This window comes from Rhizobium sp. NPDC092011, from assembly GCF_044756305.1.
Taxonomy (GTDB): domain Bacteria; phylum Pseudomonadota; class Alphaproteobacteria; order Rhizobiales; family Rhizobiaceae; genus Rhizobium.
Map to the genome: position 1 here is coordinate 443,251 of NZ_JBIVSO010000002.1, position 56,688 is coordinate 499,938.

A 56,688-nucleotide genomic window follows, 5' to 3' on the forward strand; every position below is an offset into this window, starting at 1 on the left:
GCCGATCGTCGTCAACTCACCCGGCGGTGATGTGAAGGCCGCAATGGAGATGGCTTATGCGATCCGGAAGCAGAAGCTTTCGGTCGCGGTTGGCCGCACCCGCTCGCGGGCGTGTCCCTATGCGGAGCCGATATGCTCGGCGGCGATAGCCAAGGACGGTTCGATCAAGGGCGAGCCGTTTTCCGCAGGAGCTGTCTGCTTTTCGGCCTGCCCGCTGTTTTTCACAGGCGGGATCGAGCGCGTGTTCAGTTCTTTTGCGTTCATGGGCGTTCATCAGATCACGACCACCTATAGCGAGGTGCGCGTTCAATACCGTACCGAGTACGAAATGGTTGACGGCAAGCGCAAAATTCTTTCGAAGAAGGAAATCGGGCGCAAATTCGTCGGCAGGTACGATACGACAAAGCTTGACAAGGCCCAGAAGGCGAGGCTGGTCGGATTTCTCGGCAAGATGGGCGTCGACAAAGCGCTTGTCGACCTGATGCTCGGGACCGACCCGAATGGTATCCACCTGATCTCGCAGATGGATGCCCTCAGATTGAAGCTGACGACGGAGCTTGCCGATGCCGTCGCGCTCGTCTCTGCGAGCGGCTGCGGAAACAGCCAGTCGGCTCCGGTTTGTGCTGTGCCATCGTCTGCGGCCAGCGGGTCGGCAGTGGCTGGGAAATAGACCGTTCGTTTGGGCCGTCAGCCGTCCTTGCTCTTGGCCTTGGCCATGATCTTCTCGAGGAAGCCGAGCAGCAGCGCCGAGACGACGAAGGCCAGGTGGATGATCGTAAACCACATCAGCTTGGCATTGTCGTATTGCGTGGCGTTGAGGAAGATCTGTAGCAGGTGGATCGAGGAGATGGCGACGATCGAGGATGCGACCTTGATCTTGAGGCTGCCTGAATCGAGCTTGCCAAGGAAGGATACCTGGCCTTCGGCTTCGTCGAAGCGGCTGACGAAATTCTCGTAGCCGGAAATCATCACCATGACGATGAGGCTCGCCACCAGCGCGGCGTCGATGAGGCCGAGGATGGCCAGGATCATATCGGCTTCATCATAGACGAGCGCGTTGATTGCGACCTTGTAGAATTTGTAGATGAACGAAACGGCGTAGACGGCGAGTGAGGCGGCAAGGCCGAGATAGAAGATCACCAGGAGCCAGCGACTGGAGAGGATGATGCGCTCGACCAGCAATTCCAGGGACTTCATATCTTTTCCTTTGTTCTCGCTTTGAATTCGGATCCCGAAAATAGGTCTCCCGATGTCCCGCGGCAAGCCGGTTCGTTTCCGGGGGGAGATGGTCCGTTCCTATTCACACCGTAAACATATTGGTTTATCCCGACAGGCAAATGACCATGTGTTGGGGGCAAGTTTAATGGCAACGGTGGCATCCGATATCGAAATCGCGCGTGCGGCAAAGAAACTGCCTATCATCGAGGTTGGCGCCAAACTTGGCATTCCCGCAGGAGACCTCGCACCATACGGATACGACAAGGCGAAGATCGGTGCCGATTTCATCGCCGCCCAGGCTGGCAAGAAGGACGGCAAGCTGATCCTCGTCACGGCCATCAACCCGACGCCGGCGGGCGAGGGGAAGACGACGACGACGGTCGGCCTCGGCGACGGCCTCAACCGGATCGGCAAGAAGGCGGTGGTCTGCGTCCGTGAGGCGTCGCTCGGCCCCTGCTTCGGTGTCAAGGGCGGAGCTGCCGGCGGCGGCTATGCGCAGGTCGTGCCGATGGAAGACATCAATCTGCATTTTACCGGCGATTTCCATGCGATTACCTCGGCTCATAATTTGCTCGCCGCGTTGATCGACAACCACATCTATTGGGGCAACGAGCAGAATATCGATATCCGGCGTATCACCTGGCGCCGCGCGATGGATATGAACGATCGAGCCCTGCGTGACATCGTGTCGTCGCTCGGCGGTGTTTCCAATGGCTTCCCGCGCGAAGGCGGCTTCGATATCACGGTCGCTTCCGAGGTCATGGCGATCCTTTGCCTGGCATCCGACCTCAAGGATCTGGAAAAGCGGCTCGGCAATATCATCATCGGCTATCGCCGCGACCGCACGCCTGTCTACGCGCGTGACCTGAAAGCCGATGGTGCCATGGCCGTGCTCTTGAAGGATGCGATGCAGCCGAACCTCGTGCAGACGCTGGAGAACAATCCGGCGCTGGTGCATGGCGGCCCGTTTGCCAACATCGCCCATGGCTGCAATTCGGTGATTGCCACGCGCACGGCACTGAAACTCGCCGACTATGTCGTGACGGAAGCCGGTTTCGGCGCAGATCTCGGGGCCGAGAAATTCTTCGATATCAAATGCCGCAAGGCCGGGCTTTCGCCTGATGCCGCCGTCATCGTGGCGACCGTGCGGGCGCTGAAGATGAACGGCGGTATCAAGAAGGACGATCTCGGCAAGGAAAATGTCGAGGCGCTGGTCAAGGGCTGCGCCAATCTCGGCCGGCACGTCGCCAATGTCCGCAAGTTCGGCGTACCGGTGGTGGTGGCCATCAATCATTTCGTCTCGGATACGGAAGCTGAAATCGAAGCGCTGAAGGATTACGTCGCTCGCCTCGGCGCCGAGGCGATCCTCTGCCGCCACTGGGCGGAAGGCTCAGCCGGTATCGTCGATCTCGCGCATAAAGTGGTGGAGCTCGCCGAATCCGGTCAGGCAAAATTCCAGCCGCTTTATCCCGACAATCTTCCCTTGCTGGAAAAGATCGAGATCGTCGCCTCGAAGATCTATCACGCGGGCGAGGTCACAGCAGACAAGGCCATCCGCGACCAGCTGCGCTCCTGGGAAGATCAGGGCTATGGGCACCTGCCTGTTTGCATAGCCAAGACGCAATATTCCTTCTCGACCGATCCGAACCTTCGTGGCGCGCCAGAGGGTCATATCGTGCCTGTGCGCGAGGTGCGGTTGTCGGCGGGCGCCGGCTTCGTCGTCGTCATCACCGGCGAGATCATGACCATGCCCGGCCTGCCGAAGTCGCCGGCCGCCGAGCGGATTTTCCTCAATGATCAGGGCTACATCGAGGGATTGTTTTAAGTTCTGAATCTGATTCAGCTTTGCCGATGGTCGCCTGCCGTATTGACGCAGCGGAAATTGCCGACAAGATCAGCCACAGGTGATCGGTATCGCCACATGTGACGATGGAGGCAGGTCGTGACCGCAGGCAGCCGTGCCAGTCTGAACGAGATACGCGCTTTCCATGCGAGGATGATGGCGGCTGCCAGCAATTCCCGGGACGAACGACTGGAGCGCGCTTTCAATACAGTCAGGCGCGAAGCGTTTATGGGGCCTGGGCCCTGGCAGATCGTGGTCAACCGGCGTTATCTCGAAACGCCCAATGACGACCCTGCCTTTCTTTACCAGAATGTGCTCATCGCTCTGGACAAGACGAAGGGCATCAACAATGGCGAGCCATTTCTTCATGCAGCCTTTCTTGGTGCGGTTTCTCCGATGTCCGGCGAGACGGTCATCCAGGTCGGGACCGGAACAGGCTATTATACCGCTCTTCTTTCGGTTCTTGTCGCACCGGGCGGCCACGTCCACGCGATCGAAATCGACGAGGCATTGGCGAAGCGGTCGCACGAAAATCTCGTTTCGTTCGAGGACGTTTCTGTCATTTGCGGCGATGCGACCTCCATGGAATTGCCTGATGCCGATGTCATCTATGTCAATGCGGGCGTTGTTGCGCCTCCGATATCGTGGCTTCGGGCATTGCGGCCTGGCGGCAGGATCATCATGCCATGGCAAGCCAATGACAGGATCGGCCTTGCGGTCCTCGTCATACGCACGGATGAGGGATATGCCGCGAGGGCCTTGATGCCGGCCTTCTTCATCCCGTGCATCGGCGCGTCGGATCCAGCCCAATGCAGCAAGGTGCCAACTGTGGGAGACGCTTGGTCGATCCGGTCGATCTGGCTCGCGAGGGAACGTTTGCCTGATGAAACCGCGGTCGCGATCTACCAAGATCTGTGGTTCTCGAACTCCGCCGTCTAGGGCCGCTGACTTTCCGTGAATAGCGCTAATGGCAGTAACGGAAGCCGCCATTCCTTTCGAGGACGTCCAGATGGAAATGTGTCTCGTGAGCGGCATCGCTTTCCGGATCAAGGACGGTGGTGAAATAGAGGCAGGCCGAGGCGCTCGCTGCTCGTTGGAATGCCCCGGTCAGGGTCGGATCCTCACGTCTGGGCTCGATGCCGATGGTTTTGCCGTTCTCGAAGGTAAAGCTTGCGACATCGATGGCATTGCCGCGGGCATGTTCGGAAATCTTGCCGGTGGTGGCATTGTTGCGCAGCCGGCAGATATAGGTTGATGCCTGATTGACCGTGATGATCCTGCCGTTTTCCAACGCGGCGGCGGAAGGGATGACGCTTTCCTTCATCCATTGAGCCAGCGCCAGCGCGGCCTCGCAACGCATCTTGCCTTCCGGCTTGAACTCGATGCCCGGCAGCGGCGAGGTGAGGGCGATGGGCTTGTCGATACCGCAGCCATTGCCATCGTCGATGCGTGGAATCTCCTTGAAGGTTGCGCCCATGGCGCTCAGTTGCGCCATGCAGGCCTTGTGTTCTTCGTCCGGTTCCGGGGCGATCGTGGCCGATGGGGGAGGCGGCTCCTGCGTTTCACCAGTCACAGGTCTTTGCACCGGAGTGTCCGGCTTGTCGGCAGGAACCACCGGCGTGTCCGAGGGGCCTGCCGGCTTTTCCATCGGGATCGGTGGAGTTTCGGCGGGCTGCTGCTCCCTGATCGGTTTCTGCTGCGGAATCGGGCCCGTTTGCGGGAGAGTCGCAGCCATGAGCCAGATGAGCACGGACGTGAGTGAGACAATTCTAAACAGCATCAAGTAAATCAGCCAATTCTAATGATGATGCCGATAGAACGCTTGAGGTGGCTGTTTCGTTGCAAATCAGCAACTCTTTGTCGTCTCACGTAAACATGATCATTTTATTCATGATTATTGGCGGCGAATATATTGACAATAATAGTCATGTTTTTTATGCGGCAGAAAGAAGGCGGAATATTTCCGTCCCGTTAACACGACTAACCTAGCCAGCCCCTTGCCTGCTTTCGACGCAGCAACCAGCCAGCCCGGTGAAGCAGTTCGAAAGGAATGGTTATGGTTGTTCGGCGCTCACGCTCGGCTCTTTTGGCATGCACCGCGTTTTTGACCCTCGGGTTGGCGACTGCATCTTTTGCGCAGACGGCGGCCCAGAATGAAGAGGCGACGGGCGAAACCGCCAAGGGCGATCGGGTCACCAACCTGAAGCCGATCGTCGTCAGCGGCAAAGGCAAGGCGAGCAAGGATGTGCTGGCCGATTCGCCGACCGCGAGCGAGACGACTGCCAAGCAGATCGACGACAAGCAGATTACCCGCATCGAGGATCTCGGTCGAAGCACTGAGGTTGGCGTCGGCTTCAATCGCGCCACCGGTGGCGTCAATATTCGAGGCCTCGGCGACGACCGCGTTCTGACCACGGTAGACGGCATCGAAATTCCCTATCTGCTGGATGCTTCGCGTGGTGCCTCCAACGGCGCCAACGGCGGCATCAACAGCTTCGATTTCAACGCGCTTTCCAGCGTTGATGTCGTGCGTGGCGCTGATTCCAGTCGTGCCGGTTCAGGGGCACTCGGCGGTGCCTTCGTTCTACGGACTCTGGAGCCCGAAGATCTAATCACGCCCGGCTCCACCTGGGGCGGAGTCTTCAAGTTCGGCTACAATGGCGACGATCGCAGCATCGGCGGCGCTGCGGCTGTTGCGAAGCGCATCGACAATACAGCCGTTCTCTTCCAGGGCGGCTACACGCACGGTCATGAGCTTGAGAACAATGGCGATGTCGGCGGCTATTCGACCACGCGCACCGAGGCGAATCCGGCTGACTACAATCAGAGAAGTGGTCTCTTCAAGATTCGCCAATACACCGATATCGGCACATTCGGCGTCACGGCGGAGCACTACAACAAGGATAAAACCACCGATCTGATGACGCTGCAGAGCCCAGCCGGAAACTTCCGACCTGGCAACTACAATTCGACTGATAATGTCGAGCGCAATCGTGTTTCGCTCGATTACAAGTATGAAGCCGAAAGCGCCGAATCCCTGCTTGATACTGCCAATGCCGTTTTCTACTGGCAGAACCTGCTGCGTGAAGGTGGCGTCGACGGCTATCGCTACACCTCGGTCATCGGCGACTATTGGCGCAGCAATGAAATGGAAAATCGCAGCATCGGATTCAACGGCAACGCATCGAAGTCGTTCGATACCGGCAGCCTGCATCACAAGGTTACCTTCGGTCTCGACACCGCTTTCGGCAAGGTCCATCAGTACTCATCTGGTAAGGATGCTTGCGGCCCCGCTCGTTGGGCTTTCTCTTGCTCGTTCCTGCATACCAACCAGTCCGATATGCCGGATGTCGACAGCAAGCGGGTCGGCGCCTTCATCGACGACAAGATCGAGTTCGGCTCCAGCGGCTTCTCTTTGACGCCGGGCCTGCGCTTCGACTGGTACGATTACTCGCCCAAGAACACGGCTGCTTATCGCGACAGCGCCAATTATAAGGGCCTGCCCGCCGGCCAGTCGGACAGCCGCATTTCGCCGAAGCTGCGTGCCTCCTACCAGCCGCAGGACAATGTGGAAATCTACGCGCAGTGGGCCATGGCCTTCCGTGCGCCTAATGTCAGCGAAATGTACGTGAATTACGGCGTTCCGGGCGGCTACGTAAACTACGGCAATCCCAACCTGAAGCCTGAAACCAGCAACGGTATCGAAATCGGCACCAACCTCGGTGACGACGATTTCGGTGGCCATGTCGGCGCTTTCTACAACAAATACAAGAACTTCATTGACACGTCCAACCGACGCGACCCGACGGGCACCTATCCGCTCGGCATTACCGAGTATTTCAACCGTGCCAATGTCCGCATGTATGGCGTCGAAGTGAACGCGCACAAGAAGTTCGACAATGGCTTTCATATCAATGGCGCGCTTGCCTATGTGAACGGCAAGGACTCCGACACCGATCAATGGATCAACTCCGTTGCTCCCGCCAAGGCGGCCTTCACGGTCGGCTACGCCACCGAAGTCTGGGGAACCGACCTGACCTTCGTCACCGCTACCAGCGAGCCGAAGAAGACGGGCGACACCCTGCGCACCCCTGGCTACGGCATCTTCGACCTGACAGGTTGGTGGGAGCCGGAACAGGTGAAGGGGCTCAGCATCCGCGGCGGCATCTACAACCTCTTCAACAACACCTACTACGACGCGCTCAATTCGCCGTCCTACAGCGGCACGCAGACCCAGCCTGCCTCTTACTATTCCGAGCCCGGCCGGACCTTCAAGCTGACGCTGACGCAAAGGTTCTAAGCTGCCTCACCGACGCAGCAAACTCGGGCGATGCTTCGGCATCGCCTCTTTTTTTGCCCTTTTGGGGACGTATCGAGACATCGGCGCAATTGTAAATCGTATCGTTCGATGTTATCTGAAGCGCGCAGTCTTTAAACCTATTGAGAGAAAAGAGAGGAGGACCGTATGACAAAGATAGTCTGGCATATTCGCCAGTTCGGCCCGACTCGTGCCCTGCAGATGCGTTTGCAGGGCTGATCAGAGGCTGTAACTCACTCATTTCTTCTGGTCTGCCCTTTTGGGAGACGTAAGCTTGCGCAGTTTCGCGCGAGCGCGTCATGACATGTTTTCGAGCATTGGCCTGCAATGGCCAACCACATCTGCAATGCGGCAAAAGGAGCCGGCTGCGATGTCTAGGGAATGCTCGTGCAAGACCGGATAAGACCATGACTCTGATCAATCTCCGCAATTTTGGCGCCACTCTCGGTGCGCCGTTGTTTTCCAACCTCAATCTTACCGTCGATTCAGCCGATCGCCTTGGCATCGTCGCCGCGAACGGACGCGGGAAAACCACGCTGCTCAACTGCATAGCAGGCAGGCTTGAGCCGACGACAGGCGATATCACGCGGGCACGCGGTCTCCGCGTTGGTTATGTCGAGCAGTATGTGCCTGCCAATCTTCTCGATGTTTCCTTCTATGATGCCGTTCTGCGCGCGCTGCCGAAGGAACAGATCGAGAGCGAAAGCTGGCGCGTCGACGTTACGCTCGATTCCCTCTCGGTGCCGGCTGAGATGCGGGAACGGACGTTGGCCCAGCTCAGCGGCGGCTGGCAAAGGCTTGCCATGCTCGCCCGCATCTGGGTGACGGAGCCGGACATATTGATGCTCGACGAGCCGACCAACCATCTCGATCTCGCCAAGATCGCCCTCCTGGAAGATTGGCTGAACGCGCTGCCGCGCGACGTGGCCGTGCTGATCGCCAGCCACGATCGGGCTTTTCTTGATGCCGTCAGCAACCGCACGCTCTTCCTGCGTCAGGAGCAGTCGCAGGTCTATGCGTTGCCCTATAGCCGGGCACGGGCGGCGCTGGACGAAGCCGATGCTTCGGAGGAGCGGCGTTACCAGAAGGACATGAAGACGGCGCAGCAGCTGCGCAAGCAGGCGGCCAAACTCTACAATCTCGGGGTCAATTCCGGCAGCGATCTGCTGACGGTCAAGACGAAGCAGTTGAAGGCGCGTGCGGAACGTCTCGAAGATGCGGCAAAGCCCGGCTATCAGGAACGTTCGGCGGGTGCGATCAAGCTTGCCAATCGTGGCACGCAGGCGAAGATCCTGGTGACGCTCGACGACGCCTCCGTGGAGACTCCGGGCGGGACGCCGCTCTTCAAGACCGGCAAACGCTGGATTTGCCAGGGGGATCGCATTGTCCTGCTCGGTGCCAACGGCGCCGGCAAGACGCGGCTGGTCGAGATGATCCGCTCCGCCATTACGGATCAGCTCACTCTTGGGGCCATCAAGGCAACGCCCTCGCTGGTGCTTGGCTACAGCGACCAATCGCTATCCAATCTCGCTCAGGACGACACGCCGCTCGGCGTGGTCACGCGGCTGTTCGAGCTTGGCGAGCAGCGGGCGCGTACTTTGCTTGCCGGTGCCGGCATGAACATCGAGATGCAGGGCCGCCCGGTCGGCAGGCTTTCCGGTGGACAGAAGGCGCGCTTGGCGATGCTGGTGCTGAGGCTCACCAATCCGAATTTCTACCTTCTGGACGAGCCGACCAACCATCTGGACATCGATGGGCAAGAGGCGCTGGAGGGCGAGCTCACAGAAGGTGAGGCGAGTTGCCTGCTCGTTTCGCACGATCGCAGTTTCGTGCGTTCGGTCGGCAATCGCTTCTGGCTGATCGACCGGAAGCGGCTGGTCGAAGTGGATAGTCCGGAGGAATTTTTCGAAGCGGCCAGGACGCAAGACTAGGAACAGGGGATGGGCAGTGACGAACAATCGTTTCTGCCCATTGCCGAGATTGCGGCTTGCGCATCGCGGCATCTCACGCTAACAATTCCCGCCATGAACATGTCCCTGAACAACATTGCAGTTTGGTGGTGGGCACGCTGAAGCGGCCTCGACCAATCGTGTTCAAAGACGACGAGTGAGCCGCCCGAAATTTCGAGGCGGCTTTTTTGTTATATTGGCCGCCTGTCATCCGGGCCCGACAACGGAGTGAGGAACAATGGTAACGATCCTTCGGGATGATGGTGCGGAGATCTACGAGACGAAGGGCGGCATTACCGTCACCCGGCAGCGCCGGCCGACGCCCTATGCGGATGCCGTATCGTCCTACATCGACAAGCTCGACGAGCGCCGCGGCGCCGTCTTCTCCTCCAACTACGAATACCCAGGCCGCTATACGCGTTGGGATACAGCCGTCGTCGATCCGCCGCTCGGTCTTTCCTGCAATGGACGCAATGTCTGGATCGAAGCCTATAACCAGCGCGGCGAGGTTATCCTCGGCTTCATCGCGGAGAAGCTGAAGACGGTTTCAGAGGTGGTTCTCGCTACTTCGACACCGCGCCGGCTGGATCTGACGGTAAAGACGCCGGATCGTGTCTTCACCGAGGAAGAGCGCTCGAAGATGCCGACGGTCTTCACCGTCCTGCGCGCAGTGACGGAGCTATTCTATTCGCAGGCCGACGCCAGCATCGGCTTCTACGGCGCCTTCGGCTACGATCTGGCATTCCAGTTCGACGCGATCAACCTCAAGCTCGAACGCCCCGGCGACCAGCGCGACATGGTGCTCTACCTTCCGGACGAAATTCTGGTGGTCGACAACTACTCCGCCAAGGCCTGGATCGACCGTTATGACTTTGCCAAGGATGGTCAATCGACCGAAGGCAAGTCTGGCGAGATTGCGCCCGAGCCCTTCCACCACACCGACACCATCCCGCCGAAGAGCGACCATCGCCCCGGCGAATATGCCGAGCTGGTGGTCAAGGCGAAGGAGAGCTTCCGAAAGGGCGATCTTTTCGAAGTCGTGCCTGGCCAGAAGTTCATGGAACGCTGCGACAGCAAACCATCAGACATTTCCAAGCGGCTGAAGGCGATCAACCCGTCGCCCTATTCCTTCTTCATCAATCTTGGCAATCAGGAATATCTGATCGGTGCATCGCCCGAGATGTTCGTGCGCGTCTCCGGTCGCCGCATCGAGACCTGCCCGATCTCGGGCACGATCAAGCGCGGCGACGACCCGATCGCCGATAGCGAGCAGATCTTGAAGCTCCTGAACTCGAAGAAGGACGAATCCGAGCTCACCATGTGCTCCGACGTCGATCGTAACGACAAGAGCCGGGTCTGCGAGCCGGGTTCGGTCAAGGTCATCGGTCGCCGCCAGATCGAGATGTATTCGCGCCTGATCCACACGGTCGATCATATAGAAGGCCGTTTGCGCGACGACATGGACGCCTTCGATGGTTTCCTCAGCCATGCCTGGGCCGTCACTGTCACAGGCGCACCGAAGCTCTGGGCCATGCGCTTCATCGAGAGCCATGAGAAGAGCCCGCGCGCATGGTATGGTGGCGCGATCGGCATGGTCGGCTTCAACGGCGACATGAACACCGGTCTGACGCTACGCACCGTCCGCATCAAGGACGGCATTGCAGAGGTGCGGGCGGGCGCGACGCTGCTGAACGACTCGATCCCCGAGGAAGAAGAAGCCGAAACCGAACTGAAGGCCTCCGCCATGCTTTCCGCCATTCGTGATGCCAAGACCGGCAATTCCGGCAAACAGCAACGTGACGTCGCTTCCGTCGGCAAGGGCGTGAAGATCCTGCTCGTCGACCATGAGGACAGCTTCGTCCATACGCTGGCCAATTACTTCCGCCAGACGGGCGCAACGGTTTCGACCGTGCGTACGCCGGTGCCGGAAGAGGTCTTCGATCGACTCGATCCGGATCTCGTCGTGCTGTCGCCGGGTCCCGGCAATCCGAAGGATTTCGATTGCAAGGCGACGATCAAGAAGGCGAGGGCGCGCAACCTGCCGATCTTCGGCGTCTGCCTGGGGCTCCAGGCGCTGGCCGAGGCCTATGGCGGCGAGCTACGTCATCTGGCGATCCCGATGCATGGCAAGCCCTCGCGCATCCGCGTGTTGGAGCCGGGCCTGGTCTTCTCCGGCCTTGGTCGCGAAGTCACGGTCGGCCGCTACCATTCGATCTTTGCCGATCCGTCGAGCCTGCCGCGCGACTTCATGATAACAGCCGAAAGCGAAGACGGCACAATCATGGGCATCGAGCATGTCAAGGAGCCGATCGCGGCCGTGCAGTTCCACCCGGAATCGATCATGACGCTCGGCGGCGATGCCGGCATGCGGATGATCGAGAATGTCGTGGCGCATCTGGCGCGGCGGGCGAAAACGAAAGCGGCCTGAGGCGACGCCACTGGTTGCAGAATTTGACACCCCATGCACTCGGAAAAGTGCATGGGGTGTCTTCATGTCTTGAAAGCGCCAACAAACGACGGAAGACACTCGATGCTGGTGGGGGCTTTCGTTCGGTGATCTGCAGGATATTCAAAGGCGCTGTCTTCGCCGTGCTTGCCATCGTGGCACTTGCCGCGCTCGGCATCCTGGTGCCTCGGCCGCTGAGGCATGACGGCCCGGCTGAAACGGCCGCTCGCTCGCAACATATCCTCTTGCTCAGCAATCCCATCCATACGGATATCGCTATTCCCGTCGATGGCGATCTTCTCATGCGTTTCGCCTTTCTACGGACTGCCGGGCTCGATCTCGACAATCCGAACCTGCGCTATCTCGCCTTCGGCTGGGGCGGTCGGAGCTTCTATACCGAGACGCGTACCTGGGCCGATTTGAAGGCAGGCCCCGTTCTCAAAAGCTTCGCGCTCGATCGCTCGGTCATTCATGCGGAGTTGACGGGTGATATTCCCCCAACTGCGCCAGGTGTCACGACTATCAACATCGATGCCGAGGGATTGGAGCGACTCAAGCAGTTCATTCTTGCCAGTCTCGAACAGACGGACAATCGGCCAAGTCCGTTGATCGGCAGCAATTATGGATCGAATGATGCGTTCTTCGAGGCGCGGGGGTATTTCAATGCGCTGATGGGATGCAATACCTGGACTGCCGCCGCGCTGAGGCAGGCGGGTTTGACCTCCGGGCTTTGGACGTCGTTGCCCTTCATGCTGCGCTGGTCGCTGAGGCTGCATAACGAGGATGAGCGTTTCGCTGCAAGCCACGCTTTGCCTTAGCATTGTTTGACTTATGGTGGGCTGTAAATTACTCTTCGAGCGTTCCTGTGGGGCACATCGGCATTGGGCCGAAAGGGCTAGGCCCGCCCGCTGATATCACTCAGCAGGAGTCCGCCCATGCCAACCCTTGACACCTATCGCAAGCAAGCCAAGCTGCTGATGCGCTGGCACCGTGATGGTGACTATTCCATCGGTGGAAGAGTTCGTGTGCTCGACCGCTTCAAGGCATTCACGGATCGCGAGATCCTGGCGATGAAATTTCCTTTGGCGCTGGCACAGGAGATCGTTGCAGCCGAGGCCGGCCACGCAAGTTGGGCCGAGCTGAAGGCCGTTGCCGCGGGCGCACAGAAGGCGTCGGCCGATTCACCCGAACCGCCTGTTTTCAAAAGCGTCATACCGATCCTGTTCGTGCGGGATGTTGCCGCCAGCGCCACTTATTTCAGGGACAAGCTGGGCTTCGCGGAGGCTTTCCTGCACGGGTCGCCGCCATTTTATGGGGCAGTGTCACGCGATGGTATCTGGATCCACTTGCGGCTTGTTTATGAGCCGTATTTCGCAGCGGCAGCGGCCAAGGAAAAATCGCTCATTCTCGCCTCTATCGAGGTTTCGAATGTGCAGGGATTGTTCGAAGAGTTCAAAGCGAAGGGAGCCGAGTTCGCACAGCCACTCGCCAAACAGGCCTGGGGTGGCACGGACTTTCATGTGCGTGATCCGGATGGCAATGTGATCTCGTTTGTTACGTTCAGATCGTAACGCCTTGATCCGTCGAGGGTTGCCGCAGAGCGGCGCCCCTTACATCTCATCGCAATCCTGCCAGCCTTCCTCGAAGACAAGCTTGTCGAGCGGCAGACGGTTGCGCCATCCCTTCACCGCGAGTTCCGGCATGTCGTAGAGTTCGTCGACATAGCCGACGCAAAGCCAGGCGACGATCTTCACATGCTCGGGTATTCCGAGGATCGATTTGATGGCGTCTTCATGGAAGATGCTGACCCAGCCGACGCCCACACCTTCGGCACGGGCCGCGAGCCAGAGATTTTGGACGGCGCACACGGTCGAATAGACATCGGTATCCGGATTGTGCGTACGGCCGAGCACGACCGGGCCGCCGCGCTTGGTGTCACAGGTGATGCAGATGCTGAGCGGCGCCTTGCGGATGCCTTCCAGCTTCAGCCGTTGATACTGCGTGCGACGGTCACCCTCGAACATCGCGCAGGCTTCTTCGTTAGCCTGATGGAAGGCCTGCCATACGCGCTCGCGCGTCTCGCTCTGGCGGATCAGGATAAAATTCCACGGCTGCATGAACCCGACGGATGGCGCGGAATGAGCGGCCTCAAGCAGGCGCTGAACGAGATCGTCGGGGAGGGGATCGGGCCGGAATTGATCCCGCACGTCGCGTCGTGACGCTATGGCGCGATAAACGGCATTGCGCTCGGCCTCCGTGAAAGCGCCCGCGGTGACGAGATGATCCGACGCATTGGCCGAGGTCTCGGGAATAGAAGGTGCATCATTTGCACCGTTGGGATCTTTGAGAATGGACATACTTAACAATGATTTCACAAAGTGGCGGATCGAGGTCCGTACTCTCGCTTATCGGACTGAGGTGTAGCTTAGGGACGGGCCGTAGCCGAAACTATCAACACGATTTTTCGGAGGTGGACGACAATCTGGTTACCAAGAAGCGAATGCAGTTGGGTTTGCTTAGATGGTATCAGGTAGCGGACGCCCCGCTTGGGAGATGGGCAACGCCCGCTACAGGCAGTCGACCTCTCCGATTGCCGCATAAGCGGAAAGCTTGCAGGTCACCAACCCTAGAGTCAGGACCATTCCATGGCACGCTGCCCAGAAGAGTGGATCCGCGCGCATTTGTGGACGCGAAATCGATGCCTGCAAGACGGCGACGCTTGAGATGGCAATGGCGAAGAGCACTATATTCAAGGGTGGTAGATAGAGTGGCACAATTGGCCAGCAACTTGCAAAATGGTACGGGCCGGCAGTGTTGTATGCCAGCACGGCAAGCGCGAACCAGATTAGTGCGTGGAAGAATAGCTTGTTCACCCTGTGGTTCATTTGCCGCCCCGCCTTAAGCCTGATTCATCGTGTAGCCGTCGAAAGAGCGAAAGATCAACTTAAAGTTACGCAATGAGCTGGAGGCAATCACACGGGGCGGGGTTTGACCTAGGTGATTTGGAGATCCGCTATGGAGGCAGGAAAGCCTAGCGATTTTCATCGCCATCCCGGGCAACATGCCAGCGTGTCCGGTCTATAGCCCGCCTTGAAGACGCCACAAGCGCGAGCCATGCGAGTGCCGACTTAACCATTCATGTGGAGCCGGAGCACGAAAGCCCCTGGGATCCGCGTCGAAACGATCAAGGAGACCTGAGATGCCAACAACCGATGTATCCGGCCTGTCGATGCTCGGAAGCCAGACGGAAACGGCTGCCAACCCCGAATCCGCCGTTCTCGAAAAAGTGCCGGCCGGCCATGCCGGTACGGATTACGTCGTGCGCTTCACCGCACCGGAATTCACCTCGCTATGCCCGATGACGGGACAGCCCGATTTTGCCCATATCGTCATCGACTACGTTCCGAACGAATGGCTGGTGGAATCGAAGTCGCTGAAGCTCTTCCTGCATTCCTTCCGCAATCACGGCGCGTTTCACGAGGATTGCTCGATCTATATTGCCAAACGATTGGTGGAGCTGTTGGAGCCGAAATGGCTGCGCATCGGTGCCTATTGGTATCCGCGCGGCGGCATTCCGATCGATGTTTTCTGGCAGACGGGCAAGCCGCCGGAGGGCGTATGGTTGCCGGACCAAGGCGTACAGCCCTATCGTGGCCGAGGCTGATCGAAAAAGCCGCCATCCAGGGATGGCGGCTTTTTTTGTTAAGCTGGTACCGGTTCAAGCAAACGAACTATCGTCGTCGTTATTGTCGAACGAATCGTCATTGTCGTCGTCCTGAGCGTCCTGGGCAGCATCCTGCGCATAATCGGCCGCGCTCTGATCACTCTGATCGTCATTGCCGAAATAGTTGTTGTTGATGATGGTTTCCTGCACAGGCTGTTCGGCTGCGTTGGCTGCCGTGGCTCCGAAGAGGCCGCTGCCGGCATTGCCGCCGAAGAGACCGCCGCCTGTGCCACCGAGGTGCGGGCTGAAGAGGCTGGAGAGCGATTCCGCCAGCATCACGCCACCCGCTACGCCGGCAGCCGTGCCAAGCGCACCGCGCAGGAAGCTGCCGCCCGCCGAAGGTGCAGCCGCCTGTTGGCTCCAGGGGCCGGATGGCTGCGGCTGCGGTTGGCCGCTCCATGGGCCGGGCTGCTGCTGTGGTGCATTGCGCGCGTAGTCGTCATAGAGACGGCCCTGCTGCTGCGGGCTGGCGGCCTGCGGTGCGGGGGGACGCTGTTGTTGCTGGCCGCCGCCGAAGAGCGAGCCTATTCCGCCGAGGAAACCGCCGCTCTGGCCTTGCGGGTGACTGTCGGCCGCCTGCTGCTCAAGCTCATGGACGCGGGCTTCGAGCTGCTGGATGCGATCGGCCGCAGCCTTCATGCCCTGTTCCTGCATGATGACCGCCTGCGCCAGAAAATAAGGCGCATAGGGCTGGTCGCGGACCGACTGGTTGATGAAGGCCTCTGCATCTGCGTCGCGCTGGGTGCTTCCGGCCGAGCGTACGCGGTCAAAGAGAGAGGCGAGCAATTGACGTTCTTCAGGCGACATGATGGCCTCCTTGGTGATCTGTTGCTGTAAATTCGGGGCGCGATTCCTCTCGCGCTAACCTGACGTAGGATCCAATCTCGGCTTTTCAAAGCCGTTCAAGTTACATTTCGGTAATCCGCAACCATAACACCATGTTGTCAGTCGCTATTCCCGCCTTGTCTTTTTCCAGCATTGTTTTACGCATTGAGTCGCACTATGTGCGGTGAACGACGCATCTGCTGGAGAGTTGAATGAACGACGAAGACGAACAGGAAGACAAGAAGACCGAGCAGCCTTTGGGCAAGGACGCGGAGGCGAATCTTTTCAAGTCGCGTTCGATCTTCATCTATGGCGGCATCACGCAGGAGCTGGCGCAGAAGGTCTGCTCGCAGCTCGTAGCGCTCGCTGCGGCCAGTGATGACGACATCCGCATCTATGTGAATTCGCCCGGCGGCCATGTCGAATCCGGCGATTCCATTCACGACATGATCAAGTTCATCAAGCCGAAGGTTTGGGTGATCGGCACAGGTTGGGTCGCTTCCGCCGGTGCATTGATCTATGTCGCCGCCCCGAAGGAGCGCCGTATTTGCCTGCCGAACACGCGCTTCTTGCTGCACCAACCGTCTGGCGGCACGCGCGGCATGGCTTCCGACATCGAGATCCAGGCTCGCGAGATCATCAAGATGAACGAGCGCCTGAACAAGATCTTCTCGGAAGCAACCGGCCAGGCGATCGAAAAGATCGCCAAGGACACGGACCGCGACTACTGGCTCTCTGCTGAAGAAGCCAAGGCCTATGGTCTGGTCTCGCGTATCGTGACCTCGCAGGCAGACATCTGATCTAGCGGGTTTTGCTTAAACAAAACGCCCTCGTTTGCCGCAAGGCAGGCGAGGGCGTTTTTCGTTTTGGGGAGATGGAACCGATCGCTCCGGCTGAGAAAAAGGGGCTGGCGGCGGAAAGATCCGCCGCCAGCTTTCGCCACTCGAGAGGGTGCAACGTTTCCAGAGGTGGCGAACTGTTTGCCGCTGCCGGTTCGATCCGGCTGGCATCGAGCCGGAATATCAGGTGTCCACAGAGCGGTAAGAAGGATGAGCTTCCGTGCCTGCTTCGTCCCGATCCCGGTTTCGTGTCACGATGCCGGCACAAAGAGGTGCGGCACAGAGCAAGATGGCGAGCATCCAGAATGAGGCGGGCAGGCCGACATGATTGGCCACGAAGCCGACGCTTGCAGGTCCGATCAGCACGCCGGCATAACCGGTCATGGTGATGGCCGCGATGGCCAATCCCGCCGGCATCACCGTCTGTGCCCCTCCCTTGCGGAAGAGTACCGGCACGATATTGGAGGCGCCGAAGCCGATCAGCAGGAAGCCGCCCATGGCAAGGATCGCAATCGGGCTCAGGAGAAGCACGACAAAGCCGGCTACGGCGACAAGCCCGCCCCATAGCATCATCGCCCTGTCTCCGAGCTTTGCCGTGATCCGGTCTCCGGCCAGACGTCCTATCGTCATGGCGATTGCAAACAGCATATAGCCAAGGCCGCCATGGCTCGCATCGACCAGGCCCTGGGTGGTGAGAAGCAGGGCGCTCCAGTCGAGAATGGCGCCTTCTACGAGGAAGGTGATAGCAGCCAGGACAGCCAGCAACAGGACGAAGCTGCGGGGAATGACAAAGAGCGGTGCATCCTCCGAGGGAACCGTCCTCAGCAGTTTTGGCCATGCGACGACCATGGCGACCACCATCAGAACCGCACATAGCATTGTTGCGACGAAGGGGCCGGCTCCGACGGATAGCAGCAGCGTCACCAGCAACGAGCCGATAAAGCCACCGATGCTGAAAAGCGCATGAAAGCCCGACATCAGCGGCCGATCGGCACCTTTTTCGACCTCGACGGCGTGGATGTTCATGGCGACATCGAGCGATCCGAGAAAAGCGCCGAAGACCGCCAGTGCAACGCCCAGCGTGAATGGTGTGCTGGCCAAAGTCAGCGTCGGCAAGGTGAGCGCGAGACCCAAGCCGCCGGCAATGATGATGGGTTTGCTGCCGTAGCGCGCGCTCAACATACCGGTGGCAAGCATCGCGGCGACCGAACCGAGACCCAGGCAAAGCAACAGCATGCCGAGTACGCCATGGTCGACGCCGAGCCGGGCCTTTGCGAAGGGCACGAGAGGCGCCCAGCAGGCGAGACTGAATCCACCCACCAGGAAAGCCAGCCTTGTTGCCAGCCGGGTTTCCGGCCGGTCAGTTGATTGCGCAGTCATTGCTTGTCCTTCGAAATCAGGAGGAGGACGTCACGTCGCGCGGCTTGACGAGCGAGAAACCGGCAGCGATTGCGGCCTTTTCGTCGTCGTCAGGCAGGTCATCCTCGACGATCAGTCTGTCGATATCAGCTGCGCCGCCTATTCGGTGCGGCGCGCGTTCGTGAAACTTTTCAGATGTGATCAGCCCGATCCGCGATGCGCTTCTTTCGAGCAGCATGCGCTTGAAGATCGCGTCTGCATGTTCGTACACGCTGATGCCGGTTCTCGCCGAAATCGCGCAGACCCCGAGAAAGCAGCGGTCGATGTTCAGAGCGGCGATTGCGGCAACAGCCGACGCATCGACGCATCCGCCCACGACAGGATTGACCGCGCCACCGATAACAACCAGGGGGATGTCGCCGCGCTTCATGATGGCGCTGGCGATTTCTACGGAATTGGTGGCGATCGTCACGTCGAAGCCCTTCGGCAGCAGGTCAACCATTTCAAGGTTGGTGCTGCTGCTGTCGAGAAATACGAACTCCCCGCTCTCGATCATCGTCACGGCCGCCTGCGCCAGTATCTTCTTTCGAGCGGAAGCCTTGCCGATCCGGGCCGAGATGGGCTGGGAAGGCGTGAAAAGAGGAAGTGCGCCGCCATAGACGCGCCGGCATTTGCCCTCGGCCGCGAGCGCCCGCAGATCCCTGCGCACTGCATCCTCGGAGACCTCGAACTCTGCGGCGACCGATGCGGCCACGACTTGCCGCCCCTCGGCAAGGCGGGCCTCTATAATGTCGCGGCGGGACAGTGGCAATGAAGTGCTCATAAATTTGCAATATCGTGCATGAACAAGAGAGTCAATATGCACGTTCATGCACGTTTAGAATCGACCGTGAAACATGCGGCAATCGATTTGACAATCGACACCGTCATTTTGTCGCGAAACTGCACTTGCACGCCGGACGCGCGTAATGCTCCATGCGGTTTCAATCGCTCCTCGTTCGAGTCTCCGTTGCTATGCTCAAAGATTTCTCCGTTCAAAGCCTGTTCATGGGTTGCCTTACGGCATTTGTCGGCTTTGCCAGCTCCTTCGCGGTCGTCTTTCACGGCCTGCAGGTGGTGGGAGCCACGGACGCCCAGGCCGCCTCCGGCCTGATGGCGCTCTCGGTTGCGATGGGTCTTTGCGCGATCGTGCTCAGCACAGCCACCAGATTGCCCATCAGCATCGCTTGGTCGACGCCCGGTGCTGCCTTGCTGGCAAGCGGCGGGGCGATCGAAGGCGGCTTCTCGGCGGCGGTCGGCGCCTTCCTCATCTGCGGAATATTGATCGTCATTGCCGGACTCTTCCGCCCGTTCGGCCGCGCGGTGGCCTCCATCCCGGCGCCGCTGGCCAATGCCATGCTTTCCGGTGTGCTCATCGGCCTCTGTTTTGCGCCGGTAAAGGCGATCGCCTTCAATCCTGCTTTCGGCCTGCCGATCATTCTTGCCTGGATCGTCGTCGGCTCGTTCAAGCGGCTTTGGGCGGTGCCGGCGGCCCTTGCCGCCTTTGCGCTGGTTCTGGCCTTCGGCGTGAAGATACCGGACGGCGCGCTTGGTTCGATCGAGCATTCGCTGTTGCCGACGGTGGAATTCGTAAAGCCTGTCTTCACCCTTGCCGGCATCGTGTCCATTGCACTGCCGCTGTTCATCGTGACGATGGCGTCGCAGAACATACCGGGCATCGTGGTGCTCAAGGTGCATGATTACGATCCGAAGCCGGGTCCACTGTTCGCCGTAACGGGCGTATTCTCTCTTCTTGCCGTTCCCTTCGGCGGCCATGCCGTCAATCTTGCTGCCATCACGGCGGCTATGTGCGCCGGACAGGATGCTCATAGCGATCCCAAGCGGCGCTATTGGGCGGCGATCATTGCCGGCATTGGTTATGTCATCCTCGGCTTGCTCGCGAGTGCCGTCACGGCTTTCGTCGCGCTGGCGCCGCCGATCCTGATCGAGGCTGTCGCCGGTCTGGCGCTCGTGGGCGCCCTGTCGAATTCGGCACTGAATGCCTTCCAGCAGCCGGAATCGCGGGAAGCTGCGGCCATCACATTCCTCGTTACGGCATCGGGCGTTTCCTTCGGCGGTATTTCCGGTGCCTTCTGGGGTCTGGTCGCCGGCGGGTTGATGATGGCGCTGTCGCGCGGCGTGCAAATGCTGAAGAAGTGAGCAGGGGGTTGCTTCTTCGCCATCCGGCGGCTATAAGCGCGGCCATGAAGACGACTGGCGCAAAGATTTCTGAGCAGATTGCACGTGGGCGCGTAGCCTTGCGTGACAATACGCGCGCCCTCACTTCGCTTCTCCTCCTCGGCCTTACGCGCGGTTGCCGGGTCCTTTGAGGAGCGCCCGGCGGCCGAAAAGCCCGCTGGCCATCGCTCCTCGCGACTTACCCTAAAATCGACAGCATACCCGCAAAGGGTCCGCATTTATCATCGCCAAGCCGCATCCGATCGGCTAAGACGCGGGATAAAATGACGGGAAAGGAAGAGACGAGACCATGGACGCGAACAGCCATTCCCCCAAAGGCATGCCCGAAGCGACGGTGAAATACCGCGCCTATCCGCAAATCAACATTCCCGACCGGACCTGGCCGTCCAAAGTCATCACCAAGGCGCCGATCTGGTGTTCGGTCGACTTGCGTGACGGCAACCAGGCGCTCGTCGATCCGATGGGCCACGACCGCAAGGCGCGCATGTTCCAGTTGCTGCTGGACATGGGCTTCAAGGAAATCGAGATCGGATTCCCTTCTGCTTCGCAGACCGACTTCGATTTTGCTCGCTGGTGCATCGAGCAGGGCAATGTGCCCGCCGATGTGTCGCTGCAGGTTTTGGTGCAGTGCCGCCCGGAACTGATCACCCGCACCTTCGAGGCGCTGGAAGGCGCCAACAAGCCGATCGTGCATTTCTACAATTCCACCAGCGAATTGCAGCGCCGCGTGGTGTTCGCCAAGGATGTGCACGGCATCAAGCAGATCGCCGTCGATGCGGCCAAGATGATCACCGACATGGCGGCCAAGGCCGGCGGTGGCTATCGCTTCGAGTATTCGCCCGAGAGCTTCACCGGCACTGAGCTGGATGTGGCGCTGGAGATCTGCAATGCCGTCATCGACGTTGTGAAGCCGACTGCCGATAACAAGCTGATCATCAATCTGCCGTCCACGGTCGAAATGGCGACGCCGAACATCTACGCCGACCAGATCGAGTGGATGTGCCGCAATCTCGACAACCGCGAAAACCTGATCATCTCGCTGCACCCGCACAATGACCGCGGCACGGGCATCGCTGCCGCCGAACTGGCTTTGATGGCCGGCGCCGACCGCGTCGAAGGCACCTTGTTCGGCAATGGCGAACGCACTGGCAATGTCGACGTCGTCACCATGGCGTTGAACATGTTCACGCAAGGGGTCGATCCGGAACTGGACTGCTCGAACATCGAGCGCATGAAGGAAGTCTTCGAATATTCCAACCAGATGGTCATCGGCGAGCGTCACCCTTACGTCGGCGAACTGGTCTACACGGCCTTCTCCGGCTCGCATCAGGATGCGATCAACAAGGGCATGAAGGCCTCAAAGGTCGCCAATGATCCGGTCTGGGAAGTGCCTTATCTGCCGATCGATCCGCAGGATGTCGGACGTACCTATGAGGCGATCATCCGCATCAACTCGCAGTCCGGCAAGGGCGGCATCGCCTATATCATGCAGCAGGACTACGGCCTGAACCTGCCGCGCAATCTGCAGGTGGAATATCGCGAGGAAATCCAGCGCATCACCGACGAAGAAGGCAAGGAGCTACCCTCCAAGCGCATTTACGAGCACTTTATCGAGCGTTACGTGACGCAGCCCGGCGCCCGCATCCGCTTCGTCGATCACCACACCTTCGCTGATCCCGAACATAAGGGGCAGCGCATCGTTGCGGCCGAAATTTCCGACAATGGCGAGGTGAAGCGCATCGAAGGTCGCGGCAATGGACCGATCGACGGCTTTATCAACGCGCTCTCGATCTATCTCGGCGCGCCGATGTCAGTCGAGGATTATTCGGAGCATTCACTGCAGCATGGCTCCAACGCCGCGGCGATATCCTACGTTGAGATTTCCTATGAGGGCGGCAAACTCTTCGGTGCCGGCATCAATACAAACATCGTCGCCGCCTCTCTCGAGGCGATCGTCTCGGCTGCAAACCGCGTGCTCGATATCAAGGCTTCAAAGGGCTGACATTCAGCCGCAGAACTTCAACAGAGTTCGATCCCCTCGGCTATCGTCGAGGGGATTTTTCTTTGGCGATTGGGGATGTCGCAGCGGGCTGGTCAGCCGTTTCACAATAGCTTGCGGTAGACCACAAAGCCGGAGCGTTCGGCCATCTTGTCGTAAACGCGCATCGCAGTCGCATTCGTTTCGTGCGTTTGCCAGTAGACGCGAGGGGAGCCCGCCTGTCGGGCCTCTGCGTAAACAGATTCGATCAAGGCCGAGCCGACCCCCAGTCCGCGGGCGGCCTCAACGGTGAACAGATCCTGTAGATAGCAGCTGGGTTCGATGGCCGTCGTGCTGCGGTGAAAGAGGTAATGCGTCAGCCCGAGAAGCTGCCCGTCTTTTTCCGCGACGAGCGCGTGCACCGGCTCGTAGGCGTCGAAAAAACGTTCCCACGTCATCTGCGTGATGGCAGTGGGAAGCGCCGTCGCATCGAAGCGTCCGTAAAACCTGTTATAGCCTTCCCACAGGACAAGCCACTGTTCGTAGTCTTGCCGCTTCAAGGGCCGGACAAGAAAATTATCGGTCATGTGTTTCGCTCACGGAGAGAGGGAGCGGCTGGCGACTAAACCGGCCGCAAGCGAAGCCTGGAAACTTCGCGATCGTTGCATTCACGGCTTTTTGTTTGCGAGCGCGTCGCGCTGTTTCGTCAGTCGCTCAAGCTCTTCTTCCTGATCGGCGATGCGCTCCGATGTCCGCTCTTCGTCGGCTGCGCCGGAAAAGGCGGTTGCCTGCTCGATCAGTTCGCGGAGATTTTCCCTGATCACCGCTATGCGTCTGTCGATTTCCGGAATGGTCAGCAGTACGTCCGACATGTTGCAACTCCAACGAAGATGACAATGCAGTGCGATTATCGCACGGCATTATCCATCGGGCTGCCGGTGGCTGCAAGCTGCAAAGCGCGGGGAGGGCTATCAGATTTCCGAGGACACCCTGTTGGCGATCTGGTCGAGCATCGCGTCCGAGGACGGGCCGACGACGGCGTAGGTGGCACCATCGCGATACCAGGAGACGATGCTGACATCGTCCTTGATGGTTTCGTCGAAATTGCCGTTGTTCGCCACGCCGTCAGTCTTGGTGAAACAGATGGCAACGACGTCCCCGTCAAGATTCTTGTAGATCAACTGGCCCACTGGCTTGCCGCCGGCAATGAACATGCGGGCGCCTTGAAAGACCAGCCCGTCGGCAGCGAGATCCGGGAAGTTGAATTTGACGCCGACCGTGCTCGATAGCCATTTGCTGATTTCATCCAGCTCGCTCGCTTGCATCTCGACCATATGGCGCGGTTGCCGCGAATAGATGCGATGGTAGGCAGCGATGTCATCGAGCCAGTTGCGTACTGCCGTCTGTGCCGGAGTAAGGGGTGCTGCCGCAGGAACATCCGCTGGCTGCATGCCGAAGAGATAGCCGATGCCGCCGCCGAGTACAAACAGGATGAGCGCTGCAGCGAGCGATTGCCTGCCCGTCGGCGCCAGCTTGAATGAGGGGCGTGCAAGGCGAGGGGCGGCGGCGTCGCGTGATTTCGGAGGCTGCGCGCTCTTGATCGAACGCACGAGTGCGAGCGGAACCGGTTCTTTCAGAACCTCTTCGAAAGCCTTTCGGCCGACATCGGAACCATGCCGCAGTTCATCGAGAATTCGGCGCGCCTCCGGGTCCGAGGCGATCAGCTTTTCCAGCTCTTCCTTTTCGTCACGGCTCATTTCGCCATCCATAAAGGCGGACAGGCGAATTTCGAGCGGCATTTTCTTCATGTCCTGCACTGCTTAAAACCTTCGAGACGAACGGCTGTGACCTTGGGAGGCGAGATAAAGGCGGGCGCTGGAAAGCCGCGACGTCAAGGCCGACAAGGGAATGCCGAGAATATCGGCCGCCTGCTTGTAGTTATGCCCTTCGACATCGACCAGCAGGAAGACACTGGCAAGTCCTTCGGGCAAAGATGTGACCAAACGGTGCGCTTCTCCGGCTTCCACAGGATTTGGATGCAGGCCGGACGCCAATTCTCCCTGTTCGAGAGCGTTGCCCTTGGAGGCGGCGCGCAGCTTGTGACGCCTGCTCTCATCGACCCATTGATTACGGGCCATCGTATAAAGCCAGCTTTCCAGCTTGCCGAGGCCATTCCACAGATGGAACTTGGCGATGCCGCGCTGACAGATGCTCTGGACGAGTTCATCGGCTTCCGTCAGGTCGCCGGTCAGCGTTATCGCGAAACGGCGGAGTTTCGGAAGGAGGCCGACCAAATCTCGTCTGATATCGATGGCAGCTACCGGCGTGGGCATGGGGGTTCCGAAGAGACGTTGGAGGTTGTGACGAGGGCGATCTCTTCCTGCAAATCGAGGCCTTTCCCTTGGGAAGGGCGATGCGAATGGAATGATCGTCCTGTGTTGGTATGAACCATTTTCGTGCTGCTTCGCAAGCCTTCAAAAATACCCGCTCGGTTGCCTGTCATCGAGTTGGCGAGTCGCCAGCATGCCATGGATCACTCCTCAGTAAACGACATGCCCCTTGAGCGATTGCTGCAGCGAGCGGTAGGCCCAGGTGTTTTCGCCGCCGCGATCGCGGATTTCGACAAGCTGAACGCGCGCGCCCTGAACATCGCCCTGCTCGAGCAGCGCCTGGCCCATATAGGACCGCGCCAGAATGTAATTGGCATCATGCTGCAGGGCCTTGCGATAGTAGCTCATGCCAAGCTCCATACGACCGGCCTTGCGATTGGAATAGCCGAGATAGTTGAGGATGCGGGGATCGTTCTGGTCCTTGGCGAGCTTCAGGACAGTGATGGCATTCTCATACTGGCCGGCATACGCGAACTCGCGCGCGGCCCGAAACAGCTCGTCGTCGTTGAAGCCGCTTTCCTTCGGCTTCACGCATTCTTTCTTATCCTTATCCCACACCTTGCCGTCAGTGCACTCGGTCGTGGTCTTGCTCTTCGGCGGCGGGGCTGTTTCATCGCTTTCCGAGCCGGCCGCAAAAGCCTGCAGGCTGGTGGCAAGCAAAAATCCCGCAACCAGAGCGGTCATTGCGGAGTTCTTCGTCACGACCTTGAGACCCATATCATCCTCCGGGATTCCTAGATTGCGATTGTAGCTCCGCATCTTAGAAAACGCTACCGAAACGATGGGGTTTAGGATGGCAAAACGCCCTTCACGGCGCCAGAATATCGATACCGTTTGTCTCGACGCCTTCGCCCGTTGCGTCGAGATTGTAGCGTTCGGCCTTCAGCTGCCAGGCACCCGGACGGCCGGCGATCGTAAAGAGATTATATGCGGCAGGCGGCTTGAAGCCGCCAATGCTCTGAGACGCCGACGCAATACCAACGACCGGCACCGGTCCGGTATGGCCGCGCAGCCAGTGCAGGGTATTGAGATGGGTATGGCCATGGAGAACGAGCTCGGCACCACCGGTCGAGATGGCGGCCGCGAAGCGGCGAATGCCGATCATGCGCTTGTAGAAGCTGGTGGCGCCGCGGATCGGCGGATGGTGGATCATGACGACGCGGAAGAGCCCGGCATCGCCGGCGGCGCGCAGCATATTGACCGTCTCGCGCGCCTGGCGGGCCGAATAGAAGCCGCTGGCGGCAAAAGGCGGCGTCGCGACCGCAGTCGAGCAGCCGATCAGCGCGACCTGATCCCGGATCCGCAGATAAGGGAAGACATGTCGATCCTCCTGCCATTCGGCGGGAGCGCGGTCCCCCCTGACATAGGGATACCAGGCGCGCATGGCCTTCTCGTATGATCCGGGAACATAGGCATCATGATTGCCGGGAACGACCGAGGTATGCATGGGATCCCCGACCGTTTTCAGCCATGCAGCCGCCGTCTCGATCTCGATGCCGCTCGCAAGATTGACGAGATCGCCGGTCACGGCGAGATGATCGGCCTGTTTCGCCTTGATGTCGTCCAGAAGGAGGTCGAGCGTATTGCCAAAAAGATGCTTGCGCCGGTTCCTGTGCCAGTTCACAAATCCAGTAATACGTTTAGAGGCGAGCTCTCTGATCGAAAGACGTGGCAAGGGGCCTAGATGGACGTCGGAAATATGCGCGAGCTTGAACATGGGGTGAGACATAGCCCACTCCATCGCCAAAACAAATAGATGGCCGGTTCGAATAAGGGGTGGGGCGTTACGGTTTGCGCATGAGCGACAAGATTGCACGAAACGAGAAAAGTAGTGTTTGGGAGAAGCTGTTCGGCCGGGCTCTACACGTCTATTTCACATTGACCCGCAGCATGACGCTGGGCGTACGTGCCGCATGTTTCGACGCTGAAGGCCGGATCTTTCTGGTGCGTCATTCCTATATCGCCGGCTGGCACATGCCCGGCGGCGGCGTCGAACGCCACGAGACGGTGGGGCAGGCGCTTGAGAAGGAATTGCGCGAGGAGGGCAATCTCGTGATCTCGGGCGAGCCGCAGCTCTTCCACGTCTATTTCAACAATCGCACGAGCAAGCGCGATCATGTGGTTTTCTACCGCGTGGAAGTGGCGCAGACCGCGCCGCGCAAGCCGGATCGCGAGATCGTCGAGAGCGGGTTCTTTTCGCTCGGTGCACTACCGCCCGGGACGACCAATGCGACTCTTCGTAGGCTGGAAGAGCTGGAAGGGGCCGCGCGCCCTTCCAGCTACTGGTAGTCGCCGCCAGTCCGCGTGTGGCGGCGATCTTGCGGGGCTCGATCAAGCAGCGTTCGCGAGCCGCTCCCGGCCATGCGGACGATCGAAATCCAGCTCGGGGCCGATCGGAACGATGCCGGTCGGGTTGATCGCCCTATGGCTGCGGTAATAGTGATTCTTGATATGGAAGAGGTTCACGGTCTCGGCCACGCCGGCAATCCGGTAAAGGTCGCGAAGGTATCCCGGGAGGTTCGGATAGTCTGCGATGCGGCGAATGTTGCACTTGAAATGGCCCACATAGACGGCATCGAAACGAACCAGCGTGGTGAAGAGCCGCCAATCCGCTTCGGTCAGACGCTCGCCGAACAGGTAGCGTCGTGTTGATAGCCTGTTGTCGAGCACATCGAGTGTTTCGAAGAGGCGGCGGGCACCCTCTTCATAGGCTTCTTGCGTCGTCGCAAAGCCGGCCTTGTAAACGCCGTTGTTGACCGTGTCGTAGACGATGTCGTTCAGGGTATCGATTTCAGCACGGAGATCGGTGGGGTAGAAATCCTGGCGGCAGCCGGTCAGTCCGTCGAAGGCGCTGTTGAACATGCGGATAATTTCAGCTGATTCGTTATTGACGATCGTACCGGTCTGCTTGTCCCAGAGAACGGGCACGGTCACCCTGCCGGAGTAGTGCGGATCGGCTTTGACGTAGATTTCCCAGAGCGCCTTGGCGCCGAAAAGCGGATCGACCGTTCCTCCGTCTTTCCCTTTGAATTCCCAGCCGTTTTCCAGCATCAGCGGATCGACGATCGAGACGGTGATAAGATCCTCCAGCTTCTTCAGCTTGCGGAAGATGAGGGTGCGATGCGCCCAGGGGCACGCAAGCGAAACATAGAGGTGGTAGCGTCCGGCCTCCGCCTTGAACCCGCCGGTTCCGGTCGCGCCGGCGGCACCGTCAGGGGTGATCCAGTTGCGGAACTGCGAGGCGGCACGCTTGAAATGGCCCTTCGTTTCCTTGGTGTCATACCAGACATCGTGCCAGATGCCGTCTACCAACATGCCCATTGTTCTGTCCTTTCGGAATTCTGCAGAGGATGTTGCGGAAGATACGTCATAGCGGCGGAATTTCGAGGTGATAAACGATGAACACTGCGTAGCCGCGGCGAACTACCATGCCGACATTCGGGAGGGGCTGGTATTTTACGCTGCCGTCATCAAGCGGACACGATCTTGCATCAACAAATGGCAACAATCATTTTGCATTGGACGCGCCGGATATTTCCTGCTATCGGGCTTGCCACACTTTGAGGACCACTTGTCATGAAAGTCACCAGAAGCCTACGACGACGCCGATGATCCCGAACGCTCTACGAGCGCCTTCGAGAACAATTCCGTCTGTCTATCCGGTTTTCTTGGTCTAATGTACAAGCACGATTTGATCTACCTCACTGAGGATGCGTCGCACGACGCTGCCATCGAAATCATCAACGAAGAAGCATTTGGTCCCGGCCGGTTTACACGCGCCGCTGCGCGAATTCGCGAGCAGGGGCCGCATGATCTATCCCTGTCCTTCATCTGCGCCGATGACGGAGAGACGATTGCTTCGGTGCGGATGACGCCGGTATTTGCCGGCACCGTGAAGGGGCACTTGCTCGGGCCGCTTGCTGTTCGGCCCTCGCACAAGAACAAGGGTATTGGCCGGGAACTCGTGCGGATTGCCGTCGAGGCGGCCAAGCGCAAGGGTTCTGAGGCTGTCATCCTCGTTGGCGACCCGCCTTACTACTGCCCGCTCGGTTTCGAAAAAGTTGCCTATAATGCTCTGGCATTCCCAGGCCCCGTCGATCCCAACCGCGTTCTGGTCGTGCCCATTGCCGCCGACACGCATGAGCGGCTGCAGGGCACGATCGCCTGGCGGGACTATTCCATTATCGACGAGGACGAGGATTTCGACGAGATCGAGCCTCTGACGGCGATCGCGGTATAAAGTTCCTCGACGGATAGACGATGATCGCCGTGCTACAGCATCGGCACGAAAATCTGAAACGATTTTCGGAACGCCTGATGCGAAGAACAAAAGAGATAGAGCTCTGTGCTTCCGAAAGGAAAGACAGAGCCTAGACTCAGCGCGGCGATAGCTTTTTCTGCAGGAAGAAGCGGCTGCGGCCGACGGGAAAATCCGGCAACTCGCCGAAGATCGCATAGCCCTGCCGCTGATAGGCGCGTAGCGCCTGTGGGTTGAACGTATCGATCCATGCTGCGAAGCAGCCCCGTGCCGCTGCTTCTGCTTCCGCAGCATCGAGCAGCTTGCCCGCCATGCCCTGGCCGCGCAGGGTTTCCGGTACGAACAACCATTGGGTGAATAGCCATCCCCAGCCCGTATACCCCGAGATTCCGCCGATGGTCTTGCCGTCGTCGTCCCGGATCAACACCGCCAGCGCCTTGCGCTGCGATGGGCCGATATCGGCGGCATTGAAAGCCGTCAGGCCCTGGCTGATCGCCGCGAGGTCGGTTTCGGAGGGCGTGTCCGTAATATCGAATTCTGTCATCATGTTTACCGTCCTTCACGCCACCATGTAGCAGAGAAGGCAAAGAGGAGCAGGGCAAGACCGGCAAAGCCTGCGAAAAGGGGCAGGGTATTGATCCCCTTGAGCACGGTCTCATCGGTCATGCGGACGGTCAGTCGCTGGCCATCCGCAACGCGCACGGCGCCGCGAACCGGCAGGATCTGCGGGACCGTGACGCCGCCATTGGCGCCGGCGACGCGGGTGACGAGGCCCTTGGTCTTTTGCGCCAGGGGCTTCAGCGTTTCGGTGGTCGAGATCATCGCCTTGAATTCAGGAGCATCGATGGCGCCGATATGCACCAGCGTCGAAAGACTGCCATCGGTGATCTGGTAGAGACCGATTTCATCCATATGCTTCTGGCCTTCGTAGAGGCCGGGTTGCGCCTGTTTCAAGGGCAAGGTCAGCGTCTTGCCGGAGGGCGACTTGATGGTTGCCGGGCCGGGATCGTCGCCGACGGTCTGGCGCGTGACCTGCAAGGTGCGGCCGGCTGCGTTTGCCGTCAGCGCCTCTTCCTCCAGCGTCGGCTCCTTCAGCAGCCAGTGGGCGATGCGCCTGTAGAGCGATACGTGCGGACCGCCGCCTTCGAAGCCGCGTGCCCAGAGCCAGCCCTCATCAGAGAGCAGCATGGCGACACGGCCCTGGCCGACGCGGTTGAGAACCAGCAACGGACTGTTATCAGCGCCGACCATGACAGTTTGCCCTTGGGGCTTTTCGACATCGACGGTCCGGAACCAACGGCCCCAATGCGGCGGCTCGCTCTCCGATCCGTCGAGGCCACGCGTCACGGGATGTTTGCGGCCCTGTTCGGAAAGGCGCGGGTAGAACGGTTTCTCGATCATCTGACCGGTCGGCTCCGCTGGCAGAACCGAGGCGAGTGGCGTCAGCGCGATCGAATTGCCGGCCGCGTGTTCGGGACCGGCGGCCACGAGCAACGCCCCGCCATTTTCGACGTACTGCGCCATGTAATCATAATAGATCGTCGGCAGGACATTCTGACGGTCCTGATAGCGATCGAAGATGATCAGGTCGAAAGAGCTGATCTTGTCGACGAAGAGCTCGCGCGTCGGGAACGCGATCAGCGACAGCTCGTTGATCGGCGTGCCATCCTGCTTATCCGGCGGACGAAGAATGGTGAAGTGCACGAGATCGACCGACGGATCCGACTTCAGCAGGTTGCGCCAGGCACGTTCGCCCGCATGCGGCTCGCCGGAAACGAGCAGGACGCGCATGTTCTGACGGATGCCTTCGATCAGTTGAACGGTACGGTTGTTGATCGGCGTGACTTCGCCAGGGACTTCGGCGACCGAGAATTCGAGGACGTTATTGCCGGCGCGCGGCACCTTGAAGCTGAAGGGCGTATCCTGACCAGGCGTCGCCTGCAGGGTGGCAATCTCGTCGCCATTCATCTTGATGGTGACATCAGCAAGGCCGCCGGGGCTTTTGCCGTCGTCAACGACATGGAAAACCAGCTGCTGCTCCTCGTTGACGAGGCCGAAGCGAGGAGCACGGACAACTTCGATACGGCGGTCGAATTCATCCGGCTTGCCGGTGATCAGGCCATGGATAGGGGCGTCGAAGCCGAGTTGCTGGTTGACGCCCGGGATATCGTGGATCTGGCCGTCGGTCAGGAAGATCGCGGCGCCGATCCGGGCAGGCGGCACGTCCGCGATGGCAGAAGAGAGAGCGGTGAATAGCCGGGTCGAAGGGGAATCCGATTCCGCGGGGTCGCGCACCTCGACGATGCGCGGCTCTATGCGCGGGAACTGCGCCAGCCGATCCTTCAACATTGCCAAGGCATTATCCGTCATCTTGGTGCGTTCCGGCGTCTCCTGGCTGAGACTGCGGTCGACGATGACGGGGACGATGGTCGTGAGCTGGTCGCGGTCTTCCTGCATCAGCACGGGATTGGCGAGTGCGATCAGCAGGGCAATGCCGGCGAGCGCACGGATCCAGCTACCGCGCAGGCGCCGGTAGATTGCGAGAAGGGAGATGGCCAGCGTCAATACCGCAAGAGCCGATAGCACCGGCCAGGGCAGGAATGGGGCGAAACCGATATTCATCCTACTGCCCCAACCGTTGCAAAATGTCGCCGACGTGTACCTGATCCGACTTATAGTTGCCGGTGAGCATATACATCATGATGTTGACGCCGCTGCGGTAGGCATATTCTCGCTGGGTCTCGTCCGGCGGCACGGTCGGCAACAGCGGCGAGCCGTTTTCGTCGATCGCCCATGCGCCGGCAAAGTCGTTGCCAGTGATCATGATCGGCGTCACGCCGTCCGAGGAGGCGACAGCATTGCCGTCGCGGCGGCTATCCTGTCTGGCCTCCACCCAGAGCGGGCTATCGGCATAACGGCCGGGAAAGCTCGAGAGCAGGTAGAAGGACTTGGTCAACACATGGCCGGCCGGCACGGGCTCGAGCGCGGGAATATCGAGATTGGCGAGGATCTGCTGCAGCCGCTGGCCGTTCGGGCCGGGCGAAGAGCTGTCACCCATCGTATTGATGGCGTCGCGTGTGTCGAAAAGCACGGTGCCGCCATTGCGCATATAGGCGTCGATGCGGTTGATCGCATCGTTGGACGGCATCGGCGCCGTCGCCGATATCGGCCAGTAGATCAATGGGTAGAATGCGAGTTCGTCCTTCGCTGGATCCAGCCCGACAGGCGCCCCGGGTTCCAGCGTCGTCCGATAGGTCAGATAGTCGGAAAGGCCGGCCAGGCCACGTTCGGAAATATGGTCGACTTCGGACTCGCCCGTGACGACATAGGCAAGATGTGTCTTGTCCAGCCGCGAATAGATGGTGTCGTCGCCGGGCTTTGAATCATCGGCCAAAGCATTTGCCGGATGCAGGAATAGGGCGATCGAGAGCGCCAGCAACAGCATGGCTGCGCCGCCGGCGGCAGCCTTTGCCGATCTGCCGAGGCGTGGGAAAATACCGTTCATGAAAAGCACGATCAGACTATCGGCCAAAAGGACGAGGAAAGCGAGGATGAAGAGGATCGGCTTGGCGGACCATGCTTCTCCATCGATCAGGTCTTCCCGCGCGACTGTTCCGGCCGTCGCATCCAATGGCTTGAGGACAGCGCCGGGGCCTAAGACGTTGACGGCGGAAAAGCCTTCTTCGGAGCCGTAGAGGCCCGGCGGATTGTCGAAACTCGCGACCGGCGCGCCCTTGATGCTCGGTTCGAGCGGCCGGGCGCTACCGATTTCGCTGGTCAGCACGCCCTTGGCGGTCAGAAGCCTGTATGGCGGCAACGCTTCGGCCGTCTTCGCTGCGCCTTCAGCCGAGTTGACGCCGCCTGAGCGGGAGAGCTGGACGATACGGCGCAGCATTTCGACGAAATCACCCGAGATCGGCAGATCGGACCATTGCGGCTCGGCGCTCACGTGGAAGAGAACGATGCGGCCTGCTCGCATTTGCTTTTCAGTGACGAGGGGCGTTCCGTCGGCAAGGCTTGCCCAGGTGCGTTCGGCAAGATCCGGTGTCGGTTCCGCCAGAACCTGCCGCTTGATCAGGACATTGTTCGGCTTTGGCATGCCGGCGAAGGGACCGAAGGAGGGAAAATCTGCCAGCGGCTGCGGCTCGGCCCAGGATAGCGCGCCGCCGAACGTCCGCTCGCCTTGTCGCAACGTCACGGGAACGAGCGGGTCGTCGGCGGGGGCTGCAGCCAGACGCGGACCGGCAAAACGGATCAGCGTTCCGCCATTCTCAATCCAGCGCTGCAGCGGCGCATAGCTTTCCTGCGGCAATCGGCCGACATCGGCCATGATGATCACCGAGGGATTGCCGGCAAGCAATTGCGGAATCGACTTCGCCAGATCCGCGCTGCTGGGTTGGGTCAGATCGGCGTAAGGCTGAAGGGCGCGCTGGATGTAGTAGAGCGGCGAAAGGATCGGCTGGAATTCGTCGGCGGCCTGACCGGAAAGAAGCGCGACGCGGCGGCGGCGAAAGCCGTCGTCAAGCAGGTGCACGGTCCCGGCGTTGGCATAGCGGTCGATGCCGATGCGGGCGAAATCGTTGCGCATCTCGAAGGGAGCCGCGATAGAGCCGGTCGCAACGGTTTGGCCGCCCGCAAAATCGAGCGCGCCGGCGGCAATGGGCCGGCCCTGGCTGTCTTGCGCTGTCAGCCGCAGGTGAAGTGGGCCGGTTCCATTCAGGCGCGTTGCCGTAACGCTCATGTCATTGACGTTGTTCGACGCGCCGGTGATCGCGAGAATGTCGTTGCCATTGCCTTCAATCAACCGCAGCTCGCTTGGCTGAAGGGCGGCGAGACGGCTGACGATATCGTCCTTTTCTTTGGCTTCGATGCCATCGGAGATGAAGGCGATGGTTCCCGGCTTGCTGCCATGGAGCGCCGCCTTGACGGCATCGGCGGCCCGTTGCCTGTCAGGAACCAGCGGTCTCGGGTTCATCGCATGTAGCTTGTCGCGGGCGGCCATGGTGGCACCCGGCGTCGCGTCGTTGCTTTGTTCGGCGGTAAACGCCACCGAGACCGGAATGCCCTTGGCATCGGCATCGTCGATCAGCGCATCGGCCGTTCTGACGCGACGCTCCCAGTCGGAAGCACTTGCCCAGCTGTTGTCTATCATCAACACGAGCGGACCGCTGCCTGACAGGGTATTGGTGCGCGGATTGAACATCGGATTGGCGATTGCAAGGATCACCAGGGCAGCGAGCAGCATCCGCAGCGCCGTCAGCCACCATGGGCTTCGCGCTGGCGTCTCCTCGCGCTTGAGGATGGAGGCTAGAATGCGCAGCGGCGGGAAGACTTCGGTGCGCGGCTGCGGCGGCGTCAGGCGTAGAAGCCACCAGATCGCGGGAAGCAGGATCAGAGCCGCAAGGATGGCCGGCGAGGCGAATGCGAAGGAAAGCCCGCTCATGGCTGACCCCCAGTCGCTACCCTCGCAGGCATGCCGGAAAGATACATATGTACGGCGACCAGCGCTTCCGATGCCAAACGATCGGTGCGATGGCTGACGAAGGTCCAGCCGAGATGGCGCAGCGACTGGCCGAGGTTCTCGCGACGGGCGAGATAAGCGCGCTGATAGTCGTCACGCAGGTTTTCCGCGCGGCCGGCCATCAATTTCGAGCCGGTTTCAGGGTCGCTAAACTCGGTGCGCCCGCTATAGGGAAAGATCTCTTCCGCAGGATCTGCAACTTCGATCACGTGACCACGCAGCCCACGGCGCGCCAGCGGTCCGATCCGGCCCATGACGGTATCGGCATCGTCCAGGAAATCGCCGATCAGCACAATATCGCTCCAACCGCGGATCATTGCCGTCTGCGGCAGGCCACCTTCCAGCGGCGTGTGCATCAGCGCCGCAGCCAGGCGCTCGGCCGCATTGCGGGTCGAGACCGGCTCCATGACGCCGGGGCAACCGATCCGTTCGCCCGAGCGCGACAGGATTTCGGCAAGCGCCAGCATGATGACGAGCGCACGGCCTTCCTTGGAAACATGGCCGTAGGTGGATTTGAACATCATCGAAGGCGAGAGGTCGGCCCAGAGCCAGATCGTGTGCGCGGCTTCCCATTCGTGATCGCGGATATAGGTATGATCGTCGCGGGCGGATCGGCGCCAGTCGATACGCGAAAGGCTTTCGCCCTCGCTATACGGGCGAAACTGCCAGAAATTCTCGCCGATGCCGCGCTTGCGACGGCCGTGCCATCCGGCGATCACCGTGTTGGCGATGCGCTTGGCTTCGACAAGGCAATCCGGCACGAGAGCGGCGCGGCTACGGGCTCGGGAGAGCGCATCATTGCCCGAAGTCGGTCTGACGATCTGTCCGATGGATGCCACGCGCTATACTCTCCTCGACATCCGGCTTACGTTCGCGACTGTTTTACCAGACCCGCAATGACATCGCGCACGGACATGCCCTCGGCACGGGCCGCAAAGGTCAGCGCCATGCGATGTTCGAGCACCGGCTCGGCAAGCGCATGCACATCGTCGATCGACGGTGCAAGGCGGCCTTCATAAAGTGCGCGGGCGCGGGCGCAGAGCATCATGGCTTGGCCTGCACGCGGGCCCGGACCCCAGGCGACATGCTTGTCGGTCGAGGCATTGCCCTGGCCGGGACGGGCGGAACGTACGAGAGACAGGATAGCGTCGACCACGCCGTCGCTGACGGGCATCTGGCGGATCAGTTGCTGAATTTCCAACAGGCGTCCGGCATCGATAACCGCCTGCGGCGTCGTTTCGCCGAGGCCTGTGGTTTCGAGGAGAATACGGCGCTCGTCGGCAAGTTCCGGATAGCCGACATCGACCTGCAGCAGGAAGCGGTCGAGCTGGGCTTCCGGCAGTGGATATGTGCCTTCCTGCTCGAGCGGATTCTGCGTTGCGAGAACGTGGAAAGGAGCGGGCAGGTCATAGCGCTGGCCGGCAATAGTGACGTGGTACTCCTGCATCGACTGCAGCAGCGCCGACTGCGTGCGCGGCGACGCGCGGTTGATTTCGTCGGCCATCAGCAATTGTGCGAAGACCGGACCCTTGACGAAGCGGAAGGAGCGGCGTCCGCTTTCATCCTGGTCCATCACTTCGGAGCCGAGAATATCCGAGGGCATCAGATCAGGCGTGAACTGTACGCGATTGGAGGCGAGGCCAAGGACGGCGCCGAGCGTCGTCACAAGTTTGGTCTTGGCGAGGCCGGGCACGCCGACCAGCAGGGCATGACCGCCGGCCAGCACCGCAAGCAACGTGTTTTCCACGACGCTTTCCTGGCCGAAAATGACCTTCGAGACCTCATCGCGGATGCGGGCGATATCGTTCAGCGCCTTCTCGGCTGACGCGACGATGGCCTGCTCGTCGAGGCTCGTTTCGGTCGATTTGATCATGCCCATTTGCGTCTCCAGTGGCAGAAAAACGGTGCGCGCGATTCGCAGACCTTACACATTTGCCTCACAATCAATACAACTTATCGCCACGAACATGGCTGACAAGCACGTTTCGAATGACTATCTCGTGAGAAACTGTCGTATTCGTGACTGGAGTCGGATGAATTTAGGTCGACGCGACCTAAAATCTGAATCCGCTCCAGAATGAAAAGTAGAGCATGATGTCGTCCGAGGGGTCGCCCACACTTTTCGGCAACATGCTCTAATAGCCAACCGGGACAGAAGAATGGCAACCGAGGAAATCAAGGCAACCGGTGATGCAGCGAGCCTCGCGGCGCTGATTTCGCGCGCTGCGGGCGACAGCGGTGACCACACGAAGGGTTTGCCGCCGGTCGATCGCTGGAATCCGCCGTTTTGCGGCGATCTCGACATGGAGATCAGGGCTGACGGGACCTGGTTCTATCTGGGTACGCCGATCGGGCGTGCGCCGCTCGTCCGTTTGTTCTCGACGGTCCTGCGTAAGGACGAAGATGGCAAAACCTACCTCGTCACACCTGTGGAAAAGGTCGGGATCCGTGTCGTCGATGCGCCTTTCGTCGCCGTCGAAATGAGCGTAACGGAGCGAGATGGCCGACGTGTGCTCACTTTCCGCACCAATGTCGGCGATGTGGTCGAGGCGGGCAGGGATCATCCGATCCGTTTTGTCATTCGCGGCGAAAACAATGAGCTGAAACCCTATCTACATGTTCGCGGACGGCTTGAGGCACTCGTGACGCGGGCTGTCATGTACGATCTCGTTGAACTCGGTGAGCCTGTCGAAATTGCCGGGCGGGAAATGTTTTGCGTGCGCTCCGGCGCCTCGATCTTTCCCGTCATGCCTCTTGCCGAATTGGATGCGCTGACGCGATGAGTGAATTCCCGCTTTATTCTGCCGATGAGTTTCGGCGTCGTGCCCTCCATCAGAGTGGCCGTCCCGTCGAACTTGCCTGGCGCGACCACGGCGATCATCGCCTCAATCCCGAGACCATATCGCATGTCGAGGGACTGAAGCTGAAGGATGCTGCCGTGCTGGTGCCGGTGGTTGACAATGGCGACGACGCCAAGGTGATCTTCACGCTCAGAACTTCGACCTTGCGCAAGCATTCCGGTCAGATCGCCTTTCCGGGCGGCGCGATCGATCCCGAAGATGCATCGCCGGAAATGGCTGCCGTGCGCGAGGCTGGCGAGGAGATCGGGCTTGCCGATATCTTCATCGAACCCGTTGCGCGCCTGCCGAACTACCTGGCTGCGACCGGCTTCCGCATTACGCCGATCCTTGCCGTGGTGAAACCCGGCTTCGATCTGGCTCTCAATCCGACCGAGGTCGAGGATGCTTTCGAGGTGCCGCTCTCGTTTTTGATGAATCCCAGCCATCATGCGACCGACACCATGCTCTGGCAGGGGATCGAACGGCATTTCTATCGCATGCCCTATGGACAGCGCATGATCTGGGGCATTACGGCAAGCATTGTGCGCACGCTCTACGAAAGGCTTTACACATGACGTCCGTTGCTGGTGAGGCCTGGTTTCGCGATGAGGCATTGCAGCGGGTGCTGTCGCTTCTGAATGCCGATGGTGGCGAGGGCCGCGTCGTCGGCGGCGCCGTCCGCAACAGTCTCATGGGATTGCCGGTCGCCGATATCGATATCGCCACGACCTTGTTGCCGGAAGCCGTGGTCGAGCGGGCAGGAGCGGCCGGGATCAAGGCCGTGCCGACCGGCATCGCACATGGAACCGTCACTCTGGTCATCGGCGGCAAACCGTTCGAGATCACCACCTTGCGGCGGGACGTGGAAACGGATGGCCGCCGCGCGCGCGTGGCTTTCAGCGAGGATTGGCAGGCCGATGCGGAACGGCGCGACCTCACGATCAACGCGCTTTACGCCTCTGCCGATGGCGAAGTCGTGGATCTCGTTGGCGGGCTTGCCGACCTCGAGCGCCGCAATATCCGTTTCATCGGCGATGCCGCGACACGAATTGCCGAAGATCATCTGCGCATATTGCGCTTTTTCCGTTTCTTCGCCCATTACGGCAACGGCCGCCCGGATGCGGATGGACTACGTGCCTGTGCTGCCGCTCGAACGAAAATCGCGACACTATCGGCCGAGCGTGTCTGGTCAGAGATGAAAAAGCTGCTTTCGGCCAAGGATCCCGGTCGGGCCTTGCTCTGGATGCGCCAGGTTGGCGTACTGACCGAAGTGCTGCCGGAAACCGAGAAATGGGGTATCGATGCCGTTCCAGCCCTGATTGCCGCCGAGCAGGCTCTCGGTTGGGCCGCCGATCCCTTGCTGCGGCTCGCCGCCATCGTGCCGCCCGACGCGACGAGGCTAGCAAAGCTGGCAGAACGCCTGCGTCTATCGAAGGCCGAGGCCGCCTCCCTTCAAGCCTGGGCGAATGCGCCCGTTATCAAGGATGACCTTTCGGAAGCCGTCTTCGATCGCCTGCTTTACCGCCATGATCCGTCCGGTGTGGCGGTCCGCCTGAAATTGGCGCTTGCCATTGCGCGTGGCAAGGCTGAGGGCGATTTCGAGGAGATGGCGCGCACGGCGCGGCTCGGCAAGTTGCTGGAGCGAGCGGCGAAATGGAAGAAACCAGCTTTCCCACTCAGCGGAGCCGACGCCCTGGCTGCGGGTGTCAATGCGGGGCCGCGTGTTGGCGAGCTTCTCGGCAAGCTGGAACAGGAGTGGCTCGAAGGGAACTTTTCCGATGACCGGGCGAGCCTGCTCGCCCGGCTGAAGGATCTCGCAAACGCCTGACGGCCCGGAGCCGATCAGGCGGCGTGCGCCTCATCACGGATGCGAGCCTTGATGTTGTCGACCATGTTTTCCCGGACGATTGTTTCGCCATGCGCGTCACGCAAGTGCTCGACAGCGCGACGAACCACTTCGGCATCGTCCTTGGCGCGCGTATGCCATGCGCAGCCGGGTACAAGCGTACCACATTCGAACAGTCGCATATCTTCCTCCTCATTCTTCGACACCGTTACGATCCTTCATGCCGAAGGACATGAAGGCTAAACGCGACGGGCAGGGAAAGGTTTCCTTGTCCGGCAAGGCTCCTTGGCTTGCCGGACCTGTTCTTCCGGACTTTTAGTCCGGCATCGCCCAGGATTTAAAGCAGTCTGACGACTGATATCTTGTAATGGGCGCCTGCTTGGCCGAACGAGCAGCCTCCATGCGAACGATGTCGCCAGGTGACTTACCCGCCAGCTGCATTCTCACCTGCTCGATGAAACAGGAGAGGGGCAGATCGGATCCACTGCGGATCCGCATGTCTTCCGCTAGCCGGAGGATGAATTCCGGGCTATCGGCTGTGCGCGAAAGCTTCTCTTCCTTCGAAACTTCCGTGGCTTGATTCTGTATTGCCATTACAACCTCCTCCGATTGAAACGAGCATTACGTAACCTAGGCACTCACTCCGCCGATTTCAGGACTTATCTGATCATTTTATTTTGAATGGCCCAGAGCATGATGCCGAAAAGCATAAGCGGCTTTCGGGAGACATCATGCTCTGCTTCCTTCACGTCCGATTTTAGGTCGAACCGACCCAAAATCATCCAGCTCTAGGGCCAACGCACCACCGGCGGCATGGACGACAAGATCGATTCGACATTGCCGCCTGTCTTAAGCCCGAAGATTGTACCCCGATCATATAACAAATTGAACTCTACATAGCGCCCGCGACGGATTAATTGTTCGTCACGCTGGTCTTCGGTCCATGTCTCGTTGAAGTTGGATCGGACGATACGTGGGTAGACCATGGAGAAGGCGCGTCCGACATCGCGGGTGAAGGCGAAGTCGGCGTTCCAGCCACCCGCTTCCTCCGGCGAATGCTGCCAGTCGAAGAAGATGCCGCCGATGCCGCGGGCCTCGTTTCGATGCTTCAAGAAGAAATATTCGTCACACCAGGTCTTGTAGCGCTGATAGTCTGCGACGTCATGGCGGTCGCAGACGATCTGCATGGCGCGATGAAAAAGAACGCTGTCCGGATCTTCTTGAGTGCGCCGGCGGTCGAGCACCGGCGTCAGGTCGGCCCCGCCGCCGAACCAGTGGCTCGTCGTGACCACCATGCGCGTGTTCATATGCACGGCCGGCACGTTCGGGTTGACGGGATGGGCGATCAACGACAGGCCCGAAGCCCAGAAACGCGGATCTTCTTCCGCACCCGGGATCTGGTTGCGGAAGTCAGGAGAGAATTCGCCATAGACCGTCGATGTATGAACGCCGACCTTCTCGAAAACGCGGCCTTCCATCATCGACATGCGGCCGCCGCCGCCCTGACCGTTTTCCCTCAACCAGTCCTTGGCGACGAACCTTCCCGGCTCCTGATCGGAAAGAGGTCCGGCAAGCTCGTCTTCCAGCTTCTCGAACTCAGCGCAGATTGCATCGCGCAGGCTCTCGAACCAGGTTCTGGCAGCCTCTTTCTTTGCTTCAATGTCCTCAGGTAGTCCTTTGGGAAGATTGGGTCGTTCCATTCATGCTCTCCGAAGGTGCGAGCAGCCGGCGGCCCGCGATTCGCACCGTATGTATCGTGATCGTGAATAACAGCAACTCTACGGCGCAGCCAGTGCGGCGACGTCGCAGGAGAATCGACTCGCAAAATTTCGGATGCGGTATTATCTTCCCTCTCTCAAAGGCGAGGTTTGATCATGAAGATACCCGGACCGCCGCCCCTTGATGGGTTGAGAAGCAGAATATTCCGCTACAGACAGGAGCATCCTGCCGGTGGAAAGAGCGAGTTCGTTCGAGAGACCTATTGTCTCAGTCGTCCCGAAGCGCGTGCCAAGGCGCGCGAATGGTTCGATGAATTCCCGAAAGCCGCCTACTGGACCGAAGTCGAAAGCTGGCGTCAGATCGAGGGCGATCGCATCGAATTCACAATGCGGCGTTTGCCGTCGGCGGATTGAGCTGGACGAAATGGCTGGCTGCAATGACAGGCGACGAGCCTGACGTCGCTACTGTGTGTTCCTCAACCGGCTTTCTATCAGCAGTCCGCTCTCGTCCAGTATGGGATGAGCCACCGAGACGATGTGGGCATTGATGCGTTTCAGGTCGCGTAGCATGTCCAGATGTAGCGAACTGGTTTGCAGGCTGTCGACGCGGCCGTCGCGCAATCTTTCGAGATGGCGTTCAGAGGATTGCTTCTCGAGCTTGCGGACATCCACCTTCACCTCCATCAGCTGCCGGGCGAGATTGAAGTCGCGCGTGACAAGGATGGTCTGCGCGATGCGCAGATTGTCCACCGTCAGGCTGAAAAGGCTTCGAAGCTCGCGATATCCGTCCTCTGAGAAAGTCAGGCCTTTGTCGATCTTCTTTGCGACTTGTTCGGCAAGGCCCTTTTCAATGATGTCGCCGATGTGTTCGAGATTGATCGCATAATCGATGATGACGATGGAGCGGCGGCCGTTCTCGTCATCCAATCCATCGCGCCCAAGCTTCGACAGGTAGATCTTCACTTCCTGCTGGATCTTGTCGACGCGCTTCTCCAGAACGGGGACTTCTTTCAAGGGCGTGAGATCGTTGTCGTTGAAGGCGTTCTCGGTGCGGATCAGCATGCGCTCGATCAGATCGCCGACGGCCAGCACCTCGCGCGTGGCGCTGGCAAGGGCCACGACCGGCGTCTGAAGGGCCTGCTGGTCGAGAAATTTCGGTCCGTCGTCGGTTTGAGGGTCGTTGGGGACGATCCTGAGCATGGTCTTCGACAGCAGGCGCGAGAAGGGCCATGCGCAGATGGCAAGGGCGATATTGAAGAGCAGATGCACATCCACCGGCAGCTTGGCCGGCGAGAAGTGGAGGCTTTGCATCCAGTCGCCGATATAGCCTGCGAGAGGAAGCACGATAAGGCAGCCGATGGCGCGCACGATCAGGTTGCCCAGAGTGACGCGGCGGGCGGTCGCAGGACCAGAAAGCGTCGCCACGAGCGGCGGGACGGCGCCGCCGAGATTGGCGCCGAGCACGAGGACAACTGTCAGGGCCGGCGACAAAATGCCTGTGGACGCAAGCGACAGGATCAGCACGACGACAGCAAGGCTGGACGACGATACGAAAGCGAGCACTGCCGAAAAGATGAGCGCGACGGGCAATGCGCCGTCCAACAGCCCGATGAAAGCGCCAAGCGCCGCCGATTGCCGCATCGGCGCAGTGGCAAGGCTGAGCAGTTGCAGCGAAAGCAGCATGAGCCCGATGCCGATAAGAGCTGCTCCCGCTCCCTGCTGAGCGGTCGACTTGCGGCGGTACAGGACGATGCCGATCAGAATAATGAGAGGAGAGAGCCATTCGATGCCCGTCGCGACGATCCAGGCCGTGACGGCCGTACCGACATTGGCGCCAAGCAGAACGATTTGCGCCATACCAGGCAGAACGAGATCGCGCTCGACGAAGGAGGCAATCATGAGCGCCGTCGCGGTGGAACTCTGCAAGGCGATCGTTGCCACGAAGCCTGACACGAAAGAGCGAGCGCCGCTGCGCGTTCCCTTGGCAAGGCCGGTTCTCAGGCGAGCGCCAAAAGCGCGCGACACGCCGTCCTTGACCTGCGCGAGGCCGAACAGCAGCAAGCCGACGGCGCCGAACAGGTTGATCATGACGATGGTGGATTCCATTCTTCTTCTAGTTCTTTCTCATGCCGCCATGTCATCAATGATTCGGAGATCGCCAATAACCTACTGAAAAGGCATGGATTTCAGTTTTCATTCGCATGGAACATAGGCGGTAATATTGCTTGCCGGCTAAGCATTATACGCTTGCTCCGGCCTTAGTCCACAGTCGCTTGCGACATATTGGATCAATATTTGCGCACTGCGCACCTCAGTGCGGCTTGGGCGGCTGCAACTCTTCGGGGGAGCCAGTTTCAATCTGCGATGTGCTCGGCGCCGTGGCCACGCCGGCACCGGCAGCAAAGGCCTGCTTGACCTTTTCGATCGTCGCGGGCTGCGATTTGACGCTGATCGGCGAGGATTGAACGGCGGGTTCGGCCGCCGCCGGCAGCAAATCCCGCGAGGTTTCGCTTCCACGTTCCTCGGCTTGCCGTTTGGCGAGCGATGGCTGCTCTGCCAGGATTTCCCTAAGTGTTGCGGTCACGGGCAAGTGCCCGTTCAATTCGGTATTCGTGTGATGCCAGGCATGGGGGACGTGCCGATCGGCGTCGAGGAACGGGCGCGAGTTGATTTCGCCGAACCAGTCCCATGCCCCCATGACGTCGACCACATCGGTGAAGGCCGTCGGCATGGCGATACGGGCGCCGATCGTCACGATTTTCATATCCGCAGCGAGCGTCGCCACCCGGGTTGCTGCCTGTCTGGACAGGTCATGCAAGGCGGCGGAGAGGACCAGATTGCCCTTGGAATGGCCGACCAGCAAATCGAAGGAGAGGCGCGTGTCTGCTAGCAGCGCCCGCACGGTGCGCGTATCGAGGCTGGTGCGGCTTGCCGGTTCCTTGCCATGCGCGCCGACCTTGGGGCGCCCGGCGAGATCGTCCAATGTTTCGAGAAACGGCCGCAGGCCCCTCAGGTGGCCGAAGAAAAACAATCCTCCGAATGTCTCGGTAATGGCATCGGCGATGCCGTAGCCGGAGACGACGACGGCAACCGGTCCCTGCACCGCATCGGCGACATTGCGGGCAAAGGCCGCAGCGCCAAGCGCCGAGCCGCCGATGCCGGCGACGGCGAGTGCCCGCACCCTGTCGCCACCTCTCATGACGAATTCATCCACCGTTTCGCAAAGGCGTATCGCCGCTCCGCCGCTTGGCGGAACGATCATGATCGCGCCTTCGGCTGCCAACGAGTCGCTGATGTAGAAGGCTTCTTCCGGCGTGATCATCTTGATGTCGTAGAACAGTGCATCCAGCGCAAGATTCCGCTGGCGAAGGCCTTCCAGCGCAAGATTGCGGCCAGGCGAGCGCTGCAACCGCTCGGGGAGGCTCAATGTGCGCGCAAACTGCGTGAGGGAAAGCGTGAATGCTGTCTGGAACATGGGTCACCTCGCCAAGGCTGCCTGAGTTAGAGCATTCCAAGGCCCAGCTTCTCACACTTTATCCGGCGTGCCAACGCCTATTCGGGTGCGACATTCGACCCCAGTGCCGGCATTTGCGACCATTGCGTCTGCCGCAACGCTTCCCCCGATATCATGGCTGCGGACATTGCGACGTTGATCGAGCGTTGGCCCTCGACCATGGGGATGAGGATGCGGCCGTCGGCTTTTTCGTGGACATGATCGGGGACGCCGGCGCTTTCGCGGCCGAAAAGAAGCACGTCGTTATCGTGGTAGGTGAAGTCGGTATAGGATTGTGCCGCCTTGGTGGAGGCGAGCACCAGCCGGCGACCGCTTTCCTGGCGCCACGTCTCGAAACGCTCCCAATTGACATGCCGCGTCAGGGTGACGGCTGACAGGTAATCCATGCCGGCGCGCTTGAGGTTGCGGTCCGATATGTCGAAGCCAGCCGGCTCGATGATGTCGACGCCAAGGCCGAGGCATGCGGCGAGCCGCAGGATCGTGCCGGTATTGCCGGGAATGTCGGGTTGGTAGAGGGCGATACGGAGCATTGTCATATGCTGCAACTAGCGAAACCGCCGGGATTTGTCTCCGATTTTCATCGATCCGTTGATTTTTGTGATGCTTTCCATCAGCGGAATTGAAGGGTTTCGCCCATTTTTCAGGCATATTCCTCTTTCCAAAAGAAAAAAGCCGCGCTAAAAGACAAGCGCTCTACAACTTGCGAACGAAGGAGGCTCATGATGGATATCTTGTTTGTGACGATGCGCCTCCTGTCGGCCTTTTTTCGGACCCGCTGAGAGCGCCACAAGGCGCGAATTCGCAAGCATTCCCCCTTTCTAAGTCATTGCGCGGCCGATATGGCCTCGTTGTTTTATCGCCCGACCACCATATGAATCTGCGACCTTTGGGCGCAATGGGTGGTCACAGGGTCGAGTCTTTGGAGCATTTCGATGTTTGGCTGGTTTGAACGCCGACTAAATCCATTTCCGAGCGAGGTGCCGGATACGCCTCCGCAGGGTCTCTTTGCATTCTGCTGGCACTATTCGAAACCTGCACTGCCGTGGCTGATCGCCATGAGCATCCTCACCACGGCGATCGCAGTCGGCGAGGTGGCGCTATTCAAGTTCCTCGGCGATATCGTCGAATGGTTGACGAAGGCGGATAAGGCGACGTTCCTGCAGACGGAATGGCAAAAGCTGTTCTGGATGGGGGCTATGGTGCTGATCGGCTTGCCGCTAGCGGCGATCCTCAACAGCTTCATCATGCATCAGGTGTTGCTCGGCAACTATCCGATGATCGCGCGCTGGCAGATGCACCGCTTCCTGTTGCGCCACAGCATGACCTTTTTCGCCAACGAGTTCGCCGGTCGCGTCGCCACCAAGGTGATGCAGACCTCGCTTGCCGTGCGCGAAACGGTCATGAAGATCCTCGACGTCTTCGTCTATGTGTTTGCCTATTTCCTTTCGATGATCCTCGTCATCGCAGCGGCGGACTGGCGTCTGATGTTTCCGATCCTGCTCTGGCTCGGCGTCTATGTGGCGATCGTTTCATACTTCGTGCCTGTGCTGCGCAAGATCGCGTCGCAGCAGGCCGATGCGCGCTCGATGATGACGGGCCGCGTGGTCGACAGCTACACCAACATCGCTACGGTGAAGCTGTTCTCGCATGCGGGTCGCGAGGAGACCTATGCCAAGGCCGGCATGGAGGAATTCCTCGATACCGTGCACAAGCAGATGCGTAAGGTGACGCTGTTCCACGCGACCGTGTATTTCAACAACTGCGCGGCGCTGTTCCTCGTCTCAGTCATGTCGATCTGGTTCTGGCTCAATGGTACGATCTCCGTCGGCTCCATCGCCATTGCCATCGGCCTTGCCATGCGCGTCAACGGCATGTCGCAGTGGGTGATGTGGGAAGTGTCGGCGCTCTTCGAAAACATCGGCACCGTCTATGACGGCATGGGGATGATGACGAAGCCGCACGACATCGTCGACAAGCCGGCAGCCTCGCCGATCGTTGCGAAGCAGGGGGCTATCCGGTTCGATCACATTCGCTTCCATTACGGCAAGGCGAAGGGTGTCATGGAAGATCTCTCCCTCGATATCCAGGCGGGTGAAAAGGTTGGTCTGGTCGGCCGTTCCGGCGCCGGCAAGACGACGCTTATGAACCTGCTGCTACGCTTCTACGATCTGGAGGGTGGCCGCATCACCATCGATGGTCACGACATCGCGGGGGTGACGCAGGACAGTCTTCGTTCGATGATCGGCGTGGTGACGCAGGATACGTCATTGCTGCATCGCTCGATCCGCGACAATATCGCCTATGGTCGCCCCGACGCGACCGATGAGGATGTGATCCGGGCGGCCAAGCGTGCCAATGCGTGGGAGTTCATCGAAGGATTGGTCGACATGCACGGTCGCACGGGGCTGGATGCCCAGGTTGGCGAACGGGGCGTCAAGCTCTCCGGCGGCCAGCGGCAGCGTATCGCGATCGCCCGCGTCTTCCTGAAGGATGCGCCGATCCTGGTGCTCGACGAGGCAACCTCGGCGCTCGATTCCGAAGTGGAAGCGGCAATCCAGGAAAACCTCTTCGCGTTGATGCATGGCAAGACGGTGATCGCAATCGCCCACCGCCTGTCCACGCTGACCGAGATGGACCGGCTCATCGTTCTCGACAAGGGCCGGATCATCGAGATGGGTACGCATCAGGAGCTGGCCCATGGCGGCGGCATCTACGCCGAGCTCTGGAGCCGCCAGTCCGGCGGCTTCCTCGCCGATCATGAAGAGGCCGAAGCGGCCGCGCAATAACAACGGATAGAGCAACTGGGGCGCGATGGTGCCCCAGTTGCTGTTTCTCCGAGCGTTTATTTTTCCCCGAAATCCAAAATGTAGCGAAGACGTCCGAAAGGCGATGTGGCGAACTAACGGCTTGCAAGGGCAAGCTGTAGCGCGAGCGCGCCGAAGGCGGTCGCGAAGCTCCGGCGCATCCAGGATTGAACGGTTGGATTTGAGACGATATGGCGGCGCAGGTAGGCCGCGAATACGCCATACCCCGCAAAGATAAGGAAGGTGAGCGCCATGAAGATCAGGCTGAGTTTCAGCATCAGCATGATCGGATTTGCCTGATCCGCCGTCACGAACTGGGGCAGGAAGGCGAAGAAGAAGATCGACAATTTGGGATTGAGGAGGTTGATCAGGATTGCCGAGCCAATCACCTGTCGCGTGCTTTTGTCTGATGGCGCGCCGTCGACGCGCAAAACGCCTCGCTCTCGAAACATCGACCAGGCCATGTAGAGCAAATAGGCGACCCCGAGCCATTTGAGGGCCTGAAACGCCAGGGCGCTGGTGTGCAGCAGCGCGGCAAGGCCGCTTATCGCGGCAAGCAAATGCGGAATGATGCCAAGTGTGCAGCCGAACGCAGCAATCACACTCGCCCTCGTGCCCCCGGATAAGCCGGCGGCAAGCGTGTAGATGGCCCCGGTGCCGGGAGATGCCACGATGATGAGGGTCGTTATCAGAAACTCCATGCTCATGCGATTGCCCCCACGGCAGAGTGATATATCGGTGTTGCGGAACAGCCGATTGGCGCGGTTAAAGCGTGGCGAGTGCTGGCGAGCGACGGAGGCTGTGGACGTTGCGCGGTGGTGCGAAGCGAAATTGCGAGCATGACTCTCTCTCGATAATGGTTTGAAGCAGCATCGAGGCGTCGTTTCTTCCAGTCTTGAATGAAATTGCGGGTTGGCCGCTTTCCCAAATCCGCCGGCCAATCATAAGGCGCCGACGCAGCATTCTAACGAAAATGTAACCTTTGCGGCGGGGTGCCTTTACTTTCCGGGCCGGCTGAAATTGCCTATATCGCTCATATGTTCATTCGCTCTGTGTTCCGTCTGTTCGAGACCTGGATTGATCCCTACTACCGCAGCGGCGATTTACGGCCGCCTCGGTCGCTTGGTGCCTTCATCTGGTACTATGTCGGACAGGCGAAAGGCCCGTTCCTGGCGATGGCGGCGCTTGGCGGCGCGGTGGCGATGCTGGAGGCGGCGCTATTCTGGTTCGTCGGTCATCTGGTCGATATTCTCGACAAGGTGAAGCCGGGCGAGGGGTGGAGCGGACTGCTTGCCGGCCACGGCGGCGCACTTCTCGGCATGGTCTTCGTGGTGCTCGTCGTGCGCTTCGTGATCGTCAGCCTTGGCGCTCTCGTGGAAGAGCAGGTCGTCGTCCCCGGCTTTCTCAATCTCGTGCGCTGGCAGGCCTACCGGCATGTGGCCAGGCAATCGGTCGAGTTCTTCCAGAACGATTTTTCCGGCCGCGTCGTCACCAAAGTCTGGTCGGCAGGGCAGGCGACCGGCGATCTCGTCGTCTCGCTGCTGCAGGTGGTCTGGTTCATCATCATCTATGCCGCCTCCACCATCGCGCTTGTGGGCGGGCTCGACTGGCGGCTGGCGCTGGTGATTACGGTATGGATCGGCGTCTTTTCACTGCTGGCCCGTCACTTCGTTCCGCGCATTCGCCAACATGCACGCAACGCGGCGGAAGCGTCCTCTATGCTGAACGGGCGCATGGTTGACGCCTATGCCAACATCCAGACCTTGAAGCTCTTCGGGCGCGAAGAGCAGAATGACGATTATATCCGCCGGGGGTTCGATCGCTTCCAGGCCGCCGTCATGCCGTTTACGCGGCTGTTGACCGGCGTGCGCTCGTCGTTGGCGCTGCTCTCCGGCGTGATGATCACCACCATCGGTGCGCTTGCCGTGCATCTCTGGCTGGCTGGCGAGATCTCGACCGGCGGCGTCGCCTTCACGCTCAGCATGGTTCTGCGGCTGAACATGCTCTTCGGCCGTATGATGTCGCAGTTCAACGCCATCATGCGCAATCTCGGCACGATCCAGAATTCGGCCGAGATGATTTCCGAGCCCATCGGGCTGGTCGACCGCGCCGTGGCCAAGGATCTCAGGATCAGTGGCCCGGAAATTCGCTTCGAAAACATAACCTTCCACTACGGGCGCGGCGGCGGCATTATCGATGATTTCTCGCTCAATGTGCGTGCAGGCGAGAAGGTCGGCATCGTCGGACGCTCGGGGGCGGGCAAGACGACACTCGTCAATCTGCTGCTGCGCTTCTACGATCTCGAGGGCGGCCGCATCCTGATCGACGGACAGGATATTACCGGTGTGCGGCAGGAGTCGCTGCGCGGCGCTATCGGCATGGTGACCCAGGATACCGCGCTTCTCAACCGATCCATTCGCGACAACATTCTCTTCGGGCGTCCGGACGCCAGTGACGAGCAGATGGTCGAGGCGGCGCGGCAGGCGGAGGCGGATGCGTTCATCACCGCCCTTGAGGATCAGAAGGGGCGTACGGCCTATGCGGCCCATGTCGGCGAGCGTGGCGTCAAGCTCTCCGGCGGGCAGCGGCAGCGCATCGCAATTGCGCGCGTCATGCTGAAGGATGCGCCCATCCTCGTGCTTGACGAGGCGACATCGGCGCTGGATTCGGAGGCCGAAGCTGTCCTGCAATCCAATCTCGATAGGCTGATGAAGGGCAAGACCGTTCTGGCGATCGCCCACCGGCTTTCGACCATCGCCAAGCTCGATCGCTTGATCGTTATCGACAAAGGCGAGATCATCGAGGAGGGCACCCATGACGAGCTGATCGCTCGGGGCGGCCTCTATTCCGAACTCTGGGCGCGCCAGTCCGGCGGTTTCATTGCGGCCGATGCGGATTGATCGCGGCCTGTCCGGCCCGCTGTGCGATCAAAGGTGACCAGGAACGCTAAACTCCGTCATCAAACCAAAATGGTTCGAGCCCATTGCATCCGGGATCTGCTTTACGGATATCAGCCGCAGTGGAGCACGAGCGAAGACGTGATCGATGGTGATGCCATAGGCTCCTGCCGCGATCGGCCAGGTCGCAGGCTCCGGGAAGACATGGCGCAGACCGGTTGCGGCCAGGAATTCGCGCATGTCGGGCGTGATGACGGAAGCGTTGAAGTCGCCGGCGAGAAGCAATGGTCCCTTCACGTCCTCGAGGGCTGCCGCGAGGAGACCAAGCTCGACCTGGTGGAACTCGTCAAAATAGGGCTTGCTCAGATGAACCGAGGCGAAATTGACGGGTTGGCCATCCATGTCGATGCTGGCCAGAATGAAGCGATTGTCCCAGAGGCTGCCGAGGCTGCGCATGAGCTGGGTTTGAAGCGGCCTTTTCGAGAGCAGTAGAGAATCGCAATCGGTGGTCATCACGCCGCAGCCGATGCGATAGGGATAGATCTTGAGGATGCGATCCATATCCGAGAAAACTGGTCCCGCCTCGAAGATTTCGACGACATCGGCATTCGAGCCGACGATGAGATCGGCTATGCGGGTTCCGTTTTCAAAATTGCTGTCCTCGATGTTGAAGGATAGCAGCCTGAAATGGCCGCCGCCGGCCTCCGCCGACGCGACAAGCGAAGATGCTGCGTATTCCTGCAGCATGAACACCGAATGGATCAGCAGCACGGCGCCCGCCGCGGTCAGAAAGACCGCATACCAGTGACGTTTGAAGGCAAATGCGATCAATGCAAGCAGGATCGCAAATAGGCTTATGTGGGTCTGCAGGCTTTCGAAGAAGGCCAGGATCCAGAGATCAGCGACATAGCGGGCCGCAAGAATGCCCAGCGCCAGTGTGGCGAAAACGCATAGAACGCAATAAATCGTGTGTCTCATGAGACGTTCTCGAGCTTCGTTTTCAACGCTGCGAATGCGCAAGACAACGACCGCTATCCTCCATAATTTGCCGGGGAAATCCATTCGGTTTTAAGAGGTAAAGCCTAGGCCCACTGGCACGTCGAAAGTGCTAATATTGGGGCGTATTTTGCAGTGCGGTATTGAAATCGCTGATGATTTCGCTCTGCAATATGAGGAGACGCCGCGCGGAACCGCTGATTTTTCATGCATTTACAGCGACGTCTTGAAGTCTGAAGAGTTCGAGGCCCGGCCTTGCGACGCTATAGCGCAGTTTTGCCGCGACATTGTGCCCTCTACGCTTGCCAAGGCTGGACATAATTTGCGATCAAGCTTAGAACGCAGCGGGTTACGGAGGAATCTATGGCGGAATTATGGTCGCGTTGATTCGCCGTTAGTGAGAGGGGTACCGCGGTTTCACCGTGGTTTGCGGGAAGAGGATGTGCAGCGTTGAGCGAGCATAGTACGACAAGTGAATCCACAGGCGAGCCTACGCGCCGCGATTTCCTTTATTTGACGACAGGTATGGCCGGCGCCGTTGGTGCGGTTTCGGTTGCATGGCCGTTTATCGATCAGATGCGGCCGGACGCATCGACGCTTGCTCTCGCATCCATCGAAGTCGATGTGTCGAGCCTCGAGCCTGGCATGTCCCTGACGGTGAAGTGGCGCGGCAAGCCCGTTTTCATTCGTAACCGCACGCAAAAAGAAATCGACGATGCCAAGGGCACGCAGCTCTCGGATCTGAAAGATCCCGTTGCTCGCAATGCCAATCTTCCAGCTGATGCGCAGGCAACGGACGTTGCCCGTTCTGCCGGTGAAGGCAAGGAAAACTGGCTCGTCATGATCGGCGTCTGCACCCATCTCGGTTGCATTCCGCTAGGTCAGGCGGGGGAATACGGCGGGTGGTTCTGTCCCTGCCATGGTTCGGTCTACGATACCGCCGGTCGCATACGCCACGGGCCTGCGCCGCAGAACCTCTTCATACCGCAATATGCGTTCACGTCGGATAAGAAGATCAAGGTCGGTTGAGGGGGAGCTGAATCATGAGTGGTCATTCGTCTTACGAGCCATCGACAGGGCTCGAAAAATGGGTCGACGCGCGGCTTCCGCTGCCGCGTATGGTCTATGACAGTTTCATTGCCTACCCGGTCCCGCGCAATCTGAACTATGCCTATACGTTCGGCGCCATGCTGGCCGTCATGCTGGTCCTGCAGATCCTGACCGGCGTCGTGCTTGCCATGCACTATGCGGCCAACACGGCGATTGCTTTCAACTCGGTCGAAAAGATCGTTCGCGACGTCAATCACGGCTGGCTGCTGCGCTACATGCACGCCAACGGCGCGTCGTTCTTCTTCGTGGCCGTCTATCTCCACATTGCCCGTGGCCTTTACTACGGTTCCTACAAGGCGCCCCGCGAAATCCTTTGGATTCTCGGCGTCATCATCTACCTCTTGATGATGGCAACGGCCTTCATGGGCTACGTTTTGCCCTGGGGTCAGATGTCCTTCTGGGGTGCGACCGTCATTACCGGCTTCTTCTCGGCCTTCCCATGGGTCGGCGACTGGATCCAGACCTTCCTGCTCGGTGGTTTCGCCGTCGACGATCCGACGCTCAACCGCTTCTTCTCGCTGCACTACCTGTTGCCCTTCATGATCGCGGGTGTCGTCATCCTGCACATCTGGGCACTGCATGTGACCGGCCAGACGAACCCGACCGGCGTCGAGGTCAAGTTGAAGACCGATACGGTGCCCTTCACGCCCTATGCGACGCTGAAGGATGCGCTTGGCGTTTCCATCTTCCTGCTGGTCTTCGCTTATTTCGTCTTCTACCTGCCGAACTTCCTCGGCCACGCCGACAACTACATTCCGGCCAACCCGCTGAAGACGCCGGCCCACATTGTTCCGGAATGGTACTTCCTGCCATTCTACGCGATGCTGCGCTCGATCACCTTCAACATCGGCCCGATCGACTCGAAGCTCGGCGGCGTTTTGACGATGTTCGGCGCCATCATCGTGCTGTTCTTCCTGCCTTGGCTCGATACGTCGAAGGTTCGCTCTGCCGTCTATCGCCCCTGGTACAAGCTGTTCTTCTGGTTGTTCGTCGCCGATGCCATCCTGCTCGGCTGGCTCGGCTCGCAGCCGGCAGAAGGCATCTACACGACGGCTGCACAGTTCGCGACGCTGTTCTACTTCCTGTTCTTCCTCGTCATCATGCCGGTGCTCGGCCTGGTCGAGACACCGAAGCGTGTTCCGAATTCCATTACGGAAGCGGTTCTTGAGAAGCAGGGCGGTAAAGTTGCCGCTCCGGTTCAGGCATAACCGGCGATAGAGGAAGAAAACGATGAAGAAACTTATTGTCGGCCTTCTGTCGCTCACGCTGATCGGCGGCGCTGCTACGGTCGCAGCCTCTGCCGAGGAAACGAAGCCTGCCGCAGAAGCCGCGACACCGCATTACCCGCTGAAGGAGCCGCGCGAGCAGCACTGGTCCTTCTCCGGCCCGTTCGGCTACTACGACAAGGCACAGCTGCAGCGCGGCCTCAAGGTCTATACGGAAGTCTGTTCCGCCTGCCATTCGATGAAGCTTGTGGCCTACCGTACGCTCGGAGATCTCGGCTATACGGAAGCACAGGTGAAAGCCTTTGCTGCCAATTACGAGGTGCAGGACGGTCCGAACCCTCAGGGTGAGATGTTCACTCGTAAGGCGGTTCCGTCTGACCACTTCAACTCGCCGTTCCCGAACGACGAAGCGGCAGCGGCGTCGAACGGCGGTGCCGTGCCGCCTGACATGTCGCTGCTTGCCAAGGCGCGCGAAGTCGAGCGCGGTTTCCCGCAGTTCATTTTCGATATCTTCACGCAGTATCAGGAAGGCGGCCCGGATTATATCTATTCGCTGCTGACCGGCTATGAAGAACCGCCCGCAGGCTTCAAGCTGCCGCAGGGATCGCACTACAACCCGTATTTCGATGCGGCTGCGACTTTTGCCATGCCGAAGCCGCTTTCGGATGGACAGGTGACCTATGACGACGGCTCGCCGCAGACGGTCGATCAATATGCACGCGACGTTTCCGCATTCCTGATGTGGACCTCGGAACCGCATCTGGAAGATCGCAAGCATCTCGGCTTCATGGTCATGGTGTTCCTGCTGATCTTCTCGATCCTGATCTACCTCACCAAGCGTTCCGTCTATGCCAAGGCCGGCGCTCACTGAGTATTCATAGAACGACCCGGAAAGGCGGCCCGTCGAGGCCGCCTTTTTTGTTGGTATAGCGCCCACATATTGATAGGGTGCCGCCGGCCCTATCACAGCCTGAGAGACTATATTTGATGAACACTATTGCTTCGGAGCTTGCTGCCAGCATCCGCTCCATTCCGGACTATCCCAAGCCCGGCATCATCTTCCGCGACATCACGACGATGCTTGGCGACGCCAGGGCGTTTCGTCGTGCTGTCGACGCGCTGGTGCAGCCCTATGCCGGTACGAAGATCGACAAGGTCGCCGGAATGGAAGCGCGCGGCTTTATTCTCGGGGGTGCGGTGGCGCATCAATTGTCGGCAGGCTTCGTGCCGATCCGCAAGAAGGGCAAGCTGCCGCACGATATCGTCCGGATCGCCTACAGCCTGGAATATGGCGTCGACGAGATGGAGATGCATCGCGATGCGGTCAATCCCGGCGAAAGGGTAATCCTCGTCGACGACCTGATCGCGACAGGCGGCACCGCTGTCGGCGCGACGAAACTGTTGCGCCAGATCGGCGCCGAGGTCGTTGCAGCCTGCTTCGTCATCGATCTGCCTGACCTCGGCGGCCGCAAGAAGCTCGAGGAGCTGGACGTGCCGGTTCACACACTGGTGGAATTCTCCGGCCACTGATCTCGCTGTGAACGATAGGGGCGGGGATCCTGTTCGATCTCCGCCACCCCATGGTTGGCCCTACGCAGCTTCGGTCGGAATCTCATCGCATTCTTCCGACTGTATTTCAGTCAAATCCCAATACGGTGCTTTCGAAACGCAAAACCTGCGTGTCGTCCTGGTTGTTGCCGTCACAGGCAAGCGTATAGAGCGTCCAGCCGGGGCGCGAGGCCAGCGGGCGGCTGGCGATGAGAGTGAGACCGAAAGTGATGGTGTCGCCGGCAAAGACCGGGCGCAGCCACTGCAGATTCTTGAATCCCGGCGAGGGACCGAGCTTGGGCGGGGTCTTGCCCTCACCAATCAGCCGCGCGGTTTCGGATTTCCAGAAATCGACGAAGCTGCGCATCCAGACGGAGCAGCTATGCCAGCCGGAGGCACAAAGCCCGCCGAACAACGAGTGTTTGGCGGCTTCGGCATCCATGTGAAAGATCTGCGGATCGAAGCGCGATGCGAAATGGATGATAGCTTCGGGTGTGAAGGTGTGGCTGCCGATCTCCATGCGTTCGCCGATCGTGTAGAGGTCATCCAGTTTCATACCGTTGCCTCCACGCCGGCGCGCAACCGGATCATTGTCGCATTCTCACCGAGGCAGACGAGCTCGCCGCGCTGATTTTCTACTTCGTGACGGAATTTGACGATGCCGACGCCCGGGCGCGAGCGCATCGGGCGCGCTTCCAATACGATGGAGCGACCAGACAGCGTATCGCCGGCCAGTACCGGCTTCTTCCAGTCCATGAAGTCGATGCCCGGCGCGCCTTGCGCGTCTGTGTTGAGAAGATAGGAATCACACATCATGCGCATGAACATCGCGGATGTATGCCAGCCGGAGGCGGCAAGGCCACCGAGGATGCTGGCGCGGCCCGCTTCTTCGTCCAAATGCATCGGCTGTGGATCGAATTCGCTTGCAAATGCGACGATTTCCTCAGTCGTGACATGCTTCGGACCGAGCGGAAACTCCTGTCCCGGCTTGAAGTCTTCATAGGCCAGTTTCGTCATGTCTCATGCCGTCCTTCAAATCGCCCGAGGCGCATCGCGATCTCTTGGATTTGCTCTTTGCTCTTCAGGTTCCGGGTTCCCGGTATGTCGCCACCGCAAAGCCGCTACACGCTCTTGCGCGACATGCTCCAGATCGGCAATCGCATAGGCAACAGTCGTGGCGCAAGTATTTTCAACGGCGAGGCGAGCGATGTCGGTCGCCAAATAGCCACGGGCGTCCGGCAGCCCTTGATTGTGCGGCAACGATATGCTGAGGCTTGGTAGCA

52 protein-coding genes (1 of these 52 only partly in view) are annotated in these 56,688 nt (G+C 59.7%); 24 read left to right on the top strand and 28 right to left on the bottom strand.

Annotated elements, in window-relative coordinates:
- Positions 1-670 carry the 3' portion of a hypothetical protein gene (locus ACIQJ2_RS10600; protein ID WP_400673546.1) on the top strand. Its footprint begins 278 nt before the window's first position, so 670 of the gene's 948 nt are visible here — the last part of the coding sequence; the start codon falls outside the window, past its left edge; it ends in the stop codon at positions 668-670.
- Between the two features lie 17 nt (positions 671-687).
- Here the strand turns inward: ACIQJ2_RS10600 and ACIQJ2_RS10605 are convergent, their stop codons facing one another.
- Complete coding sequence (locus ACIQJ2_RS10605) at positions 688-1,197, bottom strand: TIGR00645 family protein (RefSeq protein WP_199142607.1); 510 nt, start codon at positions 1,195-1,197, stop codon at positions 688-690.
- A gap of 166 nt (positions 1,198-1,363) precedes the next feature.
- Here ACIQJ2_RS10605 and ACIQJ2_RS10610 point away from each other — a divergent pair, with 166 nt between their 5' ends.
- Positions 1,364-3,043 (top strand): formate--tetrahydrofolate ligase, encoded by a 1,680-nt coding sequence (locus ACIQJ2_RS10610; protein ID WP_400673549.1) that lies wholly within the window; start codon positions 1,364-1,366, stop codon positions 3,041-3,043.
- 117 nt (positions 3,044-3,160) lie between these two features.
- Positions 3,161-4,000 carry a protein-L-isoaspartate O-methyltransferase gene (locus ACIQJ2_RS10615; RefSeq protein ID WP_400673551.1) on the top strand — a complete coding sequence of 280 codons (840 nt, stop codon included), beginning with the start codon at positions 3,161-3,163 and terminating at the stop codon, positions 3,998-4,000.
- 25 nt (positions 4,001-4,025) lie between these two features.
- On the opposite strand, the gene ACIQJ2_RS10620 is transcribed toward ACIQJ2_RS10615, so the two are convergent.
- Positions 4,026-4,796, bottom strand: coding sequence for an extensin family protein (locus tag ACIQJ2_RS10620; protein WP_400673553.1), 771 nt, complete (start codon positions 4,794-4,796; stop codon positions 4,026-4,028).
- A gap of 321 nt (positions 4,797-5,117) precedes the next feature.
- Between ACIQJ2_RS10620 and ACIQJ2_RS10625 the strand changes: the two genes are divergently transcribed.
- The 5 genes from ACIQJ2_RS10625 (at position 5,118) to ACIQJ2_RS10645 (ending at position 13,345) form a co-directional block, all read left to right on the top strand.
- Entirely contained in the window at positions 5,118-7,361 is a 2,244-nt protein-coding gene (locus tag ACIQJ2_RS10625) for a TonB-dependent hemoglobin/transferrin/lactoferrin family receptor (protein WP_400673556.1), read from the top strand.
- Positions 7,362-7,786: 425 nt separating this feature from the next.
- Entirely contained in the window at positions 7,787-9,310 is a 1,524-nt protein-coding gene (locus ACIQJ2_RS10630; RefSeq protein WP_400673558.1) for an ABC-F family ATP-binding cassette domain-containing protein, read from the top strand.
- A 256-nt stretch (positions 9,311-9,566) separates the two neighbouring features.
- Positions 9,567-11,756, top strand: a complete 2,190-nt coding sequence (locus ACIQJ2_RS10635) for an anthranilate synthase (protein WP_400673560.1) — start codon at positions 9,567-9,569, stop codon at positions 11,754-11,756.
- Positions 11,757-11,881: 125 nt separating this feature from the next.
- Positions 11,882-12,592 (top strand): TIGR02117 family protein, encoded by a 711-nt coding sequence (locus ACIQJ2_RS10640; protein ID WP_400746520.1) that lies wholly within the window; start codon positions 11,882-11,884, stop codon positions 12,590-12,592.
- 117 nt (positions 12,593-12,709) lie between these two features.
- Positions 12,710-13,345, top strand: a complete 636-nt coding sequence (locus ACIQJ2_RS10645) for a glyoxalase superfamily protein (protein ID WP_400673565.1) — start codon at positions 12,710-12,712, stop codon at positions 13,343-13,345.
- A 39-nt stretch (positions 13,346-13,384) separates the two neighbouring features.
- Here ACIQJ2_RS10645 and bluB read toward each other — a convergent pair whose 3' ends face one another.
- The gene (gene bluB / locus ACIQJ2_RS10650) at positions 13,385-14,125 is read right to left on the bottom strand and encodes a 5,6-dimethylbenzimidazole synthase (protein ID WP_400673765.1); all 741 of its coding nucleotides are present in this window, start codon (positions 14,123-14,125) and stop codon (positions 13,385-13,387) included.
- 848 nt (positions 14,126-14,973) lie between these two features.
- Between bluB and queF the strand changes: the two genes are divergently transcribed.
- Positions 14,974-15,438 (top strand): preQ(1) synthase, encoded by a 465-nt coding sequence (gene queF / locus ACIQJ2_RS10655; RefSeq protein ID WP_199142595.1) that lies wholly within the window; start codon positions 14,974-14,976, stop codon positions 15,436-15,438.
- A 54-nt stretch (positions 15,439-15,492) separates the two neighbouring features.
- Here the strand turns inward: queF and ACIQJ2_RS10660 are convergent, their stop codons facing one another.
- Positions 15,493-16,305, bottom strand: a complete 813-nt coding sequence (locus tag ACIQJ2_RS10660) for a DUF2076 domain-containing protein (RefSeq protein ID WP_400673568.1) — start codon at positions 16,303-16,305, stop codon at positions 15,493-15,495.
- Positions 16,306-16,535: 230 nt separating this feature from the next.
- Between ACIQJ2_RS10660 and ACIQJ2_RS10665 the strand changes: the two genes are divergently transcribed.
- Positions 16,536-17,123 (top strand): ATP-dependent Clp protease proteolytic subunit, encoded by a 588-nt coding sequence (locus ACIQJ2_RS10665; protein WP_199092608.1) that lies wholly within the window; start codon positions 16,536-16,538, stop codon positions 17,121-17,123.
- Positions 17,124-17,345: 222 nt separating this feature from the next.
- Here ACIQJ2_RS10665 and ACIQJ2_RS10670 read toward each other — a convergent pair whose 3' ends face one another.
- Positions 17,346-18,542, bottom strand: a complete 1,197-nt coding sequence (locus ACIQJ2_RS10670; RefSeq protein ID WP_400673570.1) for an MFS transporter — start codon at positions 18,540-18,542, stop codon at positions 17,346-17,348.
- Positions 18,543-18,558: 16 nt separating this feature from the next.
- Positions 18,559-19,344 (bottom strand): DeoR/GlpR family DNA-binding transcription regulator, encoded by a 786-nt coding sequence (locus ACIQJ2_RS10675; RefSeq protein ID WP_400673572.1) that lies wholly within the window; start codon positions 19,342-19,344, stop codon positions 18,559-18,561.
- Between the two features lie 191 nt (positions 19,345-19,535).
- On the opposite strand from ACIQJ2_RS10675, the gene ACIQJ2_RS10680 reads away from it, so the two are divergent.
- Complete coding sequence (locus ACIQJ2_RS10680; protein WP_400673574.1) at positions 19,536-20,720, top strand: benzoate/H(+) symporter BenE family transporter; 1,185 nt, start codon at positions 19,536-19,538, stop codon at positions 20,718-20,720.
- Between the two features lie 328 nt (positions 20,721-21,048).
- Positions 21,049-22,761, top strand: a complete 1,713-nt coding sequence (gene leuA, locus ACIQJ2_RS10685; RefSeq protein ID WP_400673576.1) for a 2-isopropylmalate synthase — start codon at positions 21,049-21,051, stop codon at positions 22,759-22,761.
- A 101-nt stretch (positions 22,762-22,862) separates the two neighbouring features.
- Here the strand turns inward: leuA and ACIQJ2_RS10690 are convergent, their stop codons facing one another.
- The 6 genes from ACIQJ2_RS10690 to ACIQJ2_RS10715 all read right to left on the bottom strand — a co-directional run bounded on the left by ACIQJ2_RS10690 (position 22,863) and on the right by ACIQJ2_RS10715 (position 26,874).
- Complete coding sequence (locus tag ACIQJ2_RS10690) at positions 22,863-23,324, bottom strand: GNAT family N-acetyltransferase (RefSeq protein WP_400673578.1); 462 nt, start codon at positions 23,322-23,324, stop codon at positions 22,863-22,865.
- An 81-nt stretch (positions 23,325-23,405) separates the two neighbouring features.
- On the bottom strand, positions 23,406-23,609 hold the full coding sequence (locus ACIQJ2_RS10695; protein ID WP_199142574.1) for a hypothetical protein: 204 nt from the start codon (positions 23,607-23,609) through the stop codon (positions 23,406-23,408).
- A gap of 99 nt (positions 23,610-23,708) precedes the next feature.
- Positions 23,709-24,536 (bottom strand): anti-sigma factor, encoded by an 828-nt coding sequence (locus tag ACIQJ2_RS10700; protein WP_199142573.1) that lies wholly within the window; start codon positions 24,534-24,536, stop codon positions 23,709-23,711.
- Between the two features lie 21 nt (positions 24,537-24,557).
- A complete protein-coding gene (locus ACIQJ2_RS10705; protein WP_400673579.1) occupies positions 24,558-25,070 on the bottom strand; it encodes an RNA polymerase sigma factor in 513 nt (170 codons plus the stop codon).
- Positions 25,071-25,277: 207 nt separating this feature from the next.
- Positions 25,278-25,844, bottom strand: a complete 567-nt coding sequence (locus ACIQJ2_RS10710) for a hypothetical protein (RefSeq protein WP_199142569.1) — start codon at positions 25,842-25,844, stop codon at positions 25,278-25,280.
- 91 nt (positions 25,845-25,935) lie between these two features.
- Entirely contained in the window at positions 25,936-26,874 is a 939-nt protein-coding gene (locus ACIQJ2_RS10715) for a metallophosphoesterase family protein (protein ID WP_400673580.1), read from the bottom strand.
- Positions 26,875-26,924: 50 nt separating this feature from the next.
- On the opposite strand from ACIQJ2_RS10715, the gene ACIQJ2_RS10720 reads away from it, so the two are divergent.
- The gene (locus tag ACIQJ2_RS10720) at positions 26,925-27,416 is read left to right on the top strand and encodes an NUDIX domain-containing protein (RefSeq protein WP_400673581.1); all 492 of its coding nucleotides are present in this window, start codon (positions 26,925-26,927) and stop codon (positions 27,414-27,416) included.
- Positions 27,417-27,458: 42 nt separating this feature from the next.
- Here ACIQJ2_RS10720 and ACIQJ2_RS10725 read toward each other — a convergent pair whose 3' ends face one another.
- On the bottom strand, positions 27,459-28,448 hold the full coding sequence (locus ACIQJ2_RS10725; RefSeq protein ID WP_400673584.1) for a glutathione S-transferase family protein: 990 nt from the start codon (positions 28,446-28,448) through the stop codon (positions 27,459-27,461).
- A 355-nt stretch (positions 28,449-28,803) separates the two neighbouring features.
- Between ACIQJ2_RS10725 and ACIQJ2_RS10730 the strand changes: the two genes are divergently transcribed.
- On the top strand, positions 28,804-29,367 hold the full coding sequence (locus ACIQJ2_RS10730; RefSeq protein ID WP_400673587.1) for a GNAT family N-acetyltransferase: 564 nt from the start codon (positions 28,804-28,806) through the stop codon (positions 29,365-29,367).
- A 136-nt stretch (positions 29,368-29,503) separates the two neighbouring features.
- On the opposite strand, the gene ACIQJ2_RS10735 is transcribed toward ACIQJ2_RS10730, so the two are convergent.
- The 5 genes from ACIQJ2_RS10735 to ACIQJ2_RS10755 are packed head-to-tail and all read right to left on the bottom strand — an operon-like array spanning position 29,504 to position 36,785.
- Positions 29,504-29,929 carry a GNAT family N-acetyltransferase gene (locus ACIQJ2_RS10735; protein ID WP_400673769.1) on the bottom strand — a complete coding sequence of 142 codons (426 nt, stop codon included), beginning with the start codon at positions 29,927-29,929 and terminating at the stop codon, positions 29,504-29,506.
- Positions 29,930-29,934: 5 nt separating this feature from the next.
- The gene (locus ACIQJ2_RS10740) at positions 29,935-32,007 is read right to left on the bottom strand and encodes a hypothetical protein (RefSeq protein ID WP_400673589.1); all 2,073 of its coding nucleotides are present in this window, start codon (positions 32,005-32,007) and stop codon (positions 29,935-29,937) included.
- Between the two features lies 1 nt (position 32,008).
- A complete protein-coding gene (locus ACIQJ2_RS10745) occupies positions 32,009-34,828 on the bottom strand; it encodes a DUF4159 domain-containing protein (RefSeq protein ID WP_400673591.1) in 2,820 nt (939 codons plus the stop codon).
- Positions 34,825-35,745 (bottom strand): DUF58 domain-containing protein, encoded by a 921-nt coding sequence (locus ACIQJ2_RS10750; protein WP_400673593.1) that lies wholly within the window; start codon positions 35,743-35,745, stop codon positions 34,825-34,827. The genes ACIQJ2_RS10745 and ACIQJ2_RS10750 overlap by 4 nt, the downstream gene beginning before the upstream one ends.
- A gap of 26 nt (positions 35,746-35,771) precedes the next feature.
- Complete coding sequence (locus ACIQJ2_RS10755; RefSeq protein ID WP_400673595.1) at positions 35,772-36,785, bottom strand: AAA family ATPase; 1,014 nt, start codon at positions 36,783-36,785, stop codon at positions 35,772-35,774.
- Between the two features lie 280 nt (positions 36,786-37,065).
- On the opposite strand from ACIQJ2_RS10755, the gene ACIQJ2_RS10760 reads away from it, so the two are divergent.
- Genes ACIQJ2_RS10760 through ACIQJ2_RS10770 form a run of 3 tightly spaced genes read left to right on the top strand, consistent with a single transcriptional unit; the run spans position 37,066 to position 39,574 of the window.
- Positions 37,066-37,689 carry a DUF1285 domain-containing protein gene (locus tag ACIQJ2_RS10760; RefSeq protein WP_400673597.1) on the top strand — a complete coding sequence of 208 codons (624 nt, stop codon included), beginning with the start codon at positions 37,066-37,068 and terminating at the stop codon, positions 37,687-37,689.
- Positions 37,686-38,321 (top strand): CoA pyrophosphatase, encoded by a 636-nt coding sequence (locus tag ACIQJ2_RS10765; RefSeq protein WP_199092644.1) that lies wholly within the window; start codon positions 37,686-37,688, stop codon positions 38,319-38,321. Before ACIQJ2_RS10760 ends, ACIQJ2_RS10765 begins: the two co-directional genes overlap by 4 nt.
- The gene (locus ACIQJ2_RS10770; RefSeq protein WP_199142551.1) at positions 38,318-39,574 is read left to right on the top strand and encodes a CCA tRNA nucleotidyltransferase; all 1,257 of its coding nucleotides are present in this window, start codon (positions 38,318-38,320) and stop codon (positions 39,572-39,574) included. Before ACIQJ2_RS10765 ends, ACIQJ2_RS10770 begins: the two co-directional genes overlap by 4 nt.
- A gap of 14 nt (positions 39,575-39,588) precedes the next feature.
- Here ACIQJ2_RS10770 and ACIQJ2_RS10775 read toward each other — a convergent pair whose 3' ends face one another.
- The 3 genes from ACIQJ2_RS10775 to hemF all read right to left on the bottom strand — a co-directional run bounded on the left by ACIQJ2_RS10775 (position 39,589) and on the right by hemF (position 41,292).
- Positions 39,589-39,774 carry a DUF1059 domain-containing protein gene (locus tag ACIQJ2_RS10775; RefSeq protein WP_199092648.1) on the bottom strand — a complete coding sequence of 62 codons (186 nt, stop codon included), beginning with the start codon at positions 39,772-39,774 and terminating at the stop codon, positions 39,589-39,591.
- A 133-nt stretch (positions 39,775-39,907) separates the two neighbouring features.
- A complete protein-coding gene (locus ACIQJ2_RS10780) occupies positions 39,908-40,186 on the bottom strand; it encodes a hypothetical protein (RefSeq protein WP_199142549.1) in 279 nt (92 codons plus the stop codon).
- Positions 40,187-40,380: 194 nt separating this feature from the next.
- A complete protein-coding gene (gene hemF, locus ACIQJ2_RS10785) occupies positions 40,381-41,292 on the bottom strand; it encodes an oxygen-dependent coproporphyrinogen oxidase (RefSeq protein ID WP_199142547.1) in 912 nt (303 codons plus the stop codon).
- A 171-nt stretch (positions 41,293-41,463) separates the two neighbouring features.
- Between hemF and ACIQJ2_RS10790 the strand changes: the two genes are divergently transcribed.
- Entirely contained in the window at positions 41,464-41,724 is a 261-nt protein-coding gene (locus ACIQJ2_RS10790; protein WP_199142955.1) for a hypothetical protein, read from the top strand.
- A gap of 48 nt (positions 41,725-41,772) precedes the next feature.
- On the opposite strand, the gene ACIQJ2_RS10795 is transcribed toward ACIQJ2_RS10790, so the two are convergent.
- From ACIQJ2_RS10795 to ACIQJ2_RS10805, 3 genes are all read right to left on the bottom strand, one after another.
- On the bottom strand, positions 41,773-43,416 hold the full coding sequence (locus ACIQJ2_RS10795) for a Na/Pi cotransporter family protein (protein ID WP_400673601.1): 1,644 nt from the start codon (positions 43,414-43,416) through the stop codon (positions 41,773-41,775).
- 205 nt (positions 43,417-43,621) lie between these two features.
- Positions 43,622-44,785 carry a hypothetical protein gene (locus ACIQJ2_RS10800; RefSeq protein ID WP_400673603.1) on the bottom strand — a complete coding sequence of 388 codons (1,164 nt, stop codon included), beginning with the start codon at positions 44,783-44,785 and terminating at the stop codon, positions 43,622-43,624.
- Between the two features lie 77 nt (positions 44,786-44,862).
- Positions 44,863-45,360 (bottom strand): tRNA (cytidine(34)-2'-O)-methyltransferase, encoded by a 498-nt coding sequence (locus ACIQJ2_RS10805; protein WP_199142541.1) that lies wholly within the window; start codon positions 45,358-45,360, stop codon positions 44,863-44,865.
- Positions 45,361-45,756: 396 nt separating this feature from the next.
- Between ACIQJ2_RS10805 and ACIQJ2_RS10810 the strand changes: the two genes are divergently transcribed.
- On the top strand, positions 45,757-47,610 hold the full coding sequence (locus ACIQJ2_RS10810; RefSeq protein WP_199142539.1) for an ABC transporter ATP-binding protein: 1,854 nt from the start codon (positions 45,757-45,759) through the stop codon (positions 47,608-47,610).
- A 113-nt stretch (positions 47,611-47,723) separates the two neighbouring features.
- Here the strand turns inward: ACIQJ2_RS10810 and ACIQJ2_RS10815 are convergent, their stop codons facing one another.
- Complete coding sequence (locus tag ACIQJ2_RS10815) at positions 47,724-48,335, bottom strand: LysE family translocator (RefSeq protein WP_400673606.1); 612 nt, start codon at positions 48,333-48,335, stop codon at positions 47,724-47,726.
- A gap of 330 nt (positions 48,336-48,665) precedes the next feature.
- Here ACIQJ2_RS10815 and ACIQJ2_RS10820 point away from each other — a divergent pair, with 330 nt between their 5' ends.
- Positions 48,666-50,528: an ABC transporter ATP-binding protein gene (locus ACIQJ2_RS10820; protein WP_400673773.1), complete on the top strand. Its 1,863-nt coding sequence runs from the start codon at positions 48,666-48,668 to the stop codon at positions 50,526-50,528.
- Between the two features lie 27 nt (positions 50,529-50,555).
- On the opposite strand, the gene ACIQJ2_RS10825 is transcribed toward ACIQJ2_RS10820, so the two are convergent.
- Positions 50,556-51,503 carry an endonuclease/exonuclease/phosphatase family protein gene (locus ACIQJ2_RS10825; RefSeq protein WP_199142535.1) on the bottom strand — a complete coding sequence of 316 codons (948 nt, stop codon included), beginning with the start codon at positions 51,501-51,503 and terminating at the stop codon, positions 50,556-50,558.
- A 468-nt stretch (positions 51,504-51,971) separates the two neighbouring features.
- Here ACIQJ2_RS10825 and petA point away from each other — a divergent pair, with 468 nt between their 5' ends.
- The 4 genes from petA to ACIQJ2_RS10845 all read left to right on the top strand — a co-directional run bounded on the left by petA (position 51,972) and on the right by ACIQJ2_RS10845 (position 55,387).
- Positions 51,972-52,550, top strand: a complete 579-nt coding sequence (petA, locus tag ACIQJ2_RS10830) for a ubiquinol-cytochrome c reductase iron-sulfur subunit (RefSeq protein WP_199142526.1) — start codon at positions 51,972-51,974, stop codon at positions 52,548-52,550.
- 14 nt (positions 52,551-52,564) lie between these two features.
- A complete protein-coding gene (locus ACIQJ2_RS10835) occupies positions 52,565-53,839 on the top strand; it encodes a cytochrome b N-terminal domain-containing protein (RefSeq protein ID WP_199142524.1) in 1,275 nt (424 codons plus the stop codon).
- Positions 53,840-53,861: 22 nt separating this feature from the next.
- A complete protein-coding gene (locus ACIQJ2_RS10840) occupies positions 53,862-54,728 on the top strand; it encodes a cytochrome c1 (RefSeq protein WP_400673609.1) in 867 nt (288 codons plus the stop codon).
- A gap of 116 nt (positions 54,729-54,844) precedes the next feature.
- Positions 54,845-55,387 (top strand): adenine phosphoribosyltransferase, encoded by a 543-nt coding sequence (locus ACIQJ2_RS10845; protein ID WP_034476679.1) that lies wholly within the window; start codon positions 54,845-54,847, stop codon positions 55,385-55,387.
- Positions 55,388-55,493: 106 nt separating this feature from the next.
- Here ACIQJ2_RS10845 and ACIQJ2_RS10850 read toward each other — a convergent pair whose 3' ends face one another.
- Positions 55,494-55,961, bottom strand: a complete 468-nt coding sequence (locus ACIQJ2_RS10850) for a MaoC family dehydratase (RefSeq protein ID WP_400673611.1) — start codon at positions 55,959-55,961, stop codon at positions 55,494-55,496.
- Positions 55,958-56,422, bottom strand: a complete 465-nt coding sequence (locus tag ACIQJ2_RS10855; RefSeq protein WP_400673614.1) for a MaoC family dehydratase — start codon at positions 56,420-56,422, stop codon at positions 55,958-55,960. Before ACIQJ2_RS10855 ends, ACIQJ2_RS10850 begins: the two co-directional genes overlap by 4 nt.
- Between the last annotated feature and the right edge of the window lie 266 nt (positions 56,423-56,688).

Coding starts and splice junctions, on each gene's coding strand:
- ACIQJ2_RS10625 (WP_400673556.1), top strand. CDS start 5,118: ATGGTTGTTCGGCGCTCACGCTCGGCTCTTTTGGCATGCACCGCGTTT.
- queF (WP_199142595.1), top strand. CDS start 14,974: ATGCCAACAACCGATGTATCCGGCCTGTCGATGCTCGGAAGCCAGACG.
- ACIQJ2_RS10680 (WP_400673574.1), top strand. CDS start 19,536: ATGCTCAAAGATTTCTCCGTTCAAAGCCTGTTCATGGGTTGCCTTACG.
- ACIQJ2_RS10725 (WP_400673584.1), bottom strand. CDS start 28,448: ATGGGCATGTTGGTAGACGGCATCTGGCACGATGTCTGGTATGACACC.
- ACIQJ2_RS10815 (WP_400673606.1), bottom strand. CDS start 48,335: ATGAGCATGGAGTTTCTGATAACGACCCTCATCATCGTGGCATCTCCC.
- ACIQJ2_RS10690 (WP_400673578.1), bottom strand. CDS start 23,324: ATGACCGATAATTTTCTTGTCCGGCCCTTGAAGCGGCAAGACTACGAA.
- ACIQJ2_RS10755 (WP_400673595.1), bottom strand. CDS start 36,785: ATGGGCATGATCAAATCGACCGAAACGAGCCTCGACGAGCAGGCCATC.
- leuA (WP_400673576.1), top strand. CDS start 21,049: ATGGACGCGAACAGCCATTCCCCCAAAGGCATGCCCGAAGCGACGGTG.
- ACIQJ2_RS10610 (WP_400673549.1), top strand. CDS start 1,364: ATGGCAACGGTGGCATCCGATATCGAAATCGCGCGTGCGGCAAAGAAA.
- ACIQJ2_RS10840 (WP_400673609.1), top strand. CDS start 53,862: ATGAAGAAACTTATTGTCGGCCTTCTGTCGCTCACGCTGATCGGCGGC.
- ACIQJ2_RS10730 (WP_400673587.1), top strand. CDS start 28,804: ATGTACAAGCACGATTTGATCTACCTCACTGAGGATGCGTCGCACGAC.
- ACIQJ2_RS10695 (WP_199142574.1), bottom strand. CDS start 23,609: ATGTCGGACGTACTGCTGACCATTCCGGAAATCGACAGACGCATAGCG.
- ACIQJ2_RS10805 (WP_199142541.1), bottom strand. CDS start 45,360: ATGACAATGCTCCGTATCGCCCTCTACCAACCCGACATTCCCGGCAAT.
- ACIQJ2_RS10720 (WP_400673581.1), top strand. CDS start 26,925: ATGAGCGACAAGATTGCACGAAACGAGAAAAGTAGTGTTTGGGAGAAG.
- ACIQJ2_RS10645 (WP_400673565.1), top strand. CDS start 12,710: ATGCCAACCCTTGACACCTATCGCAAGCAAGCCAAGCTGCTGATGCGC.
- ACIQJ2_RS10705 (WP_400673579.1), bottom strand. CDS start 25,070: ATGCCCACGCCGGTAGCTGCCATCGATATCAGACGAGATTTGGTCGGC.
- ACIQJ2_RS10775 (WP_199092648.1), bottom strand. CDS start 39,774: ATGCGACTGTTCGAATGTGGTACGCTTGTACCCGGCTGCGCATGGCAT.
- ACIQJ2_RS10760 (WP_400673597.1), top strand. CDS start 37,066: ATGGCAACCGAGGAAATCAAGGCAACCGGTGATGCAGCGAGCCTCGCG.
- ACIQJ2_RS10675 (WP_400673572.1), bottom strand. CDS start 19,344: ATGAGCACTTCATTGCCACTGTCCCGCCGCGACATTATAGAGGCCCGC.
- ACIQJ2_RS10780 (WP_199142549.1), bottom strand. CDS start 40,186: ATGGCAATACAGAATCAAGCCACGGAAGTTTCGAAGGAAGAGAAGCTT.
- ACIQJ2_RS10800 (WP_400673603.1), bottom strand. CDS start 44,785: ATGTTCCAGACAGCATTCACGCTTTCCCTCACGCAGTTTGCGCGCACA.
- ACIQJ2_RS10700 (WP_199142573.1), bottom strand. CDS start 24,536: ATGCCGCTCGAAATTCGCCTGTCCGCCTTTATGGATGGCGAAATGAGC.
- ACIQJ2_RS10745 (WP_400673591.1), bottom strand. CDS start 34,828: ATGAGCGGGCTTTCCTTCGCATTCGCCTCGCCGGCCATCCTTGCGGCT.
- ACIQJ2_RS10820 (WP_400673773.1), top strand. CDS start 48,666: ATGTTCATTCGCTCTGTGTTCCGTCTGTTCGAGACCTGGATTGATCCC.
- hemF (WP_199142547.1), bottom strand. CDS start 41,292: ATGGAACGACCCAATCTTCCCAAAGGACTACCTGAGGACATTGAAGCA.
- ACIQJ2_RS10740 (WP_400673589.1), bottom strand. CDS start 32,007: ATGAATATCGGTTTCGCCCCATTCCTGCCCTGGCCGGTGCTATCGGCT.
- ACIQJ2_RS10810 (WP_199142539.1), top strand. CDS start 45,757: ATGTTTGGCTGGTTTGAACGCCGACTAAATCCATTTCCGAGCGAGGTG.
- ACIQJ2_RS10635 (WP_400673560.1), top strand. CDS start 9,567: ATGGTAACGATCCTTCGGGATGATGGTGCGGAGATCTACGAGACGAAG.
- ACIQJ2_RS10620 (WP_400673553.1), bottom strand. CDS start 4,796: ATGGCTGCGACTCTCCCGCAAACGGGCCCGATTCCGCAGCAGAAACCG.
- ACIQJ2_RS10855 (WP_400673614.1), bottom strand. CDS start 56,422: ATGACGAAACTGGCCTATGAAGACTTCAAGCCGGGACAGGAGTTTCCG.
- ACIQJ2_RS10660 (WP_400673568.1), bottom strand. CDS start 16,305: ATGTCGCCTGAAGAACGTCAATTGCTCGCCTCTCTCTTTGACCGCGTA.
- ACIQJ2_RS10670 (WP_400673570.1), bottom strand. CDS start 18,542: ATGACTGCGCAATCAACTGACCGGCCGGAAACCCGGCTGGCAACAAGG.
- ACIQJ2_RS10845 (WP_034476679.1), top strand. CDS start 54,845: ATGAACACTATTGCTTCGGAGCTTGCTGCCAGCATCCGCTCCATTCCG.
- ACIQJ2_RS10735 (WP_400673769.1), bottom strand. CDS start 29,929: ATGACAGAATTCGATATTACGGACACGCCCTCCGAAACCGACCTCGCG.
- ACIQJ2_RS10825 (WP_199142535.1), bottom strand. CDS start 51,503: ATGAGACACACGATTTATTGCGTTCTATGCGTTTTCGCCACACTGGCG.
- ACIQJ2_RS10630 (WP_400673558.1), top strand. CDS start 7,787: ATGACTCTGATCAATCTCCGCAATTTTGGCGCCACTCTCGGTGCGCCG.
- ACIQJ2_RS10850 (WP_400673611.1), bottom strand. CDS start 55,961: ATGAAACTGGATGACCTCTACACGATCGGCGAACGCATGGAGATCGGC.
- ACIQJ2_RS10605 (WP_199142607.1), bottom strand. CDS start 1,197: ATGAAGTCCCTGGAATTGCTGGTCGAGCGCATCATCCTCTCCAGTCGC.
- ACIQJ2_RS10770 (WP_199142551.1), top strand. CDS start 38,318: ATGACGTCCGTTGCTGGTGAGGCCTGGTTTCGCGATGAGGCATTGCAG.
- ACIQJ2_RS10765 (WP_199092644.1), top strand. CDS start 37,686: ATGAGTGAATTCCCGCTTTATTCTGCCGATGAGTTTCGGCGTCGTGCC.
- ACIQJ2_RS10665 (WP_199092608.1), top strand. CDS start 16,536: ATGAACGACGAAGACGAACAGGAAGACAAGAAGACCGAGCAGCCTTTG.
- ACIQJ2_RS10835 (WP_199142524.1), top strand. CDS start 52,565: ATGAGTGGTCATTCGTCTTACGAGCCATCGACAGGGCTCGAAAAATGG.
- ACIQJ2_RS10795 (WP_400673601.1), bottom strand. CDS start 43,416: ATGGAATCCACCATCGTCATGATCAACCTGTTCGGCGCCGTCGGCTTG.
- ACIQJ2_RS10710 (WP_199142569.1), bottom strand. CDS start 25,844: ATGGGTCTCAAGGTCGTGACGAAGAACTCCGCAATGACCGCTCTGGTT.